Source organism: Robertmurraya sp. GLU-23 (assembly GCF_052983275.1).
Genome location: NZ_JBRKCV010000019.1, coordinates 1 through 57,671 on the forward strand (window position 1 = coordinate 1; position 57,671 = coordinate 57,671).

A 57,671-nucleotide genomic window follows, 5' to 3' on the forward strand; every position below is an offset into this window, starting at 1 on the left:
TTGTAAATGTTATTTTACTCATGACGTCCCCTAATTCCCCATATGTTGAAATTCTAGTATATAAAAAAATACCTGTAGATAAAACACTCTTTTTCAAGTGTCCTTACTACAGGTACCATATTATAACGATCATTGTTAGTTCCTCTTTTTTATTCCAATCAATTGCGTTAACCAGTGTATCTAGATGATGTTTTTAAGATATGAATAACTCAATTTCAAAATTGAGTTTAACCATAGAAAATGCTGTTATACCAAGCGTTAACGCTCCACGGACGACCCATAGCGCAAACGCTACTTAACGTTAATCTCCATTCAATCTCAACCTAAACCTAAGATTATCCAATCGAACGCAGTTGAGTGTGATATTCAGTTTTCCTATATATTCAGAATAATTTTCATAGGAAGGATCATTAATTTTGAATAGTAACCAAAACCTCATTTTCAAAGTACAAATAATTTCCGTTCCCGTAAACCCATTGCTCACTATTTCCATATACTGAGGTTGTTGTGTTAATTGAATCTGGTTTGCCCCAGGATGAATTTAAGACTTCATCTTTAGTCATACCGATTTTGACCCCAAAATTTTTAGATGGTTGTTTTTTGTTATTAATTTCAACTCTTAACTGGTCAATATAAGGCTGTACTTCTGGAAGGGGCTCTGTAATAGCATTCAAGGATATTTCCGGTAAGGAATCTTGTCCTTGGATATAATTAATACTGCTGTCATTATAAAAATAATCATACGCGATACTCAGATGGTAAAAGTTTTTGCCGAAGTTTGATAGATTTGAAGCGCTGTCTAAAGAGATTTTTGAATAGTTTCCTTCTTTCATGTATTGGAGGTACTGTTCAATTTTAGATTTGGAGGATGTTTCTCTGACCTGTTCTTGTTTGTTTTTTTCTAGTTCCTTTACGCTTAGTGCTATTTCCTGTAGTTTATCATTAAGTTCTCCTAAATCCGATTTGGATTCTATGTCTAGTGAGTTATAGAGTTTAGTTGCTAATACATGCCTTTCCTTGTCAATAAGTACTTCAAAAGAATATTTTAGCATTTCAATTATGTCCTTTTGTAGCAGGTTATCCTTAATCGGAGAATCGATATAATTCTCTATTAGCGTAGGATAGCGTTTCTGATCATATAGTTCCTTTAAACCAATAAAGTCATAAAGTCTATTATAGTATTCAATTTCACTAGTATTTTCCGTCTCACCTCTAGTATCACGAGTTAAAGATTCTGCGTTATTATACTGTCCTTTTTCAAGTAAAAGTTTCACCTCTTCAGTAACTTCCTCCTTAGTTTTCCCTTCCACCTCTGTATCTTTTTTAGAACAAGAAGTTAGTAATAAAGAACAAGAAAGGCAGAAAAATAGTATGTATTTCATATAAAGTCCTCCTTCACTTAGATTCTACCAAATATACCTGTTGTCTAGAATGAATTACAATCGACAATTATTGCATTGGAATGTCTCCTTCCATAAGAGCTTCCAAAACCACAGAAACGTTGATGTTTAAGGCGCTACCGTACCTCGGACGACTTATAGCGGAATCACTCGCACGAATTCATTCGCACACAAATACGAAAAACACAACAAGGCTTACATTAGATTCCACCCATAAGAATCACTAATTTTATTAATCATTAAAGATTAGATTGAAGTTCAAAAAAATCATCAAGCCAATTCAATCACACTCGATCAAGTACGTCCGTTACCTGGAAGCCTTATTATAACAAGCGTTAACTCACCACAAACGACTCGTAGCGTTATAAATCAAGTTCATTCACTTACAAAAACGATTAATGATTACGTTGGTGATTGAATTTCAACTTGAATAATATACTGCACACAAAGAAAATATAATATGAATCCTATAAAATATCTTTCATTCAGGTAAATTCAAACGAAATCAGCGTTCAACTTCATTCAAAATCGACTGCTTCTCTATTATTTATCGGTATTACAAGCGTTATCTGTCAACGGACAACTTATAGCGTTTACGTTACATTAAATTCAAGAACATAATTGAATCGTTTTTACGTGGGTGATTTATTAATCTTACATTCATTAACGTAATTGCTTGAGTTAGATTTCAATCGCTAAAAGTCGTTTGCGCCTTCTGATTTTTCCGCTATAAGTTGTCCGCGGTAGCTTAACGCTTGTTATATCAAGGTTTCTATTGATTTTTCTGTAGTCAAAGTGTAGTATTTTGAATAGTTACTGTAGAAATCCACAATCAGGAGGTGTAAATATGAGTAAAACCAGAGACATTAAGGAATTGCTGCTTGAAGAAGCTAAGGATGATAGACTTTATAGAAGGGTAGTAATTGAAGGTCTTGAAGATGCTTTGTTTACTCCTGGAATATTGTCTATGCACGAGGATGTTACATATAGCACAGTAGATGCAGGGAAAATTATAGAGCGTTCTGATTCAACAATAAGAAATCATTTTCGTTCAGACTTAATCAATTACATTCAACCTGAAAAATACGGGAAGTATTATAGATTAGATTATAAAAGTATATTTCGGTTACATATCATTTTCATCCTAATGGAAAAAGTGGGGAGAACCACTGTTGATCTTTTAGCTGAGTTAGGTTGGGAACCTTCAGTTTCAGTTGGAAATCCCAAAATTCTAAATCGAGATAGTCAATCTGCTTATCGAGAGGTTGCAGCTGGTCTGGAAATCCCCGATCTTCAAAGACAGGTGCTTGAATCTAGATTACAAAGAGTAGAAAAGAGTTTAATCCTACAAAATGCAATTACTCGGATCTTTAAATATGAAAGTGACATTGCAAATATAGATAGATTAGTTGAATCTAAGAAAACACTAATCCATCAAATTCAGTCGGATGCAAAGATGCGCTATTTAGAGGATAAACATAGTAAGCTATTAGCTACTTCCTTAAAGAAAAGTATAAAGAAGCCATCTTTTTTTGATCTTTTCAAAAAAGCCGATGAAGTAGACGTAGAACAAATGTCTAGCGAGATAGAAAAAGGTTTAAAAGAAAAAATGGAAGAAGAAATCACCCAGCAAATTGCAATTCATAAAGAAGAAATGAATGAGTTGTTGAAGAAAAAAGAGAAGCTTAATGAGAAATTATTGTTAGAAAAAGAGGAATTTTCAAAAGCTCAGTTGGAATTAGAGCAAGTTGATGAAGATAATAGTAAAAATAACAATCTTATACAAATTAATGATTGATTATTACGAACGTATGTTTTATACTATAATCAATCAATAGAGTGGGGTGGGGCGACATGTTCCTATTATTTAAAGATAAAACTATGGAAAAAATAGATACTACAGTTGTAGGAGTCGCAACAGTAACCCTCCTAGCTGCGATCATACTTACATTTGCAAATTAATATATGAATCTAGAAATTTAAAAAGCCTTAATCTCGTGAAATTTCACCAGATTAAGGCTTTTTTATTTGATTTTTATTGAATAAGTTGCAGGGGTGTGTTATTTCCTTAGCTACGTCAACCTTTTCTATATATTCATTTGAGGGTACATTTGTACCGTAAATATTTATGAACAAAGGATTAAGTCGTTAAGGTGATTCTACTTCAAGCTAGTTATCAAAACAACATTGAAAAGAGAATTGAGGCAAATAATTTTGGAAGAATGTAGGTAATAACGAACATACAATCGTAAAATTGTTATATAATCATTTTAAAGGAGGGGAGGTTTGGATATGCCTTACGGATTTATACGGTCTATTGAACAAAAGGGATATAGTGATGAAACCATAAGAAGTTACGAACGGGTTGTTAGTCAATTTTTTGTATTTATCAATCAGTTATATCCAGACAGCAAAGACCCCCATGAAATAAACCCATTAGATATTAAGCAATATTTAGATGGACAGATAGATAAAGATAAGAGTATTTCAACAGTTAATAAGGAATTGGCGATTATTAAAACTATGTTTCACTACTTTTGGGAAAATAACATAGTGCCAATTGATCCAACAGTAAAGATTAAAAGATACGCTGTTAAAGAAAAACCTGTAGTGGAAATATCTTATGAGGTAATTTCAAGGTTAGTGGATAAGGTTTTATCTAACAGTGATTACTCTAAACTAAGGAAAGCCTTATTTATTCTAGCTGCAAAAGGCTTAAAGACAGCTGATTTCCGTTTTAAGAAAAAGGATGTTATTGACCATACATTTAAGGATCAGGTAGACATCAATCTAAAGAATCGAAAAATCACCTTGCTAGATAAAGAAGCTTCTTATTTCTTGGAGTATTACTATGAAACATTATTCAATGACTCTGAATATGTCTTTACAACTAAGCCTCACGGTTCGGATATCGGTGGCCCAATTGAAGTAATGTCAATTCTAAATCATTTAAGGTATATATCCCAAGATTTCCTTTCTGATAAAAAGCCATTAAACCTATTAGTTATTCGTAGGGCAATTGCCTATGATCTATATATGAAAAAGTTACCTATTCAGCAGATAGCAAAAGAATTGGGTATTGAAGAAATGACTACATCAAACTTTGTTAAGATGCTTACTTCAGGTGCTCACCAAAAAGACCTTGAAGAAAAAAACGAACTTAGTGTATAATTGGAGCAACAATATAAACGTAAATGGGAAGTGCCCAAGAATTACCTATCAGAAATGAGATAGGTTCTCTTAGGCACTTCTTTTTTTTGTTTTTAAAAGGGAGTCGTGGAAGTGAAAAACAAGAAGACCAAAAACCTTCATGATCTGGCCACTGCCTTACTAATAGGAGAAGGGGAATTTGGAGTAAGAGCAGGAATAGAAAGGTCCTTGACTGTTCCTTTCGATAGAAAAAAGTCTTGGTATTTATCAGAAACCATAAAAAATGAGCAATTAACAGATTTTATGGATATTAACTCAAAAAGAGGGCAACTGTACCTCCACTCGCATTCTGTATTGGAAACTTTATATCCACAATGGTTTAAAGATGGAAACAAAATATTTAGTTTTATCATGGATCCAAAACTTCTTAATCTAAAATCTATTGTATTGTGTATTAATCTCTTTGGAGAGAGGAAGCTCGAAACTATCTCCATTCCTACTACAGTTGAGAAAGAGCACATTAAAACACTTGCATACTGCATGGAACAACACTTACAGGTTCCGGTTGTTCCTGGAACTAACCAAATAAAGATCGCTAATATTCCAAACTTTGTCTTAAATTGCATTAATGATTTACCAGCAATACATAGCGCTGAGTTAATTAACTTTCTTACTGATAAAGAGAAGAAAAAATTAATGGAAGGAGTGAAATAATGAAATTCCCAATTATTCCAGCGGTTATATCCGTTTCATTCCTATTATCAGCATGTAGTGACAGTAGATTTGAAGAAGAAGCAAAGAGAGTAGAACAAGTCAAAGCAGAAAAAGAAAAAGCAGAAGCAGCTTCACAACTTAGTGATAAGGAAAAGTATGAGGTCTACAAAAAAATGGAGAAACCTTTGGATGAAGTCATTTTAGAAAATGATTTAGATGTTCTTGAGGAAGTCTCAAATATTGAGGTTGAAACAAAAGATCAATATGAAGATGCTACTGAATTCTCAAAATACGCATCTCAAGTCCTTTATAACTTCTATCTATCTCAAATAGATGCGAAAAAATACTATGATTTTCTCCTTCAGCATGGGAGTGAAAGGGTTAAATCTGAATTACCAAGTGAAAAAGATACGATTGCCATTTTTACTAGTATTCAAGAATCATTTAAGAAACAAAACATTACAGGTGACTCTTATACACTAACTAATCTCTCCTTCGATCGTATGAAGAGAGAAGGTAATTTTTATCGAAAAGTAGTCACTACAAACGGTGAGGAGTATTTCATCACTACGATTAAAAAAGAAAACGGAGTATGGAAATATGAAGATGATAGTCCAGCGCCTCCATATTTATTAGGTACTGATTTAAATCAAATTAAAGAAGAAACAACAACAGAATAGAAATGGGGAAATTACATGACAATGACTACAGAAAATAACTTATATGAATATATGCAACAAAAATTAAAGGCACATTTCCAAAACAATCAGGATTTTAACCAGGACATTGCTACCATATTTGAATACTATAAATCTAAACTGGTGCTGGTCGTAAAGGAAGCTCAACACGAGAAAATGGAGGAGATGTTATTTGCTAGTATTAAGTCGCAAATCACTAACGGTTATTATATGGGGTTAGAGATAATAAATGGAGATTCTCAATTTGAAGATGACTTTTTCCGTCAAGCGGAAGGTATGATATCTCAACAAATTCCTGATATGCTTCGAACAGTTACAAATAATAGTATTGAAGAAATCATTACAAATGACGCGTTAAGAGAGCTCACTTCTTGGCTAGTTATGGAGTACGAGGATGTTTACCCCTTGTTGATGGATATCTCTTTAAATACGGCTTCTTTAGGGACTAAATGGGCATTTAAAGATGAAGCTAATAAGAGAGATATAGAATCATATACACCTCAATTCAGAGGGATTTTAGCAAATATAGACGATGTTTCCTACATCGATCCCCAGTCCTATTTAACACTAATAGCCATCAATGATAATAGTGAGGTATGGGAAATCATTAATTCTGATTATAGAGGTCTAGAAAAGATTGGTGAAGTGACTGTACTTCGCATGAATAGAGAAGAAGAACAAATAATGTACTTTTTAAATGTTAGTCTTAAAAATCAAGTCAACACAAATCAACAGGAATCTATTATTAATAGTGTAGCTGTAAGATTAATGGTGATGAATGAAGTTGAAAGAAAGAACATTGTGATTACTGCTTCAAGTGTTGTTGATTATTTTCAATTTAATTAAACAGGAGTCAAATCAATGACCACTTAAACAAAAAAAGGATGGATGAGTACAGGTATTATTCCTGATCATCTATCCTTTTTCTTCTATGGTGAACACTTTATTTTTTTTGACTCATCTGAAGTTATATTCTATTTAACTATTCGCTTTTTGTACATCAGTTGCCCTCATGTAGCCACGTTTCGCATGAAAAAAAGTAATATGACTACCTACTGATTTTTCCTCGACTATTTGAGTTAATATATTAGTAATAGCTAACGCAGCAAGCTTATTAACGATTAATCTCTGAGGGTCAGAAGCTGATAAATCAGTACATGATAATTCACTCGGCCGTACCTCATCATCATCCTCTAAAACGTCTGGAAAAGCTTCTGCTACACATTCTTGCTTGAATAAATTCAGGTTAACACCAGTAACTACTTGTCCACTCCAACCGCTTTCTTTATATGCCTGATGTTCCTCTTCAGTCCATTGTGTTTGAGGACGTGTTCTCCAATCGGAAGGAACAGTTACACTTTCGTTTCCGCTATCAATATAGATACATCTAGTCGATTTGAAAAAATCATACATGATCTTACGACTAAAGTTATTATCTACACATCCAATAACAATTGGAAGGATAAGTGTATTGCTATGATTGATATTCGTGTCCATGTATTCCGTTGAAAATAGGCTTCTGAGCTGTTTTGTATCTTCAACAAAAGAATCACTATACGCCCCAATGTCAAGGCCATACGCAGCCGAATAACGACTTGCGAGGACATCTGCTTTTTTAAGACCTACTTCATTTTCCAAAAACAACTGATTACCTAAGTTCTTAGGTTCAATAGTGTCTGGATCTGCAATCACAAAGGCTGCCTTCTGTTTTGAAGTTCCAAGAAGTTGAGCGATATGTTGAACCAAATAACCGCCTGTGCCGCCCGTCCCAATCAACACGATAAAAGGGAACAACTCCTTATAATCGTACCAATTATGCTTAGCTGCTTTTAATATATTTATAGTCATTATAGACACACCTCAATCGCATTTTCCTTAAATGCGGGAATTTTATGAAACGGATTCTCAAAGATTTCTTCAGGTTCTAGGTTTCTATAACCATACTCATTGGAGATATATTTTCTAGCTGTTATGTCTGGGAAAAACTTATGAGTATTTCCTACAATGGCATAATAGCGTCCTGGCACTCTCTCAGACTGATTGTCTTGAGAAGAGGGGATAGATTGCATATTATGATGAGAATGGATTTCTAACACCTTTACCGCGTCCTCTACTCTCTTAATAATGTCCTCTGAGCTTTCAATCACTTGGACCCAATATTGATTTACATATTGTTGCGGGAAGTCTAAAAAGTACTTTCCATCTTGTAAATAAATATCTGCATGTATTTCTAACTCTACCTCCCCATAAAATCTTGCTACTGCAACAAAATCTCTTAGTACAGTAAAAGGAATTCGAGGGAAAGGAAAAGCAGAAAAAGAAGAACCGCTGTCATAAGACAACGATTCCTCCATACAATCTGATCCTTTTTTCTTTGCTTTCTGCGTAACGATTACGAGATTCTTAGATTTTAAGAATACGACTTCCGTATGCTCTTTCACCATTTCCGGATAATCCTTCTCCATACGTTTGCGTAGCATTTCTCCATCAAGAGGTTTGCGCTCATCTTCGCCTTCTTTTTTCTTAACTAAAAGACCTTCTGCAAGTTCTTCTGTCGTAAAGTACGATGTGATTTCAATCGATTCACCGTAATGGCGTATAACTGTATCTTCATTCACATCGAATTTTTCTGGCTCTGGTTTAGAAGCGGGTGTTGCCGAAGGTGTAGTTGGGCTAGCTTGTTTAGCTAGGTCCATCTTCTTTCTAAGAGCTTCCGCTTTCTGTCTACGCTCCTCATCTTCACGCTTTTTCTGTTCTGCTACCTCGTCCACAATATCAAACATGCTAAAGATATCCGTTTGCTCTAAGTTAACTTTTGTCATAATAAAATCTCTCCTCTAGGTATGTTTTAAATTAATTAAAAAATAACTCTCCATATGTCTTTTTAGATTGCACCAGCCATTCGTCATCAAACGGCTTGTCCTCAATCTTGTCTATAAGTTTCCGAAAATTGCTAATCCCTAATGTTGTTCTTACTCCATGATCTTCATTGAATGGAGCTGAAACAAACCAACGGAAGGAATGCTCTAGGTCTACTAAAGATTCCACCTCTAAACGTTGATTTTGGCCCCAACAGACAATGGCATTTTCCTTTCCTACATTCGGGTAGGGGAAGGTATAAAGTGGTGTATTATCTGTTATAGGCTTTCCATCATTCAGAGCAGCATATATCCTCATTTCCCTAATGACTTGTGTTGTTCCATGAGTGATCACTAGATACTGAACAATCATTCGTGGGAAACCAATTGTAAAAAATTCGTTCATATCATTCCCATATCGGATATCCCATTGTTTCTGAGGAATCTCCATAGTTACCCTCTGTCTAGAACGAGATTCATTTGCTGAATATCGAATGGTACCTATAGGAAGGGCAGGTGTACTAAGTTCATCCAATCTTGCTCCATCAGCATCTAATAAATTATCTGGCTGAGATTGAAGAGCTTTGATGAAATCCTCAATACCTATATGAAACGGACCTTTTTTTACTCCGCTATCGTTAACTTGGTAAGCCACGATAGGATAATTCGTGTTTGTTGGACAATCTGATAATTCAAACTGCCATTTCATAACTTTCACTCTCCTCAACTGAAATCTTTGCCAATATATCTTCACAAATGATACAAAGTGGATCTGCCCAATCAACAGCGCCATCTTCTTCGTCATAGGCGATGAGTATGCCCTTATCAAAATGAACAATTTCGCCATATCCTACGTACCATTGATTTATGTTATATCCTCCACCAAAACCCCGATTCTCGAATTCCTTGATTTGATCATCAAGTAAGACAATGATATTGGTGGTACTGTACAAATGGTTGCTATAACCGGCTTGATTACACCAATATTTAATGTCTTCTTCATCGTCCTTGTCATAATTTGAGTACATTTCACAAATCTCCACTATCTCTCTAATTGCACATAAGAAGATAGATAAATCATTGTAATCTTCAAAGCTACTACCGATTGCGTAGTCAGAAAAGACGTTCATGTTTATGCCCGCATCGTATGCTACTTTTAATAGCATTAGGGTATTTAATGAATATTGATGCTGATAAAGATCATCTCTTGTTTGCATCATGAACCTCCTAAATAAACGGAAAGGGAGATGTTGGCCTTACCTTCTGAACATCAACCAAACCGCTAATTTTATTGGAAATCATGAACATTTGAGTATAAGGGTGGTAAGGGTTCAAACATAGCTCACCATCCTCATTTTCATCTGTTATCGCATCTTCTAATTCCTCCATCACATCCATAATGTGAGCTCTTCCAAAGGCACTCCAATTAATATCATTTATAGGCAAACCTTGTTGAATGACCATTAATACATAATTCTGCTCGTTCCTTTGATGTAACACTTCTACTTTCTTCTCTTCGACTATCTGAGTAAAACGGTCAAATTTAAAGGTACTCATGTTATTCCTCCCAATGAAAAGGAGCGTGCAATGATAGCAACGCTCACTTTAATGTTTTTTATTCTTCTCTTGGATTAGTACGTTCTAACAGGTAGGATCAATTGCAATTCATCAACTGTTGATTCACAAGGAGTGACTAAGAATGGTCTCATATTCCCTTGATACTTAAAGAACACAAAATCATCATCAATCGCCTTAAGAGCGTCAATTAAGTACTTTGCTGAAAAGGAGATATCATACTCGGTCTCTTCACCTTCAATGCTTTCGTACTCAACAACTGATTGTCCTTTTCCTGTTTGAGCGGTGTGTGAAGAAATTGTAGCTGCTCCATTCACATGTAGCTTTACAATTCCGTTCTTCCCATTATCTGTTGTAACAGCGATTCCTCGAACAATCTCCAACTCCTCTAAAAATACCTTTCGATTAATTTTCATTTCCGATTTAAATTCACTCGGAATGAGACGAGAGGTATCAGGATAATTTCCCTCTAAGAGACGACAATAGAAAACCAACGGCCCGTTTCTAAAGATAATTTGATTATCTGACTCACAATAAACATGTACGTCTTGTGCGAGATCAAATGTTTTATTCAACTTATCTAAAGATTTGGCTGGAATGACAAATTTCAGGTCTTTTCCAGTGTTAGAATTAGTTTTCACTTGCCCTAACCGGTGAGAGTCCGTTGAAACAAAGTTCATACAATCTCCGCTCATATTTAAGCAAACACCCGTTAGGATAGGTCTTGTCTCTGATTCCGCAGCAGCAAAGACAGTTTTCTTTGAAACAGCATGAAACTCTGTTCCTTTAAAAGAAAAAGTCGGTTGGTCAATTGCGTAAGAAGGAAGCTTTGGATATTCCTCTGGGTCAAAGGTGTTCATATCAAACTTAGAACGTCCTGAAGCAATAGCAAGGATATGTCCATTTAATTTCATGGTGATTTCCTTTTTAAACTTCTTTAAGACTTCTGTTATTTGCTTTGATACAACCGTTCTTCCTGGTTTAATCACTTCAACATTTTCTCCATCTACGGCAACCATAAAACGAAATGTTTCATTTGCATCTGAACCAATAAAGATAATCTCTTCATTCGTCACTTCGATATATATGCCTTGCAGGATAGGAGTGCTATGTTTAGGGTTTACCACCTTTTCTACTTTCTTTAATGCTTCACCAAGTACGGTAGGGTTGATTTTTAATTCCATGATTCATTCCTCCAAATATATTTAGTCATTTGTTTTTTAAATAAAAAAAGCACAAAGAAGAATAAAACCTCTTCTTTGTGCATACCTCCGCTAATTAAGCGATTCTTTGTAATGCTCCTGTTTGTAAGTCCTCCTTCACCATTTCGGAAACTTCCTTTACGGTGTCGATGGTTACATAAGTAAAGCAAGAAAATAAACTCTCAACCTTTACAGTAGGAACTAGTATTTGAACATATCTCTTAAGTACAGCCTCCAATGAAACCTTAAAGTGTTTAGCAAGCAAAGTTAAATCACTAACAGGCTTTAATACATTGTAATAAAGCACTAATTCTTGTTCTGTTGCTTGTTTACCAACTTCTGAAAGGCTGTTTTGTTGAATGTTAGGATTAACTCGTTTAAACAATGGAATGATCCATTCTTGTTTGTTAATTAAGCCTGTATTCTTCAAAAACATATCAATATCATTTAGAACCTTAATTCGGTTAAATCCATCAGATTGCTTTTTATTTGATTGTGTCTGATTTTGTTTAGGTTGCTTGGATGGTTCGTTGCCTGTTTGTTGCTTCTGAGGTTGGGAATTACCGTAATTTTGATTCTGAGTAGAACGAGAGGATTGATTTCCTTTTCCTCTTTCATTCTCTGGTAAAGCCCAATCTGGAAGTTTTGGAGGCATCCAATGTCCCTTAACCTTAGACTTTTCGTCGTTGATATAAATGGCTCCAGGTTGTTTACTAGATGACACTTCAACATACGTTTCTGTGAGGTTATAGAGATATCTTCCAATTCCCCAAAGTGCACCTGCACGTTTTATGGCTCCACTAAGTCCTCCTTTGAAACTCTCAAACTTAGTTGGTTCAGCACCATCAGTTTTACTTACCCATTCACCGTCAATAAAACATGAGATCGTACATAGTACTCCTCCTCGAAAGTCAGTGAATTCATTTTGCCAGCCAGCGGGTCCAAAAACTTCATCCAAACGGTTTTGAATGGCGCGAGAATCTACATATGCTAGAACCATCGCCCAAGGTCCTTTTGCTGAAATCCCACTACGACTAACTCTCCACTCAATGTCCTTAGAAGGAAATGGCGCTTGTAACTTCTCCATAACTTCTTCCATCGTACAATCCTTTTTTAACATAAAAACAGCCCCTTAACATTTTATAGATAACCTCTACACCTCGTGACTTATTGTTTTTTAAACGCAAAAAAGCCTTTGAGAATTGATAGTTTTACAGAAATAAGCATAAATAATATGCCACTTCATGTATTCCATCAACCTCAAAGGCTGCTTATAGTTTAATAGAATCCGCTAATCCCAACAAAAGGATTGCCAAAAAATCAAAAAAGAAAAAAGGTTATGCCGATATTATACAATTGATTGAAAGAATAGACAATAGAAGGGGATTAATTTAAGTCAATCTAATAATCTTTATACTTCATAGTCGTGTGTCTTAAATAAAACAACCACAAAGGCAGTTTGTATCAAAATCGAATGAACTGCCTTTTAGATGTTTTTAGAAGGACCCCTCCTATCTATCTAAGGGAGGACTCTAACCAATATTTGAAGTTCTGACTCATGGACTAGGACGTAATCAACTATGTTAGCATTCAGGCTCCGAATCTCATAATTACCGTTGTGGTAATTATGAAATATTGTATACTTCTTTCCTTTGTACAAAACTAAATCATCGTAATCCATAGTTCACCCTCCATCAGTTAGATTTAAAGAGAAATTCTTCGGTTGAGGACTATTTTCCTACCTGTTTTTATATAGTTACCAATATGTTCATAAAAAGTGGTAGAACATCTTACATAAACTTAGTTATGGAACAGATTAGAGCTGACATATAAGGGAAGTGATATAATTCACTAACAGCAATGGTTCGTAAGGGCTTAATGCCTTTGATAGATTGTGAAGAGAACAGATATGAATTTAATTGGCGATACCGAACTAACCTAAAAAGTAAGGAAATACCTCTTTAATTTAAGGGTTAATATGGTATAATAGGTCTATAATTCAATTAATTAAAGCGATGACCGCTCAATTCTCCCTTAATATAAGGGGGAGTTTTGCGGTCTTTTTTTATTCATTTACATAGAAAGGAGATTCTTATGTTAACGGTATATAGACTTAATGAGATTGAAATTGAAGACGATATAGAAAGATTAATTATCCTTCGTAAACGCTTAAACCTATCACAATATCAATTTGCAAAGGCAGTAGGTGTCAGTACGAGTTATCTTGGACAGATTGAAAGAGGTGAACTCCCACTGTCCGTTCAATTTCGAGCTCGAATTAATGACTTTTTGAAGCGGGAGAAAGAGATGTATGAGAAAGATATTTTTAGCGACTTCTGAGAAGGATAGTAAAGAAATACAAGATTTAATTAAATCTATTGAACCAGGTATTCCGATTGTTTCTCTTCAATCAAAGAGCGAAGTAATGGCAGCCTTACGTTCTCCATTTGTCCTCTGTATAGTAAGCTGTGACCTCGTAGATGTGAAAGTTCTCGAACAAACTGAATTAAGCGGAAAGGTAATGATTCTAGATCCCTCCAACCAGATTAAAACAAACCATTCAAACATTGTTATTTGTATAAGTTCTAGTGATTTAGTATTTAAAATACGGATGTCAAAGTTTAATGATTTAAAATACGACAAGCGACAAGGAATTTTACCATCCCCCAAAAATAGCGAGTTAAAAAAGAATGATGACAAACCGATTGTTTCTAACCAAGAGCGGATAGAAGTAAAAGATCCACTTGCTAACCAAGCCGTTGAGGAATCAAAAGAGGATTCTAATAAAAGGGAAATTGAAGAAAACAAAATTAGTGAGAATAAGAAACCAGAAATCGTTAACATTGATGAGGCTGAGAATGAAACTTCAGTTACCAACGACGAAGTAGAACCACAAGTTGGTCAGACACCAATTAACATGGAGTCAGTTGAAGCTGAAAAGACAGTGGTTGAAGAAGACTCGACAGAATACACTACAGAAAAAACAAAGGCTTCAAAAATTCAGGAATCTAAAGGTGGGAAAAAGAATAGTTCTTTGACTGAGAAAGCACTCGGTATAGGCGAGGCGATGGACCTTGTCACATATAAGAATAAAAAAACAGTCGGTCTATGGGCTCCTTTATCAGCTGGTGTTACTACCTTCCTTGTTGATTTTGCTATCTATCTTCAACAATTTGAAGCACCTATAGCCGTGGTTGAGGTACCAAAGAAAAATCAACATCATTTGAAAATACTAGAACGGTTTGGTTCCAAGCCGGACAATTGGGTATCCCTAATTGAAAATTTCCATACAACAACAGAACCAAATAATAAGTCTTTATGGATGTATCGTGGGGTTAGATGGTTTCCTTTAGGGATTAAAGATTTAACCTATAAAAGAGATAAAGAATTCACCAATAACTATTTTTTAGCGGTGAAAAGAACCAAATTTGTTATGGTTGATTTACCGACTGGTGAAATGGACGCAGCAACACTAGACTCTCTTCCTCATTTAGATGAATTATGGGTTTTTGTTGATGATGATTTCGATCGACAATTAGATTGGAAAGAATTTATTAGTAATACTTTAATAGACAAGTATCAGCTTCCAATCAAACTTATTCATAGTAGAACCACTCCATTAAAAAGTCGTCCGAAAGATGTAGCAGAAAAATTTAATTTGCCACTTATCGCTGTTCTACCTGCCATGTGGGATTTATGTGTAGCCAATAAACATCAGAATAAGCCGCTTATTGATAACTTAGTTGCTTTTAAAAAATTAGAGCCATCTTTTTATCAATTGGCAAAAGAGTTGATTGGTGAGGATTTAGGGGAACAGTATAAGCCCGCGTTTTGGTTAAGGTTAAAAAGAAAGTTAATGGGTAGTATTGATTCAAACTAAATGATGGTGCTAGAATAATAGTAATCTATTTTTTTCTTTTAATTTTTTTGCAACCCACTATATGTAGGGTTAGCGGTTACTATTAAACTAGCGATCTTTGGATCGAGGTAAACAGAGCTTTCTTTGAGTTGCTCTCATTTACTTCTTTCCAGAGGTCGCTTTTTTTATTTAAACCAATGGAGGTGAAAGGAATGAACTTAAAAGAGCTAAAAAAGGTCTTAATGACAGGAAAAGGATTAATTATTATTGGTACTCACACCAAAGAACGCTTAGAAAAGCGTGGGTATACCAAAGGTGACATTGTTTCTGCAATCTTCACAGGTGAAATTGTAGAACGACAAGGAGTTAACAAAGTGGCCATTGCAGGACGAGATAAAGATGATAACCCCATTGTAATTGTGGTTGCAAAGGAATCTCTTCTGTCCTACAAACTAGTAACGGTTATGCCGCCAATCGACCACTTTCGTTTCAAGGACTGTATTTAAACTATAAAACTGTATAAAAAGGGCTGACGTTTTTGATGATGAAACTTATGAGGCAGACAAGAATTAAAGATTGGTTCGAGTATTATCGCACTCCGTGTGTGATTTGTGGTAAAACAGGTGGATGCATGGTGAATATAGATGGTTCAGTTGTGGCATGTATCCGAGTAGAGAGTGAAACATTCTTCTCTAAAAACTCTGCTTTACCGAGCTATCTTCACTTTTTAAAGAGTGATAAGAGGAAAAAAATAGACCAAGATGAGATCGAAATTCTAAATGAGGGCTATCCAAAACAGAAGAACCATGTGCTAAATGGGGTATTTCGGTCTTTATTGGATTGTTTACAGTTAGAGGACGATCATTACAAACATTTAGTGTCTCAAGAAAGACAATTAACCGACGATCAAGTTAGTGTTAGGCAATACAGTAGTTTTCCAGATAAACCATGGGAAATTGCTCGTATGCTTCAAGAAGGGTTAGAAATTGACCACTTTAAAGGGATACCTGGCTTTTATCTAAAGGACGAAAAATACTGGACAATCGCTGGAACAAAAGGAATTTTAATTCCGTTTCGTAATCATTACAACGAAATCGTTGGGTTTCAATACCGTATTGATAATCCTCCTAATATCGTTGAAGTGAAAACCAATGGTCCAGGAATAAAAGCAAGAGTGCTTGAACAACCAAATAAAGTACAAGTGGCTTTCGAAGGAGAAATCATTTCTGAACAGTTTGTAAATCTAGGTAAACAATGGACAACGATTTATCATGACGGTGATATTAAAGGTTGGATTCGTGTAGTAAAAGGAAATCGGTACTTTTGGCTATCATCCGCTAATAAACCTCATGGGACGGGTTCAGGAAACCCTGCACCTATCCATGTTGCTGTACCAACAAAGAAATTACAGAACTGGAAAGAAGGAGAATTACTAAAGACTCGTACTGCTTGGTTATCCGAAGGTCCTTTGAAGTGTGACATTGCAGCTGATTGTATAGAAAAGCTATATGATCCGCTTGAGATTGAGGATATTGGTGATACCTTTTTAGCACTTCCGGGTGTAGGAGCATGGCGCTTAGCTATTCCAGTATTGAAAGAAATGGGAGTAGAGCAAGTGAATCTATGTTTCGATGCGGACGCTGTTTCAAATCCTCACGTTAAGAAACATTTGATGGAATGTGCGAAGGAATTAAAACTTCAAGGTTTCAAAGGGAACTTAATTTTATGGAACGAGGATGAAGGGAAAGGAATTGACGATTTTCTTCTTGCTGGAGATAAAATACCGCATATGAAGAAAATGTTTTAAACTTCATGACAAGGTCGTTTACGTAGTTAAAAGAGAAAGTCTTACTTTTTAGTATAGGCTTTCTTTTTTATTTGATAAAACAACTGGATAGGAGGAGTTTGATTGAATATTGTACCTGATTGTTTAATTTGTGGTGAAAATGTCGATATGGAAAAAGATGAATTAGGTAATTGGATATGTACTACCTGTCAGCAATACACTCATTGGACAAGAAGTGAGCAAGGGGGTTATTTTAGTTACCATATCCTTGTTACTTATTTGGGTAACAAGGAACCTAAGTACCATGTGTTGAAAAATCCTGATGGAGATGGATGGGTAATAGGTGTTTTTTATTCGTTTATCGGTGGCGAATATGTCCCCTTAGAAGAGGATGGTGAAGAACCTTTAATTTTCTCTACAGCAACAGATGCGATGAATTATGTTGATGAGGAGTTAGAGGGAAAACAAGCGCTAAGGAGTTAAAATATTTATTATTTTTATATTAAAATAGAGGGAAAAATCACTAATGTCTTATCACAAAACCATGTACAGAAATTGCACATGGTTTTTTTCTATAACCTACTTTTCTCTTTTCACTTTATTTATTCTTCTTATAAAACGAATAGCCCAAAAAACAACTAGGGGAATAAACCAGTATCCATCCTTCCCATTCGGAATAAAATAGATGATTCCTAATCCTATAAGAAACGTAACTATAAATAGAATCGTATCAAATCTGTCTCTCAATACACTCGCTCCCATAATCGTTTATTCAATCCTCTTTTTATATCATATCATCATTTTCAAATTTTCTATTATCCTGTATAAAATCTATAAAACTGGGAACCATAATAGTAACAATATAGTTTCGGAGTGTGATAGCATGCTGAAAAAGTATTTAGAAGTGCGTGGAATTGATAACAATACTCTAGTAACCTCACCAATGACTGGACATACATTTTCTATTGAATGGTTAGTTTCAACCTTTGAAGATTTAGGGAAGGCCCATAATCTTGTTCGTTCTTTAGATATATTGCCTTTCAGGAATGATAAGCAACTACTGGTCAGTTATTTATCTGCAGTCGGTGACATTTACTTGATACGAAACGCTATGTAATTGTATAAGGCTATGAATCGATGTTCAAAATACGGATATTAGTATAAGGAGTGATTAGGAATGCTTAGTGAATATCTAGAAGCATGTGGGTTACAAAGAAATGCCATCATTACACCTCCAATGGGTCGTAGCTTTACCTTGCAAAGATTCTTAGGAGTCATTGAGGAACGTGGGACCGGCCAGAATATTATTGATAAGATCGAGGAACATGGTTTAAAAGAAGATAAAAGAGCAGTTGAGTTATATATAGCAGGTGTAGCTACAAGATTAATGATAGAGAAAGCTATGTAGAATGGTGAAAAAATTCCATCGTCATAATTCCCTAAAAATAAGGAAATAAAGACATGACAAAAGTATTGACCATGTGAAAGTTTTGGATTAAGATATACCTATATTACATAAATAGCTAACGGGAGAGCCCCGAAGACCTATGAGAAAGGTACATTTTGTATCTTTTCTGATAGTTTCTTCGGGGCTTTTTTTGTTGCTCTTTATAGAACTATAGGAGGTGACAGGAATGAAAAAGACTTTGAAAAAATTCTTACCTTTCCTAACGATGACCGCAGTATTCGCAGTTGCATTAATACTATTCTCACCAGAAGAAGCGGCAGCGGCTTGGAAAAAATCAGGTATCACACCACAAGGGGATTTAAAGAACAGTAAGATTTATACAGATCTTGCCAATATCGTGTATTTCGTAACAGCAGTTGGTGGGTTCTGGGTAATCGGCTGCCTAATCTTCGCAGGTATGAAACTTTCTGCAGCACAAGGTGGAAACCCTCAAGCGCGTTCACAAGGTTTCATTGGTATCCTAATGGCTGGACTAGGAATCTTCATAATCGTGAAAGCAACAACCATAGCTGGTTGGTTTGCAGGATTCGGTTCTTAATAAAAAAACGTATATATTTGTTCTCTCTACCCCTCTAAGTCCTCATTTTTAGAGGGGTACATTTTATTAAAAGTAGGTGTACTCGTGAGAAAAGAAACAGTGCCAATCGACATGTCCTCAGAGCAAAAAACCATTTTAGGCTTCATCTCTAAGAGGCAACTGATTTATATCGTTGCAGGAGGAGCCCTCCTATATGCATATGTCCCTATGGTCTTCAAATTATTCCCCAATTTTATTATCGGTGGTGTAGCTGCTCTGATTTCAGCTATTCCTACACTAATTGTAGTTTTTATCTTTGCATTCTGGAAGAAACAAAAACTTCATCTGAATTTTGATCAATACATAATGATCAAAATTGGTTATAAAGGACAAATTGGGATTTGGAGAAAAGGAAGTAAACCTAAAGACTGGATGGTGAAATAAAAATGAAAGACCTATTAATTATGGGAGTTGTTGCAATTATCTTCTATGTATTTTGGAAGATGATGCTGAAAGAACCCATACTTCCCTGGAAGGAAAAAGTAGTTACAGATAATACAGTTAGCCAAAATGGAAAGAAAAAGAAGAAGAAAAAACATGAAGTACAAATGGAGCAAGAACCACAGCTATTCGAAGAACTTTTTGAAAATGTAAAAGATATATCAAACCATATGATTCGATACCATGACAACTCTTTTACGTTAATCACCGAGGTTGAACCAGTTAACTACTTCTTAAAAAGCCATGATGAACAAGAAGCAATTGATAAAGAATTTGAAAGTTACCTAGCTTCTATAAACTATCCCATCAGTTGTTTATTGCAAAGTCGTTATATCGATATCAGTGAACCAATTAAACATATGACTGATAGCATGAAAAACTCAGAGGATTTAAACGAAGCTGCGTTGAGCTTTGGACAATCCATGATTAATGACTTAATTGAATGGCAAACACAAACACCAAGATACGAGACAAAACGTTACTTAATTTTCACTCACAAAATAAATACAAGTGACATCAGCGCTGACTCAAAAGATGAGTTAGAAGAGAAATTAGTAGAAAAAACTTTCTCAGAACTTATGAGAAGATATAATGCCGCCAAGAACCAATTAAGAAAATCTGAGATAGAAGTTTCTTTATTACCAACAGAAGGAATTTACGAATTGTTGTATCACACATTTAACAGAAGAAAAGCGGTCAAGCAACGATTCAAAGATATGATCGAAGCTGAAAAGAATGCCATGTATGTAACTGCTGACCAAACAGACGAAAGAATAGAGGCCGTTAAGGAGGCAATCGAAGAATATGAAAGAAGCCAAAAAGAAGAAACAAGTGAAAAACAAGGCATCTAAAGAACCTAAAAATAAAAAGAAAAAACAAACAGAGGTTGAGGAAACACCAGATTACCAAATGGATACAAAACCTACTATGTGGGATATTATCTCACCTGAAGGTTTGAAGATAAACAGTGAAGACTTTGGAATTATTAAACAGTCGTTAGGAACAAAAACGTATTTCCGTCCATTCTACATACCGAGAGACGGCTATCCACGAAAGATGCAAACAAACTGGCTATACAAAATTACATCAAGTGGGGAAGTAGATATTCTAGTTGACATTCACAAAGTTGGAAAAACTGATGCTATCCGAACATTGCAACGTCAAGTTACCATGCTCCAGTCCAACTTAACTTTCCAAACCAAAAGAGGAAACATTGATCAAATTAACGATTTAGAATCAAAAATTAGAGATACTGATCTTTTAATGTCAGAAATTCAATTTAGTGAAAATGATATGTACAACGTTAGTACTCTTGGTGTCTTATATGCTCAAAGCGAAAAAGAGCTGAACAGATATAGTGAAGCTCTTGAAGATGAAATGAGTAGTAGCTTCTTCTCCCTAGCTACTGCCTGGGGTCGTATCAAGAAAGGGTACCGAAGTGTATTGCCTTTTGGAAAAAATGAATTACCTGATTCCCTTCGTAATATGGACCGTAGAGCATTATCTACTTTTTCTCCATTCATTAGTGGAAGTGGGAAGTATATGGGAGGTATCCCATTAGGTATAAATAAAATTACTGGACAACTTGAATTTATTAATAGTTTTGGGAATGAAGAGTACCGCCCTCAAAACTACAATATGTTCGTGGTAGGGGTGTCAGGTAGTGGAAAGTCCGTAACTCTTAAACTTTTAATCGCAAGAGAATTAACGGGTGCAAATATTTATTCTAGATTAATAGATCCAGAGGGTGAATTCGTCCGGATTACAAAGAGATTAGGAGGTATTAATCTTAATATTTCGGAAGAAGAAGATATTTGTATCAACCCTTTAGCCATTAACTTTACTGATATTCCTCTTGATGAACAAGATGAGGAATTAGAAATGTTAGAAGACACTGACGAACGTGAAATCGTTGAGAAGGAAGGAAAGAAATATGTTCGCTTTGTTCCGCTAAGAGAAAAAATGAACGATATTCTTGATTTCTTTGATATTATCGCTCGTGGTAAAAATTCAGAAGATCGAGGCCTGGATGTATTTGAACGAAACTATTTAGAAGAGGCAATTCAATATATCTTTGCTGAAAAATTGAAATTAACTTCCCACCCTGATTCCTTATTCAGCAATGAAGTAGTAAAGGTTGATAACCAACTGATTCAGTCGAAAGTAAGGAAGCCTGAGCCTACTATTACAGATGTATATGAATACCTAAAGGAACGCTATGAGAAAGAATCAAAGGCATTACGTCTTCTTGCGGCCATCAAACCTTTTCTACGTACGGGCTCTAAACCTATATTTGATGGACAAACTTTCTTAGGTAAAGGGGTAAACCAATCGCTTCATGATGCAAGGCTTGTAAACTTCAACATTAGTCAAATGGAAGAAGGTTTTTTACGCCCTATTGCCTATCACGTTATCCTGAACTACCTATGGGAGCATTTTGTTAAGAACCTTGATAATGCAACGAAAAAGAAATTTGTTTATGCCGATGAAGCCTGGACGCTAATCGACTCTGACCAGACTGTTAGCTTCCTAGAAAAAATGGCACGTAGAGCACGTAAAAGGAATGCGGGTCTTCGTCTAGCTTCTCAGGACTTTGTTCGCTTTGTAACGAATGCAAAGGCTCGAGGTATCTTACAAAATACTCATTCTTATTTATTCTTACAGCAAAACAAAATTGACTTAAAAGCAATTCAAGAAAACTTTGACCTCTCTGCAGGTGAAATTAATATTCTCTTCGGTAATCCCGATAAAGGGGAGGGAATCCTCCGTATGGGTAAAAGTTCAGTTTGGTTACAGACAAACCCGAGTCAGGAAGAATTATTCTTTATTGAATCTAACCAAGCAGTATATGAAGAACAAATGAAACGCAAACAGCTTCTTGAACAGAGATAAGGAATTTATTAGGAAAGGGGTGATTTTATGCAAGATAAGATATTGGATCTCTTTAAAATATTATTTGAGAAAATGTGGGGCTGGATATATGCCCCCTTTAAGGGAGACCTTGATTCTCTCAACACATTAATCTATAAAAATGAAGATAAATATTATGGGATTTTTAGTGAAGAGCAGTTTGGAGTAGTTGCACAGGGGATGGCCATAATGCAGTCATTATCTGTTGGGATCATCCTAGTTTCAATTATTATTGCTGCTATGAGGATATCCTCATCAGGCATAAACCCTTCAAATCGAACAAGTGCCATTGAATATTTTAAGGACTTTATTATTGTCGCTCTACTCTTCTTTAATCTTAGTACTATTTTTGAACTTATATTTGCGGTCAACTCAATGTTTGTAAATGGGTTCTCAAGTGCAAAAGCAATGATCGATGGAAATACGTTAGATAAGGTAAATACCTTCTTTGATAAAGGTGTTCTCGGAGGGCTAATTATCGGATGTATTCTGTTAGGTTTGTGGATATGGGCAAACTTTTTCTACATGATGCGAACATTAACTCTTATGTTGCTTATGATTATTTCTCCTGTAGCTGTGGCTCTTTATTTAGTACCACAAACGAAAGGAATAACTTTAGGGGTATTTAAAGAATTTACTGGAACTGTACTTGTACAGTCCATTCATGCTTTTACCTATTGGGTTATAACCGCCGTTGCAAAAGATGATTTTGGGTTAGGTAGCGTTATCTTATACATAATCTTTATTCCGATTACAGAGAGTATAAGATCCTTAATTGGTCTAGGTGGTCAAATGAACAATAACTTAAGCAGAGCTGCTTCTATGATGGGTGGTGCTGCGATTATGGGTATGTATGCTTCCGTTAAAGGTGCTTTAAATGGAGAATCCTTCTCTCAAGCAGTTAGAAGAGGCTTGGGGCAAGGTATAGACAAAGCAACTGGTAAAGGAGAAGTGTCTAAAGAAGAAAGTGATAATCCTAAAGGGATTCTGGCTGGTGCAGGAACTGATGTAGGTTCTACAGAAAGAGCAGAAAGAATGTTAAAGTCTGGAGAAGTTACATCTAAGATGGGGAAAGCGGTATTTGGTATGGCAGGAGCTTTAGCAGGTTCGCCGATGGGACCAATGGGTTCCGCAGCTCTGGGGCAAGTCGGTTTTGCTGGCGGTGGAGTAGTAGGCGGTCTAGCTGGACGGTCGGGTATGGCAGGAATTGAGGGTCTGGCTAACCGTGGCAAAGCGGGACTAAACGCTTTTAAAGATAAATTTAAAGGTGTCAAAAATGCCGAAGACCTTGCAGATGAAAAGTTAGCGAACACATTAGCTGATAATGAAGCAAATGCTTGGGCAAGTGATAACAAGGAAAGTTTTATGAAAGGTCTTAAAGAACGCTTCCCGGACGCAGACGATCATTCTCTAAATAAAATGTGGGATAAAGAGGTTTCTGGTAAAAAGGCAGAATTTCTAAAAGAAGCCCGTTCTACTGTAGGAGAAATGAAATCAACTAGTGGAAAGGTTGCGAAAGCTTCCGATCTTATAGACTCTACCGTAAACAATCTAACAAATGATTGGGCAAAAAATAATAAAGATTCATTCATGCGTGAGTACGATGTTGCTAACCCATTACCTGTTAATGCTAGTGAAGCAGATATACGAAATCACAACAATAATAAAAATTCAGCTTGGGATCATGCGGTACAAGATAAAAAGAACACAATCAGTGCTATCGCCACTAATGCAGTTGGAAAATTAGGATTAGGGGCGTCAAATGCAAGAGCTAAAGATTTTTCCTCTGCAGTAACAAGCCTTACTAATGATTGGGCGAAGGACAATAAAGAAGCATTTATGAAAGACTATGACTCTTCTAATCCATTGCCACCTAATGCTACTGAAGCAGACCGAAAAACTCATAACATGAATAGAGACTCCGCTTGGAATAAAGCTGTACAAGTCAAGAAGGACTCTATCGGAAAATCTTTATCATCTAATTTAGGGTCAGGCAATGTCGCTTCTGCAGTAACAAGTCTTACTAATGATTGGGCGAAGAATAATAAAGAAAGCTTTATGAAAGACTATGACTCTTCTAACCCGTTGCCTCCGAATTCAACTGAAAAGGATTTACAAACTCATAAGGATAAAAGAAACTCCGCTTGGGATAAAGCAGTTCAGGAAAAGAAGATATCCATAACAAAAACAGTCTCTTCAATTGCGAGTAACAACCTCGGCTCTGCCTCTGAATCAATTTTAGTTAACAAAGAAGAATTCGTGAATGAAATTGGTAGTCAAGTAGGTTCAGTTATTGGTAAGGGGGCAAGAGAAGGTATATTAGCAGTTAAAGGGGCAACGAGTGGAGTTCAAAATGCTTCCTTGTATTCTGGAAAGGCTGTACATACAGACTTTGTTGCATCTCATCTGGCAACGATGAAAACCAATGGAGATAAAGAGTCCTACATTGAGAGTGCGAAATCCAGCGGTATGACGGAATCTCAAGCTATACAGCAATGGAACACTAAGGGTGCTTCCGATACTTTTGCTAAACAATATAGTTCTTTAATGACAAAAGCTCCTTCAGATGGTGGATTGCCAAGACATATTCCTCTAGATCATAAAATCATAGGTGGAAACAATGTTGTTAAGGGATTAAGTGGAGTAGTTGCTGGCGCTGTTGCCGGAGCAGGTGAGCTAACAGGAATAACACCTACTGCCAAGTTTATAAGTGATACCAAACTTGCAGCAGGGGCAATGGGTTCTGTACTAGGAGCAAAAGAAGCTTGGACCAATAGAAGTCATTCTGAAAATATAATGACATCCGGTGTAAAAACAGTAGGTGCCTGGGGTAAATCTTTAGCTTCCCACTATCAAGCACATGTACCAGAAAATGTTGTTGAAAAACAAGCTAACTTTAGAAACGCAAATGCGTATCTAAATGGGGTCGTTGGAGGAGTTCGCGGTTATAAAATGGGGGCAAGTTCAAGAACGCCATATGACCAACTAGTTAACGATCAAGTCAAAGAAGTATCTGAGATTCAACAAATGGTTCAAATGGTCGGGCCAAAAGGACAAGAACAAATTGCTGCTGGTGCAATCAGAATGGTTACAACAAGAGGGCAATCAGTGATCCAAGTTAAAGACAAGACAGGAAACATCCAAACTGTTTCGCGAATTGCTTCTGGTGATTCTTCTTTACCAAAAGGAGAAACTATCTTTCAAGATTTAGCCATTCAAGACGGTCAGCTCACTACAGCTTCTAACGTTTATAAAGAAGATAGTGGTGGTGGAAAAGTTACTCTAAATCGTTCTATTAATGTGAATCCTAATAGAATCATTGCTAATAGAAACACTCCACAAAACCCAAGAGTGGTACAAGAAGTTCAGAGTTATAACCAGTTAGTTGATAGCGGTCAATATACACAAAAACAAGCGATTGCTGAAATGACAGATATTCGTATGGTAGTAGATAGAAACAGGAGTTATTTAATTGGAAAAAAGGATGGTTCCGAATACCGCATTTCACCATATGGACGAGGTGATGCCCGACTAACAGTCAATGAGGTTGTAGAAAGACCTTGTGAAACAGTACAAAGCACAGGTCGGTTAGTAGTTAAACCAAACGACACATATACTAGCTCTACCCAACCAGACGATATTTATAATATTAATGAACTACTTCCTCGTTCAAAACCTAATAAACGAAACATGACTAGACAATTGAATGAGAAATTTAGAAATAAGTCCTTTACTGAGTCTCTAAAGGGGTGAAATTAGATGTTACCTCCTGAAAGAGAACAAGAAGAGAAATCCCAGATAAGGAAATTTGCTGAGGATCAAGCAAAAAGACAAGGTAGAAAAGTAGTTAAAAAGCTTGCTAAAAAAGGTGGTAAACTAGCCGCGAAGCTAGCAAAAATAGCAGTTAAAAAGTTTGCTATGGTATTAGGTAAATTGCTCGCATGGATTGTTGGTACTGTAGGGCTTCCCATAATTGGGATTGCCCTAGCCATCATAACTGCTCTAGTAGTGGTTTCTCTTGCTTGGTCTTTCCTATTTGGCACAGGCGAAGGACTAGCAGGAGAAGATAAGAAACTGCACCAGTATATTGTTGAACGAGCTAACGCAACCGTAAATATGAATAGTTCAATAGAGAAACCATACCGAGTACCTGAAAAACTTATTGCAGCCACTGTCCAAATTGATGCCTTCTCAAAGAATGAAGATATAAAAGAAGTTATCAAGAAGATGGCAACCGCTTTAGCACCTGAATTTGAATATGGGCGATATAACGAGTGGACAGAAACACAAGTCACTGTTTGTGAAGACGGTAGCTGTAAGACAGGTGATATTAAGAGGGACGATAAATACGTGGATAAACTTGAACATGTCGATTATTGGAACGGTTCCACTTCTTTTACATACACAGCTCATATTTCCGCATGGAAAAGTAGTACTGTCACTACCTATAAGACGGTAAAAGAAACAACAACTAAAAAGGTCGTTGAAGAGATTCAAGTTCCAGTACAACAAGAAACGTGTGAGAGAAAAATATTATCTGAAGATCCTCCTAAGTATCAAAATATCTGTACAACCAAAACGGTGTACGTAACAAAATTAGTTACTAAATATGTAGACGTAGAAACTGAGAGACAAGTAGAGATTAAAACTACAACAAAAACTAGAAATCAATACTTTACCTCTCAAAAAACTCAACGTACTGATTATGGTACTTTTGACAATATCCTAAATTCATATGGTTTAGGAATCAATGATAAGAAATTAATAGAAGCGAATTATCTTTTCATGGGCGGCACTATCGAATACAGTGAATGGTTATCTACAAATAGCGGTGGAGGGTCGTACGGGGGTGGATTCATAGGCTTTGATGGAATCATTACACCAGGAGGTGGTGTTCCACCTCAATTTATGCCATATTACCTTTCCGCAGAAAAGAAATACGGAGTCCACTGGTATACCCTTGCCGGTATACACTTTGTCGAAACCGGATTCTCTACTCACCCCACCATGTTATCATCAGCCGGAGCTGTCGGCCACATGCAATTCATGCCCGCAACCTGGGTTGGTTGGTCCTACAATATTGGAGGCGGTAGGGTTTCTCCAAGTGTAGATATTACAAGTTTAGCAGTTATAGCTCAAGGTCGGGGATACGGAGTTGATGGTAACGGTGACGGAAAGGCAGACCCATGGGATGTTGAAGATAGTGTTCACACCGCCGCAAACTACCTTTCTAAAAACAACTATGCTAACGATCCTCGTGGAGCGGTTTGGCATTACAACCATGCAGAATGGTATGTCAATAAGGTTCTGAATGCAGCGGAAGGATTCAAAAATGCAGCAACTTATCAAGCAAACGGAGACAAGATTCCTCCACTACAACCTGGTAGTTTTATGAAACCCGCTGTAGGTCGTAATACATCTGGGTTCGGGAATCGTAGTGGTGGAATGCACTATGGTGCGGACATTTCCCCTCCCGTTAAAGGAGCACTGGATTCTCAGGTTGTGGCTTCAGCCGACGGAGTAGTTAGTAGGTCTGCCTACTCAGGAACTTATGGACATGTTGTCTATATAAAACATAATATTGGTGGACAAGCCTATGAGACAGTGTATGCACACTTACAAGGTCGTGCTGTCACTTTAGGGCAAACTGTTAAACAAGGACAATTTCTTGGTCTTATGGGGGATACAGGAGATTCTGATGGAGTCCATTTGCACTTCGAGGTCCATCTTGGTGCTTGGAGCCAAAATAAAGCAAATGCTATAAATCCTGCTTTGGTAGTACCATTTTAGAAGCTGTGGAATGACAAAATAGATTTAAAAACCAAAAGAATACTTAAAGAACAAAAGAACCTTTAAAGCGAATTCTTATAAATGCATACTTTCTGTATAAAAAATTGAGATTGGTTCTGTCGTGATTCTTTTGTAAGTAGTTTTCAAAAGAACGTTGGTAAATCCATGTTTTCGGTTGACAGTTTTTAATTGTTTTTTTGTTACTGAACAGAAGCTTATTAGAGTTCAGGGGGGGATTTCAGAATTCCCCCTATATTATTACTTACTTTGGCAGAATACAAAAAAAGGAACTAGATACACTTGGAGGTAATTAAAATGAAAATGAAAAAGAGATTCTTAATCTCTCTAACACTTGTATTATCTATATTTCTCCTTGGAGCATGCTCCTCAAAAGAGAAGCCTACTGCAAATCTAAAAGTAACGGCTGAAAATAAATCATATTTAGAAGAATACGATAAATCACTTCAAAGTTTTATTAAAGAAATGACAACTATACTTAAGACATTTAATGATTCTGTAGATGGGCTTTATACCCAAAATTACAGTAGAGAGCAGTTTGCTAGTGCGATCAAAGGGACTATTGAACAATCGAATGCCCTTGTAACTGAGGTTGAAAATGTAGACCCGGATCCTGAACTTTTTGAGGCACATCAAAACCTAATTGTCTTGATCAATCGTTCACATCAATTGCTTCTTAATGCTATTGATATGGCAAATAAAACGGATACCGAAATTGACAAAGATTATTTAAGAAGTGAATACGTTGAAATTAAAACTAGCCAAGCTAATATAGCAAACCAATGGAAAATCCTTCGCCAACAACTAGAAGCTACTGAAGGGGCAGCTCAATAATGAATTCGAAACTTATCTGGTCCCTTGTTATTATCTTCATCATTGCAGGTGTCTCTGTATATCTTTTTATTAGTCCATCACTCGGAAAACAGAGTATAGACCTTGTAGAAGCAAAAAGTGAGGTTTTAACAGAAGTGGAAGAATATAAAGAATATGCCAATAACACAACGGAGTGGATAGAGAAAAATGGAGTGGAAGCAGAAATTGGATTCTTCACTCCGTCTGAAGAGGATCATAATCACCATAGTGACCCTAAGGAAGATGTCATAAAATATTTTATTGCAGGTTTGCTTGATAATAATATTGATATCTTTCTTTCTAGCTTCTATCCAGATTCTATATCTAAAGATTTATTCGAACATAAAAACCCTGATAAGTTTGCTGTCACTGAAGAAATTATGCAAAGACTTTCCCGAAAAGGGACTTTAAAAGCGGTTGACTATAAGGTGAATAAAGGTTTCATGGATCAAGAAACGAACTCCATTACTCTAACTATTACATACAGAGATAAAAAGAAGGCAGATATAATACTTGAATTGATGACAGTAGAGGACATTCATCACGAAGGAGAAGTTCATCAGATGTATGTAATAACTAATTCAGTATGGGATATGATTGACCATATAGAAAACAGCACCAGCTAGACTAGTGGTGCTGTTTTTATGAATATTAATCCTTTCACCATGTACCTCGCTTTTTATGTAAGCAATAAACACAGCTCCATATTAGCAAACTAAACCCTTTTGTCATAACCGGCTCATATTCCTGAAATAAATAGCACACGACTATTGCCAGCACACTTGATAATAAGCCCGCATAACATAACGATCTGATGGCCACAGGATTAAATAACATGTTTATCACTCCTTTACAAAATTCAAGTACTATTATTCATCAGTAATTGGTAATTGGTCAGTTTTTACCCAATATGCATACTGCTCAAAAGTAAGCCCCAGATATTCATGTAACTCTTTTTCAGAATCGCTGTTGTGCCATTCTTCAATAAAGTCATAAATATTATCATTTGTTAGTTTTAGCTTTACCATTTTTAAATTTCTCCTACATATTTAGTGTCTTTTAACAACATCCTACTCTACAGTTATCACGAATTCCGTGAACCTTTTACTTTCATGTATACAAGCCTAACACTTACAATAGCTATAATAATTAAGGATAAACTTAGAGTAATTGTTTTCACACCATAAGAAAATGAACTTGAATTTCCTACCATCATTGAAGCAAGGATACAAGCCAACAGCAATCTATATTGAAAGTCAGATTTCATTTTTTACAACACCTAATCCATTTTTAAAGAAGAATTTATTTCCCCATTTTCATTTGAGATTTTGTCACTTCAATTTTCGCAATTTTCCATGAACCAAATCTCTTATGATACGTGTTACTTTTAGGGAGTTCCTTTTCTTTAGCATATTCATCCCACCTAGTCATACTAGAATGAAAAAACATTTGCTTATGCTCAAGTGCAAGACTTATTAGCTCCTCATTACTAAGAGTTTTCGTTGCTTTTGGTCTATTTATAATTTTCATCATTTCATCATAAGTAAAGTGCGTTTTTATTGTATTATAGTTCGGAAGTTTATTTTCGCTAGCAAATTTATTCCATTGTCTTTGATTTTCGTATTTATCTCCATGTTCCAGTAAGACTTTTTTTATATCTTCTTTGTTATAGTCTGGAGTCCTCTTAAGTTCCGTGTGAACATTAACAAATGCCTTTGCCTCACTCCATTTACCATCAAATACTTCTATTATTGCCCTTGAAGTGGGAAGTTCATGGTTTTTAGCAAACTTATCCCAAACATTTCGACTTAGCATATGTTTACGATATTTTTTTATGATCTTCTCTATTTCTACTCTTGAATAGGGGGTCTTTACCTTTACTCCAAGTAACCTCTTAACATCATTCCAGGTACCGTATCTATAGATTAGAATAGAAGCGGAAGGGAGCGACGGTTCTTGTTCCTTTACAAAGCTATCCCACTCTTTTGTAGTAGTCACTTTACTTTTAAAGGGGAGAAGTAAGGGAATGTAGTCTTTACCTTTATTTTCGTTGGTTTCCATGCCCTTTAAGCACTCCTTTTATTGTTCCTGTTTGGAAGATTCCCACATAAGCCTAACAATATCTTCATTGTAGGCATTCATTTCTTTGAGTAATTCAACTTTTTCATTAAACTCTTCAGAAGTAGCAGCAGAAGCCACTTGTTTTTGTAAGTTTTCTTTTCTTTCAAAATAGGAGCTTACTTCGTAGTGGACATAGTTCTTAAAACCTTCACTTGTTGCTAATTCAGAGTACATGTTTAAAACTGCTTCATCAGTCGCATGGAAAAAACGAACTACCTCATCCTTATTTACTTTGCCTAGACGATAATCTCTTCTAGATGATGGATTTTCTACTCGGTCAAATGTAAGTTTAGAGATTAAAGATTTTTCTTTATCGTCGATTGTTACATCTCTGTTAATAATTAATTTTTCTCCGGGTAATTCATCTGAAAGATGATGTCCACTAAACATTCCTTTCACTCTAGGAACTATTACATATATTTCATTCTTATTTGTTAAAGCTAATAGGAAATTGGAATCTCCCAGCGTTGGTAACCTATCTAATCTCGTTAGAGCTCTATCTAATTCCAATGTTTCGTAAGATTCATTAATAACATCAACGATTGGACGTTCTTGTTCAGCTTGTTTATCTTCTCTTAACTTTTTATATTCTGCCCTTACCGATTTTGGAGTTGTTATGTAATCCTTAATCATCAGAACTACCACTACTGGAATTAACATTAGCATCATTACAGGCATAACTAATAGCTTCAATGCCCATTCAGAAGATAAAAATTTGGAGAGTAGAAGTCCAACTGTAATAAGAAGGGTACCAATAACCATAAATGCGATAGACGCTCTAACAGCAATCGTAAATAGAATAAATCCTGTTAAGCCACCTTCCCCCTCGAAGAGCAGTCCGTGTCTATCTAAAAAATCCACAATCCCTAAGAAATCAAAAACTGGTACAATATAATCCCATAAGCAAGCAATAAGGATAGCTATTCCAATACCCGCTAGACCTGCTAGTCCTGTTTGTCTTCCTCTATTATATTGAATGGCAGCATTCGCCACACTAAGTAGTGTGTTCATCATAACCCCTCCTTTATAATAATTATATCATATATAGATTCATAATCAAGTTCTGTTTTTAGGGGTGAATCCTGAAATGACAGGCTTTTCCTGCCAATTTTGTCACTTCCTCCACTCCTTTTAACTCCCAATGAAACCTTTGACCATTCTTGATAAAATTGGGTAGAGGTGGGTGAATAGAATTGTTTATTTCTCCAATGCTTTTAGGAAAGAGCGAAGTGCCATTTGATGATAATTCAACTATTACCTAGTTTGAGTTATCAATACCTATCTTTTTAAAAGACATATAAATCAAAGGCCATTACATATTATTTATGTCTAATATGTAATGGCCTTATTATTTTAAAGTACATTTCATCAAAAGTTCACTTATTAATATTTGAGCGCAAGAATAATGCTAGGACAATGTAATCATTTTACATATTTTTGTAATAAATAAAGGTTTTTCCAGAAGTTTGTTAGAATTTTATTTATTAATAAAAAATAAAGGGGTGTGGGATTGTGAAAAAGAGGTTATTATCAAGCATTCTTTGTTTTGGGATTTTATCTTTTGCTTTATTAATTAACTTTGGTTTACCATCAAAAGCTTCAGCAGCAGGTTCATGTTTGTCTGATCAAACGGGCTTATCAGAATTTAATGGTCTTACTAGTACTGATTTATTAGCACGCTTAATTTATGCAGAAGCATATTCCGAATCTTTAACTGGTAAAAAAGGTGTAGGCTTTGTTGTAAAAAACAGAATTGCTAAGAACCTTTCTGAATTTGGTGGTAATACCTATTCAGGCGTAATTTTAAAGCCTGGTTCTTTTGCTGGAATGACCACTTCCCTTGCTCGTTGTCCATCAACTACTTCTACTGCTTGGCTTGATAGTTTATCAGTTGCTTCAAATATAAATACAGCTACTAATCCAGTTGGTAAAACACTTTGGTTTAATACAAATAGCGTTTATACATCCAGAACCTATCAATTCCCGACTTATGTTGGATACACCTTTAATGGAGGGGCATCTTATTCTCAGGTTGTTGAGAAATATGTTATCGGTGGTCATACTTTTTTCCGGGTATCAGGATACTAATTAAAAGGCATCTGGCAAGCTCTGCTGGATGCCTTTTAATTAGTTAACAGGAATAAATTCTATATTCTTCATTTGATACAACTTATCCTTAAGGGTATATGTTATTTTAAAATCACCTATATATCCAGATGGGGATATAGTTGCACCTATAGTAGATATTAACTCGCCATTTGATACATCAAACCGAATTATATTACCTGAGTAAATATCTGGGAAAAGGTTATCAGGGTTAATTTCCAAATCATCTAGTTTAATTATACTTTTCTTTTCTCCAATAGTTATAATCGCTTCTTTATTAGTTAATTTTGTTTTTGTATTTCTTAAGACGATAGCTAATGGATTATCAACAAGCACTTCCTGGTAAATATACCCATCGTTAGATTTAACCTGGTTAAATACATGAATTTCTTCTTCTAATACCCCAGTGCCATGACCTTTTGTTAACACAATAATTAATTCCTTTTTATCATCTTTAGTAATGTCGCTATAAAAAAGTTTTGGCCAATAAGCTTTATTTACTACATTTTGCCAAAAAGGGAAAAATCTTTGTGAACCATTTAATTCTAATCTGAAATTAACAAGTTTTTCATCTGTTTCTTTAGCAAACAATTTTATTTTCGCTTCAGTTATTTCCCCAACTAATATATCCTTCTCCTCAATTGGGTTATTAGCTGATATTAAGTCTCCTTTTGCATAAACGTCAGAGAAATCTATACATAAAATCATTATTATTCCACTAATAAAACTCTTAACAAACTTCATAAAACCCCTCCTTTTTTATATTATTTATTAATTCAATTTTCTTATTCAATAAAATATCACCATAAAAAAGGGAAATAAGTTTCCATTTTCATCTACAATGTTTACCTTTCGGGCTAATATATTAAGTTGTTCTGCAACCCAGTGCTGATAGTAGGGCTTTCCCTTTCTAGCTCCTACATAACGGACAAAAATGTATCTCTTTGGATTATTATCATCATTACTCATTTGTTTAGATCTATCAATTAATACAGCTATTATATTAGCTAAGTGTTCATCAATAGGTATTGAATGTCCTTTAACGTAGGTCTTTTCAATGTCTGTTACAATTTGATATTTATCATTTAATTTAACTAAACAATCATGAGTTAACCCCAGAGTATCGGAAATTCTAAGACCTGTCTTAAAAGCAATCCATGTAATTGGCTGAACATTTGGATGAAGTTCATTAATATTATTAAACAATTGCTCCAATACAAATTCGGGAATATAATCCACTTGGTCATAAGGTTTCTTTTTTTCAGTTGGTTTGTCTTCAGGATAGATTAAAGTTGAGACACTTTTTTTAGGTGCAAAGTCATACTCGTACATTTGGCTATCCCTTAAAAATTTGGATACACAATTGAGCGCCTCTTTTTTATATTTTTCGGGATTAGCTTTTTTATGGGTGAAGTTTTTTGTATAACTATTTAGATATTCAATGTACTGAAGGATATGATTGCGAGTTAATTGATTAAAATCATTCCAGTCGGGTTCTAATTTTGTTATTAAATTTATAAATCCTGGTAAATATCGGGTATATAACTGTGCTGCTGATGTACTAAAATTATGACCGCTTAAAAGTCGTTGTTTAATGTACCGTTTACATCCTTCTTTCAAGTTGCGATTTTTTATTGAAGGTTATGTTTCTAATCTACGTTGTTTAAAAAGAATAGCATTATAACTGTTCGACAAAAATATCGTAATTTTGTATATATTCGAGAAAAATTTAAATAAAAATGATATATTATATGTAAAAATAATCCAACATATAAAAACCTTGGAGACGGAGGGCTAGATGAAATTAGCATCCTATATTAAAAAAGCATTATCAGACAATCCACTTTTAGTAATTGGAAGCGGCTCTTCTTGTGGTGCAGGGTTACCAGGAATGTATCAATTGTCACAGTATCTACAAACAAATATTGTCGGTAATATGGGTGAGGATGGTGAAGTATGGACAAAAATAAGAAAATTATTAAATGAAGATGTAGATTTAGAGTCTGCATTGCAATCAGTACCCAAAATCTCTGATTCATTAACGACCTCGATTGTAGAACATACATGGGCTTGCGTTGCAAAAGACGAAAAGAAAACCATGATGAAAATTTCAACAGGTGAAGATATTTGCGGATTTGTTAGGTATTTTAAGAAGTATCACCATACTAAAAATAAAGTATTGAATGTTGTGACTACAAATTATGATCAAATAATTGAGTTTTCGGCTTCAGTAGCAGGGTTACAAAGCTGGGATGGATTTAATACTGGAATTGTTTCTTATCCAATTTCCTATAGCGATTTTCATTCTAGATTGATAGAGATTAAAATAAGGGGAAGAAATGGTGGCGTAATACGTGATGAGGTTTGCCACGTGAAAATATATAAACCTCATGGGTCATTAAGTTGGTTTAAGACAGAAGACGATAGGTTCGTGAATATATCAAATGTAGGTTATTCTGACTTACCTTTGCTTAGAGAAAGTAATTTGATTCCGGTTATTGTTACTCCAGGGATAGGAAAATATTTAGAAACTCATCAACAACCATATAATAATGTTATTGCTGAGATGAATCATTCTATTCAAGAAACAAAGAGTGTAGTTTTCTATGGGTTTGGCTTTAATGACATACATATTCAGGGATCGTTTACTTCTTTGATACTAAATAGTTCAATTCCTAAAATTATAATAGCGAAAGAGCTATCAGAATCTTTTTTAAATATTATTAAGCTAGAAAAGATAAGGAACTATTTAGCGATAGAAGAAGCTGAAAATGGAAGTCGAATTATAAGTGATATAGTTGATGAGGGGAGTTTCTATGAGAAGAATTGTTGGAGTTTTAAGGGTTTACTTGATATTGCATGGGGGGCTGAATAATGGTTAACGACATTGTTAATTTGTTTGAGATACCACATATAAGGAGTGTGGGACAAGTTGTTAAAGTTGATAGCTACAGTGTAACAGTTAATATACCTGATGATGATACTTTAAAGACCCTAAATGTAAATGGATTTGTTATCCTTCATACATCTAATCCAAATGTTCGATTAATAGGTAGAATTGACCGTGTGTTGAGAGTTGACGACATTACACATTATGCAATAGAGGATGGTATAAGCCTTAAAGTTAATAATTCAGCTATCATTAACGCATTAGGAACCTTAAATGGCCCAAATATAGAGAGACAGAGAGCTCAGTTTACACGTGCTGTAGAGGTTCTTCCTGAGATAGGTGCAGATTGTTTTTATCTTACAGGGGAATATTTATCTTCTTTCACCTCACTTGTTGCAGAAGAGAACGCCACTTCAGATACCGCGCTTACATTAGGAAGTTATGCCATATCTAATGACTCAAAAGCTATACTCGATGGAGATGCCTTTTTTCAAAGACATGCAATGATAGTTGGATCAACTGGTTCAGGAAAATCATACACTGTAGCGAAAATAGTAGAACAAGCAGCTTCCTTGAAAAATTCAAATATGATAATTTTAGATCTTCATGGAGAGTATTCACCTTTAGCAGAACACGATAAAATTAAAAAATTCAGAATAGCAGGTCCTGGAGATTTAGACAATCCAGGAGAAGAAGTGTTATTTTTACCTTATTGGTTACTAGGGTATGAAGATATGCTTGCTTTAATTTTAGATAGAACAGATGAAAATGCGCCTAACCAAGCAATGGTGTTTTCAACAACTGTACTTGAAGCTAAAAGAAACCTCCTAGAAGAAATGGTACTGCTAGAAGAGCTTGAGACATTTACTATCGACAGTCCGATCCCATATAAAATGAATTATGTTGTCGACAAAATTGAAGAATTGAATAATGAAAGGGTTCAAGGAGCTAAAGGTTTGGTCAACGGCCCTTTTAAAGGGAGATTTGACCGATTTCTTCCAAGAATAAATTCAAAGTTAGATGATAGGAGATATGGATTTTTATTTAATTTAGATGAGGAAAAGTTGAAGTCTGATTATCTTATAAAACTAGTAAATGACCTTATGGAACCATCAAGTGACGAGAATAGTGGAGTTAAAATTGTTGATTTTTCAGAGGTTCCATCAGATATTTTACCAATTGTGATTAGTTTAGTTGCAAAAATTGTATTTCAAATTCAGCAATGGACTCCTTCAGAAAGAAGATATCCGATTTCATTGCTATGTGATGAGGCTCACTTGTATTTACCAGCAAAGCAGTTAGCAGATGCATCTGAAAAAAGGGCGTTGACCCACTTTGAGAGAATTGCAAAAGAAGGTCGTAAATATGGAGTAAGCTTAACTATTATTAGTCAACGTCCATCTGAATTAAATACTACTATTATGAGTCAATGCAATAATGTAATAGCATTAAGACTATCGAATCAATCAGATAAAAACGCTGTAAGTAATTTATTACCTGAAAATTTAGGAGGAATTAAAGAAGTTCTACCTACTCTAGGTGTTGGTGAAGGTATTGTTGTAGGAGATGCATGTTTATTGCCTTCAAGAATAAAGATTGACCAACCGATATACAAGCCGAAATCTAATAGTCTTAAATTTTGGTCAATTTGGAAAGATGGACAGGTTAATCAAAATTTAAACCAATCAGTAAAAAATCTTCAGCGTCAAACGTTAGAGTAAATCTGCTTTGATATTATAGCAATAATCCCTATTTAGCATTCAACAATTAGGCGTGTTTTATTTCATAACGCGTCTAATTGTTGTTTAGTGGGTTAATCTTGTTTAGAAACGAAAATACACCCTAACCTATTTACTCACGGGGGCTTTGATCCAAGAAGGATTAAGGCCTTTCTATGTTGAACTTTCTTCTAGTAGAGTAGGGGCAGTATAATTGAAGAAGCATACAAAAAAGTGCGATGCCTCCTAATCACAAGCATTGCACTTTTTGTTAACTAATATTTCTAACTTGTCTAACAGATGAATCCTTATTAAAAGTTGACTTTATTAAAAAATATAAACCAGGAAGTACAATGAATGTACCAATTAATAAATAGGTTAATCGAGTGCTAATCCCTAAGAAAGAAACTGATGCAAACAAAATCCCCAATGGCATAGTTATCCTTAAAAATAGCAAACGAATTGAACTTAACTGTGAAAGACGTTCTCTAGGTGCTTCTCTCTGAAAGTATGCAGCACTCTGAGCATTGAATAGCGGAAATAAAATGCCTCCTATTAGCTCACAAGCCCAAGCCAATGGGATAGATGGAACAAAGTAAAGCAAAACAAAGGAAAGGCCACCACCGATTAAACCAGAATACATTAGAAGATTGTTTTTTGGTAACTTTGTGAGTAGTAACATTCCTATAGCATATCCTACGGGAAAAGTCCCAGAGAATACCGCATACTCCCAAGCTTGTCCATCGAGTTCTCCACGAATGAAAGGAACATTTATTACCATGGTTGCTCCTACGGCAAACTGCACAATTGAAGATAAGATAGTTAGTTTTAATAAATGTGGGTATTGAAAAAAAGTAAAATAACCTGCTTTTAATTCTTCCCACCAGAATTTTTTGGACCACGTTGCAAATATTTCTACACTCTTCTGTGGTATTTGTAATAAGGATATATAGCTTAAAATAAACATTAGACTCGAGATAGCATATATAACATAAAGAGGACTGACTATAAGAAGTAATGATGTAACACCAGGTGCAATAAAACTCATCAATCTGAGAGTTCCCTCTAATAAACTATTTGCTTGTACTAACTCCTTTTCAGAACATATATCAGGCAATAGTGAGAATGAAAGGCTTGCATATATCGGCTGAACTAGGCCTAATAAACATTGTAAAATAATTAAACCTATAATTGTAATGTGATTTTCTCCACTTAAATAGCCTAAGAGAGGGAGAAGGTACGCTCCCGAACGAATCAGTTGTATATTTTTCAGCATTTTTTCTTTAATAACATGGTTAAGAAAAGGCGAGCTTATCCCTTGGAGTATTAAGGAAGGAAGAAAGTAAATCAACCAGAGTGCTCCCATCCATTCTTTTGAACCAGTTAATTCATATAACAATAAACCGTTAACAATTCCGCCAGCAACTCCTCCAAATTCTGAGATAATCTCACCAATCCAAAGAGCTTTAAATGATTTTGAATATGTCATTTTCATAGTTTGTCACCCAGGTATTGAGTAAGACGTGAAGTAAATGACTGGATTTGCACTGTGTTAACTGAATAGGTACCCTTATCAACGGAAATAAACTTTGCTGCTTTAAGTAAAGAGAGTTGATGATGAAGTGTTGTTTTAGAAACATTAAACTTCACACTTAGATCTTGAAGTGATTGTGGTCCTCTTATAATTTGATAAAGTAATTTTAATCTAAGTTCGTCCCCCAAAGCTTTATGTCCCCGAATAAGATCCTGTGGGGGTACTCCTGGTTCTAGTAATGCTTGATCTTTTAATGGATAAAAGATCAATTTGGTATCACTTGTACGTAGTTCTAAAATCCATGGACGATAGGATACATGTGGAATAAGCTTGATATGCCATATAGAAGGCTCAGGCAGGTATTTTGCTCCACCCGTTATTCTTTCAATCTCTTCAATAGGTTTAGTATTATCAATACTTAATTGAAATTTTCCTTCAAAGGATAATGCTTGCATCCATTTATTCCAATCGACTATTTCGTGTAACCAATCATACCAATCAGATAGAGTCTCAATAAATAAATCAATAATCTCATTTTTTGTTTTTTGAGCAATCGATAGAACATAACCCTCTAAGTAATCATGTTCCTTAAATAGAGATGCATATTCTGTAAGTGTATTTGGGTTCATTGCAGCGTTACGTCTGAATGTTTCATGTAAACGATCTTTGTAGGGTAATAGCGTTTCATAAAACTCTTGTGAGGTTAATTTTCTTATTGCGTTCGAAAAATCTTGAATTGTAATTGTAGAGAGTTTGTTTTGCATTAAAAGTATACCGTACCATAGATTTGTACTTTGGATAACCTCCAAGTTTTTTATTAATCTAGGTGACATTGAACAATAACTTTACAGTATCTTTGCTAAATCGGATAAACTTCACCCTTTTTCCATAGCTACCTTTATTAAAAGTACTGGCTTCTTGAAATGATTTACGAGATCGATAATCTCCAATTGTCAACTCAATAACTTCTGATGCTCTTGCTCCAGTTTCAAAAAGTAATCGAGCAATTAAGATTTCTCTTAATGACCAGTTTACTCTTTTCCCTGCTCCATAAACTTGATAGGGAAGATAAATATCACCAATAATTTCGGGTTTCCATTCCTCATTAATCAATTTAAAATAAGAATCTGTCAATCTTCTATGATGTATAGCATCCTCTGTTCCTGCTTCTGATGGCATTCGAGGCTTGTCTTTTCTAACCCCTTCAGTCCCTCTTTTATAAATATTTAAAACAGCATGTGAATCAATTAAGGGATTGGAATACAAATAGAACTTTAAATGAATTAGTGATTTATAAAATGATTTTAACGCTGAAAGAAATCGATTTACTGTATTAGGACTCTTGTTTGTACGGTTTACAAACCGAAAAGTATCTTTCTCTCTAATTTTACAAGCCATTTCACTCATAAGATAATCTTCAACGACTTTACGTATCCTGTCGGGTGAATCGTCCCATTTAACGTGTTTCCCTTGATAATTACTATATTGATCCAACCAAGTAAAGAATGGAAGGAGGGATTGAATGTACGATAGAGTAGAACTATTACTAATCCTACCAGTACAATCATGGTAATACTCTGTTAAGGGAAGAAAGGGTTGATCATGACAATTAAAGACTAACAATTTAAAACGACTTTTTACTCCTTTAGGACAATAATCATACCAATATTTGGACATGAATTTTACACCAACTCCTTCTTCGATATTCTAAGTAATATTGAAAAAAATAAATTATTTAGACCTCCTTTATACAAAAAAATACACCACTTTTAGATAAGTGATGTAGATAATTCTATATTGTGTGTGACATTATAGACAAGTTACCTTTAGTATAAGAATAAGATATATTCACTTATACTTTATATTACAAAGTAATACCGTCATTCGTGGAATGGGCCGAATAAATCGCACAACAACATAGACCCCCCTCATTAATTAGAGGAAGGTCTACGTTTGGTCCTTAAAGATGAATACAACAAAACAACCAGTCATCAAGAGTGTATAAACACTTTTGATGTTTTTTTATTCTGTCCTTAATGATACTTTTTAACACCATTTTTGTTATATTTAAGAAGCCTGTATGCGTTTAGTTTCGACTTTTAGATGATTGACACCAAATTTGTTATAGTAAATGATTTTCAAGGGGAGGGACATAAGCAAAATGGATAAAGAAATGTTACCCGAACAGGATAAAGAATTGGCCTTTCAATCCATCATATTAAACTTGCTAATTACCGCCCTGGATCGTGACATAGAAAGTATTAATAACTATAAGTTAAAACTGAAGAAGCAGCACGTACTCTTCATGGAAAAGATACGTCAACGTATCCAAAAGGATTTAACACAAGTTAGAAAGGATATGGGACGTAAAGGGATAAAGGTTTTTGCCATGGAGAATACGAACGAAGATTTCTGTAGTTATCGTTACTTGGTTCGAGGATACGAGAGCCGTTTTAATTGCTTTAGACCAGCTCTAAAGATGCATACAGAAAAACTATTAGCAGCTTATTATGAAATTGATCATGAGGATATAAGAAAGAGTGAGAAATAGTGAATACCTTTACATTACTAGGTTCGTTTTATCGTGAGGATGTAATAACGGACTTCTTAGCAAACCTTATTAATGAAGAGATAGCTTTTGCAGATTGGTTTATGAAGACCATCTGTTCTACATATTTGTTAGAGAATGAAAAAGTAGTAGCACGTACTCGTGTTGGATTAGGGAAGGGGATAGGTACTCCAGATCTTATCATCGAGAAAAAGAACGGTATAAAAACGAACATGATTATTGTAATCGAGAACAAGTTAGGGGCCTTGGAAGGGGTAGAGCAAACGAACCGGTATGCGTCTGAACAAGGGAAGAACGCTCTCATTTTTGAGTTGGATGTAAACAATGATGTACCATTTAAGTTCTTATTTTTAACTCTAGACCCTTACACTCCCGCTTCCAATAAAGAGTTTCAAAAGCAAGACTACCGAGCTTTCTTAGATGTGGACTGGAGCAATCATGTAAACCATCCTATAGCGGAACAGTTACTTAGAGATTACAGTAAACTACTCCATAATTTTTACCAACCCGTTATAAACTGTAAGCCTACTGATCACATTGCAGAAAAGACTAAGAACCTCAATGGGCTGCAGAAAAAATTGATTTGGATCAACATACTCCAACAAGCAACTGAAGTAAGTCATCTAAACATGACATTCGGGGAAGCTGGGGGATCAGGACGTAATACTGCAGTCTTTCTATTCAGTAAACCAGAATGGAAACAAGATAATTTTGATGGCAATGTTTTACTCCCTACATCAGCTAATATTCACTTTGAGTTAGCAGTTAACTTGTTGGACTATAGTAAAGTGAAAGATTTCCACTTACATTATGAGCTGAATCCTTATAAACCAAAGGATAAATACGAGAAGGTTACTGGATACCCTGAGTACGTAAACCTTCGTACAAAAAGAAGAGAAGCATTCCATGAAGCAATAAAGGGTTTGGATTGCTATCGCATTCTTACTCCACGAAAAGGAAGTAACTCCTTTTTAAGAATCAGCATTAATCAGAATGAGCGGTTTGAAGAGGTAATAAACGAATTAGTAACAATCATGAACCAGATTACTCCACTTATAGATAATATTCTTGAAATATAGAGTAAATGTAAAATGGACCGTCACGGTCCATTTTCTATTTCTGTTAATTTTATTTGTTATTTAAGCTAAAGTTATATTTTTTATTTATTTTACTAGCAATTTTGCCTAAAAATTCTTGGACGGTCATATCTTCAACTTCATTGGTGTACCATGCTAGCTTTGCTCCCTTATCCATCCGATTGTATTCAACTTTTAAAGGCATATATGTATTCATGGTATAAGTGTAGTCAAACTTGATATTCAATTTATTTCCTTCAGGACTTTCTAATATTACGTTATATATTGGGTTCTTATATTCTGGTTCAAACTTTACTTTCTTTATTTTCGTTCGCATTTCTTTCTCCTTGCTAGGTTTTAATTATCTATTTAAATTCATTACGTGTTTGTTTAGATATTCCTCAATTTGCATGTACCTAAGTATTGGTGACTGCAATGCTTTGGTTTCTTTTCTTGAGTAGTTTCGCAATTGTACTAGACACTCTTGATATTTCTCATTTATTACAAGTTCTAGATCTACACCAAACTTATCTTGAATCATTTCTTTTACAATATTAACTTGATAGATTTGGCTATTTTCACGTGTTGTCTTATTGTCCTTTACGATTGGGGACCAAAGTATATAGTGTTTTTTATAGCCTGGCAGGTACTTTTCAGCATACTCAATATCTTTGCTAAATTTATCGTACAATTTCTGAATGTTATTGCTTTTATTATCCTTCCCCGTATAAAGCAAACCCGTAGTCAAATGCGTTGTAGATTCACAAACATAAGCTTCATTTGTCTTAAGATTTACCCCCACAACATCTATTTCACCTTGAACATCTTTTGTATAGAGATTCCTCTGAACAAAGTCACATTCTTTAATATATTCTAAGTAAGAGGCTACAATTTCTTCACCTATATTCATATTTACACCTCAATAGTTTTCTAGCAAAATATTCAATTTCAATTATAAACTCTTTTCTAATGATTGTTCAATTGAAGAAGAAGTATAATTGGTTTAGCTAATATCTGAAGTTATCTATAGTTATCTATTAAACTTACCGTTGCACATAAGGAGACGATAATATGAACCGCCTATATCTAGTTGGAATTTCACTTATTTTGCTTGTATCACTATTTGGGTGTTCTTCTAATTCTCATACAGTTGAATCAAATGAAGACAATGAAGTAATAGTCAACAAGCCAGCTAATAAGGATTCAACAATTAAACCCTCTGAAAAAGAATACGTAGAGGAATTAGCTGATACTACTCATGAAGGTGTTTCCAAGGAGGAAATGGAACAATTAAAAGAAAAGTTGAGAACATACATATTTGTTGAGTATATGGGTAGCTCTGATTACGTTTATGCAAAAGGAGTTAATTGGACAGAAAATTATTATGATAATCTAACCGCTGAAGAGATCTGGAACGTTATAGAGGAATATAAGAAAATGAATAACGGTGAGGAAGGGACATTGTTTGACCAAGCTAGTTATCTATCTGTAAATGCACCTATAAAAGATAATTGGGAAGAACTATTTTTAGAAAACTGGGAGAATAGCTCTTATGCAGAAGATAACCAAATAGAAACTATGATTGATAAAGGGGATTCAGTTTGGATTTATACCGATAATATGCCTTATACAGGTGAGGAAGACAATTATCCATTCATAACATTATTTAAGCGAACCGGTAATTGGCACGGCTAAAGTATTTTATTATTTGCATAGAAAATCTAAGAGGTAGAAAAGGCACAGTCACTCGAAAAAATGGAGGTCGGTCATAAAATGGAAAGTCATTTTACCATCAAAGGGGATAAAGAGTCTGGAAAGTATATTGTTCATGAAAGTGGTAGACTAGAACCAGTAATCGAAATTACTGGTATGCACTATGGTGGATTAAAAGAGGCAAGACAAAGGATTGGAAACTATTTAAAGAATAAAGGGTATGCTCTTAACAGTGTATTTGAACATCGTTGTATTAAACCTGGTAGAAAAAATAATCCAATCCATAGTTGGACTGTTGAAGAGTACTTAATTGGAGCACCAAGGAGAAAGTAATCCCTCTACAGAGGAGCAGTTAATACAATATTAATAGAAAACGCACCACGTGGCGGAACCTGTCCCCTAAAAACGCACCACCTATTCGGTAGTATCTTAGTCTTCAATAAACATAATAAAAAGTAGTATGGGTACTGTCAAAAGGAGGTACCTATACTACTTTTTCTCATTTTTCAAGCACTGGTAGAACAGAGGATAACCATTCAAGCAGTCTCTCTTTTGTATTTTTTCTAAGTTTCATAAAGGTTGATTCATCAGTCATCAATCTTGATATAGTTGGCTGACTAACCTTGGATACTTTAGCCAGCTGCCGATCACTCAAATCAAGCTTGTCCTTTACGTTAGCAAGGATTCTTGGAGTTAATGGGATATCTCCCTTGATAACAGATTCCACTTCACTTGCTACGGATAGATAACTTTGTAAGGCCTGTACTTCCTCTTCCTCCACTTTAAAGAATGGAGCGATATTTTTAGGAGGGGTAATGATCACACGCTGCTTCAAGAAGTAATCAAACAACCAACCTCTTTTGTTTAATAGTTCAGGATCCAGTTCTCCATCTGGTGTTCCATATCTCCATGAACCTATTACTCCATCTTCTCTTAAATCTTCAAGGATACGGGTAAACTCTTCTAGAAAAACACTTGGCTTTTTCTTACGATTATTTGTAATCTCAAGACCCATCACGCTGAGTAATCCTTTTTCACCACTTATAGGATATGAATATAAGGAGATTTGCTTTAGTTTCTTATTTAAGTCCCAAGCTAAGTTTAAATATCTAGTTAGCCTTTTATGATATACCTGGTGCTTAAAGTGGTATTTAAGTGCCTGCTGCGACATTAACCGCATGTTGCTTTTATCTTCTTCTTCCTCTAACAAAAGATTCTCCATAAGAATATTACCTGGTCGTACATATACCTGTTCGAAGCCTAATGGCTCATCATTTTCGTAGTACATTTTGTAATCCCCGATATAGAAAAGACTTTTGACTTCCTCTGTTTCAGAGATGTTTAGGACAACACCTGTTTTGGGATCTACCTCTACATCCTCAACTTTCCTACCTAAACTTAAAGTCAGGCTAAAAAGCTTTGTTAACTCTTGCATCGCTTTAATTCTTTTTTGTTTATGATAAACCGGTGTACCATCTGCAAGGTGTTTATGAGGAGATTCTTGTCTGAACTGCAAGATATCATCAACCGTCAGGGAAATCATTCCTGAGCTATCTTTTTGCTTCTGCTCTGTCCATAATACACGCACGACATCGAAAACGTCCCCAGTGTATTCATCAAGGTCCATAATGGTCTTACTCATTAATAAATTCCATTCAATACTTTTACTCTCTTCTTTTTTGATAAAAGGAGTAAGTTTCCGCTTTTCAACGAGACTAACCATTCCCTCTTCGGGGTTTTCTATTTTGGACTGTGGATAGGGATATACTTCCGACTCTTGAAAGTTATCTCTCGCGATCGCTTCTTGAATTCTATAATTAAATACGTAATTTTTATCTAAAATAAATTCCTCGGACAAAATATCTTCGATTAGAACTTTATTGTTTGATCGGATTGCCATACGTTTTTTTCACCTCAAACAAGCTATTTCTCTTATTCTATCATGCTTGTAGCGATGTGTAATCGCTTTTGAATAGGGATATTCATCAGCTTCATTTCCTTATGAATCACTTTTTGAAATAGGACAACTTAGAGGATATAACAATTACATCCTCACTAAAAACACTGATATATAGCGTTTTTATTATATAGAAGAGTGATTCATAAGTAAGAGGATTTCTCTTATGAATCACTTTTGAAAAAAGGACAACTTAGAGGATATAACTACTAGTGATAATGGTATTTCTAAAAGTGAAACCCTTATATATCAAGGTTTCTCTAACTTTTCAGGTGATTCATAAACTTTTTCTGTTTTTTCATTATGAATCACTTTATAAAAAAGGACAACTTAGAGGATATTACCTAGTAACATTCATTCATTAACCCACTTAATCCCTTATATTTCAAGGCTTTTTCCGTTATCTAAAGTGATTCATAACCATTTTATCTATATTTCCTTATGAATCATTTTTAAAAAAAGGACAACTTAGAGGATGTAATATGAATCACTTGGGACAACTTAGAGGATATAAAAAATCGCCAATCTCCCATATTTCCCTATAAATCAACATTATCTTTACTCTTTTTGATTTTCGTTATGAATCACATAGGACAACTTGGAGGAAGTTAAAAAAATTGAAAATTTTACTAAACCCATTCGTATCAGTACTTCTAATGGTATATCAATATAAAGGTTTTCCTTTATGAATCATTCGGTTTGTTAGAATACAACTAGTATTTGTTACCAATATGTCGAAATTATAGCAATCTTACCAAAGGGAGGGGATACAATGACTACGATTAAAACCATTAACGGGAAAAAGTTCTTTCAAGATGGACTAACAAAACTGAAAGTAGAGCATGATTGTTATCCTCTCCCAGCTTCAGCTGTGTGTACTTATGTTTTATTTCATTTAGAGTGTGACGATTTAGGACGAGTACACGCTAACTCATTTTCTCTAACTAAATTCACGAAAATGACAGGGATTCCTTCCTCTACATTATATGGGGGGATGGAGGCCCTGTTTCAACGTGGTTTCATACAAGAGGTGATCGTTAAGAATCAACCATACTATGAAATTATCGGTTATTCAACATGGAACACTCCAGAATTTAATATACACTCAGGAAGAGAAGAAGGGTTAAATTACTTCCGTATTCCTTATAAAATTACGGAAGGCTCCGCTTTAAAGAGATTGGTATCTTCAAGAGATGCTGCAGGAATCATTATGCTCCTTGATCTCTTTAATGCTTTTACTCGATTAGTCAATCTAAAGGGGAAGAAAGCAGAAGAAGGGTTAACTCGTAGAATGGGTTACCTAAAGCAAAAAATGAAAAAAACTGCCCTTAAAATTAGACAATGGGCTGAAATTATTGAAGGTTTATTTACTTTTGAACCAGTAGGAGTAGCAGAACGAAGACCACGAAAAGACCGCTTAACTGTTCGAAAGCAAAATAACCCCGTACAAGTATTTATCGAAAAGTTCAAAGTCACGATTAATCCGTCTCTAATTGCTGAATTAGAAGATACATACGATACACAACAAGTAGAAGCCGCCGTAAGAAAAGAAGTATCATTCAAGCTTGTGGAAGAAGGTATTAAACATACTCAAAAGGATATTAGAGACATTCTTGGGTCTGTAAAACAAGAAGTGATCGATGTAATGAAATACTATAATGAATCAATTCCTAGAAGGAATAAAGTTATATTTGATGTATTTAATTCTGCCTTCGGACAATTCATTGATTTCTATAAAGATAAGAAGGAGAATGACCCCGAAAATCAAGTGCGGTCTATTGGAGCATTTATACGTAGCAGCTTGATTTCTTCGTTTGGACACTATGTAAACAACCCTAATCCTTATGGTGAAGTAGTAGAGGAAGCAATCTTCCACTATGCAAATGCAAATCGTAAGTATCCAAATTTTATACAAAAAATGAAATAAATTAGCTCTGTTAAAAAAATGTAGATTAACAGGGCTATTTCTCGTGTAGTTAAACCCTTCCTTTCTTTACAAAATCCAGGTTCATTCAGACAAAAATCAAACCACCTGAAACTTAATCTGTTTCAGGTGGTTTTTTCTAAAAATCACTATTCGGTTATCCACATGTGGATAAGTGTATATTCTGTTTCACTATTTCTTACTAAGTTAGTAAATTGGTAATGTACCTGTTTAAAAGTGGTTATTTTGCTGATAAAGATGTTTACAAATGAATTATCCGATTCTTTATTGGCATAAAGTACCGTGAAAATCAGTAACATCAAGGCTCCAAGCACCCTAATTAGTTCTCTATATTTTTAAATATTGTTTTTTTATATCTTATTCTGTACTTATATTATAAATACCTTAAATTTATACTCTTATTTATTTAAGTTATACAAAGTAAGTTGAAAATTAAAAATGGAACTGGAATTTTCTAATAAAAAAATTTGTCTTATATTAAAATCAATATAAGGTAGGGGAGTCAAACTTTAATCTCAGTAAAGCCTTAAATCAGTAATAACTCTCTCAGCATTTTAACTTTTCCTTTTCTATTTGAAACGTTTGCAAAAGGATAGGAGATTCTTTATCCGTACGAACTCTAAAGAGGTCCTAGAAATTAAGTTTCAAATAACCAAAAAATGATCCTTACACCAAGTAAGGATCATTTCACTTTAACAGCAATAATTTTAAATCCTGCTTTCTTTCTTCGTTTCTCCAATTCTTTTAGAGCCTTTATTTCCTTTTCCCTCTGTTTCTTACTCATCTTACACCCTCCAATAGAATTCCCTCTTAGTTAGTCCCATTATGAACAGATATGGCTAGAAATATACAAAAATAGTTCTAAACCTTGTCCCTTCATCCATATATATCTAGTAAAGAGTGGAAAAGTGGAAAAATGACCGAAAGTTACCTACTAAAATAGTGAGAGGTGGGGGAGAGGATGGACTACATTAATCCACTGTTCAATAATATCGAGATAGCAAATGAGAAGAAACCTCCTACACCAAGTCAGTCAAAAAGAACACCTTCAAAAAGGGCGATAAGATCAGATAAGTGTCACTCAATAAAATTCCCTGTTTCTCCAGTGATTCAAATGAAACTTAAAAGCTACCGTGCGGAAGCAGCAAGAATATATAAGTCTCAAAGAAAAGAGCCTCTTAGTCAGACGAAATTTAATACGCAATTGTTACGATTTGGACTTCGTAATGAGCATATTCTATCCTGGCAGCACGATTACAAAGATACCAAAGTCTATATGCACACGAACCTTCTTGAAACGGAGTATATAGAAATTGGAGGTCCTCATGGTCTGGCTATTCGTAAAAATCTTTCAGAACGTAAGGTTGTTTATCAGGTCATGCTTTCAATAATGAAGTGGTTAGAAGGAGGGGGAACGATTGAAAAAATCCTACAGTAACTTAAATGTGTTACAGGAGAGGTTATCGGGTAATACGGAAGAAAGAGGATTTTTTAGCTATTTCTTTAATAATAGACCAACTATCGAAGTGAAGGTACCTTACTATGAATATTTAAGAGGAGAAGTCTTCTGTGATGATCTTCGGGATAATTTTGAATCAGAGGTTCCCTTCCACTTTGATGCTTCTCATTTGATTTATCTCTTATACGAAGATTTTCTAAGACAAATTAAAATGGGAGCTAAGAATGAGCAAATAGCCAAATTTATCTTGGTGGGTAAACAGAATTACTTTCGTAAGAGGGTTCAAGAGAAACGGATCATGAAACCTATTTCTAAATACGTATTTGAATTTGAAACGGTGGAAGAAGAAGAAATAGAGGAAACACCTTCTGAGGACGCAAAAATGGCCTATATTACGATTCGGATGAAAAAATCCGAGCTACTAAGAGCGGAAGTGTTATTACACGATTTACAACCCTTTATGAGTTCTGGGGAAAGTGTAACCGTCGAAGAAGTCATTGCTATTGTGTTTCTTAATTTCATTGAGATGATTAAGAAGGAAGGTAACACATTGAAATTGCAAAAATCTATATTGACTCACCTTAAGTAATTTCAGTTTCAGACCAATTTGTATAGATTACGATAACATAAATATAAGCACCCTTTTAAATAGAGGGTGCTTACTTTAGTCTAGTTGCAATTCATAGCTGTACATTAAGTATATGACAAACCGTTTAGATTATTGCATGTATGCTTCAATTAATTCGAATATCAATAATGTTTTTTAGTTCAATCTGTGTCCATTGGTCAAAGGAATCCACTACACGTATGTACTTGCTATACTCATTCATGTAATGGATCGTACCTTTTGTTATCTCATATCGAGCCTTTTTGTAGAATGTTACGGTTGCCTCCAAGTTGAACTCCATGCAGTTACATATGGTCTGGTCCAACTTTTCAAGATGTTGTTCATCCAATTCTGGCATCTTCACATCGTCTTGCTCTTTGTACATCTGCTTAATACTGGCTATTTGTTCAGGCATGAATGCTACAGGTCTATACTTCATCAATCCACGATCCCTAAGCATAAAATCAACCTTTCTAATAAGAACATTTGTTCTCATATCTTATGCCTGAATTTCAAGTATTACAACAGAAATAAAAAATTATTTAATACTCAATTTATTTTTTCTGCGGAATATCAATCCAAAACCTCCTGAAACTCCGAACGATAATCCTAAAGCCACCGAAAAGGCAGTTAGTAGGTTAAATGAGGATTTAAACATAGCATTTGTAATAATCCCAATTAGAAAGAATATAAGAAATTTTATCAAAAATTTAAAAGTAAATTGTCTTAATTGCAAAGAATACACCTATCCTTTATATATTTCTTAATATAACTTGGCTAGAAGAGTAATAACAATAAAAACCAATGCTAATTTGACTCCTTGAATGACCGATTTCTTGCTCACTTTTTTCTCTTTATCCTTTACGGCTGCTAGGTCAATCCCAGACAGAATGGTACCAATGTATGCTAACCCTGCAAAACCTAATAGTTCATATTTATCTTCACTTACAACTATGGACCAATCCTTTATATAGCTGTATATCAAAAAAGCTCCAAAGACAGCTAACATATAAATGGTTGAGATTTTAGATAGCTTTTTCTTATCCATTTCATTGTTTCTCCTTTGTTAGACGAATATCCGATTATGCTCAAGGAATTCAAGAATAATATCCACACCTTCTTGATTGGTCGGTAAATTCATGGATGAAGTAGAGTAGATCACGAGAGGTAATCCTTCAGAATTCCGAACAGGTTTAAACTTATAGAATCTTTGTCCCACTTTCCCTTTAGGACCTTTTAGCGTTTTGCAATCTTCAAGAACGAAAAGGTTAGAATAGTGACTTAATATATCTATCCACGGTAGTCCGATTCCTAATATATGTCGTACCGCTCTTGTGGAAGCTATTTCTTCAAGTACTCTGATAGCATGTATAGTACTTGGTAAGTTGTATAAGGTCTCCCGGTCTTTTTTTGATACCTTCCATGAGTCTGAATGAAAAGGGAAAAACTCAATAGTATGTAAAAATCCAATGTCTTCACCAAGTAATTGGCGAACTTCTATTAATTTTCTACCTCTCCAATGTTTGTTCTTTCCTCCAAATACACGGTCGTATTCCCGTTCTTTCTGATGAAACACTTCCTTTGTCCAGATGTTGGTACAGTGACGCTCAACGATATTCAAATTCCATTGCTTTCTAGACTCTATCTCAGAATCAGAGGGGAATTGTTTTAACACATCCGAAGCGTTCAATGAACCAGGATTGATTAAAGGCACTAATACATCATTTTTCATATCTTCCTCAAAGTAACCATAGAAGGGTTGAGGAAAGTAATTTAAATTGAATTTTTCACGGGTCCGTATAGAAATCTCTTTAAAATCGTTATCCTCCGCTTGAAAGCTGGATAAGTCTTTTTGTTGCAAATACTGCTTTTTCCAATATGCGCTTAATTCCTGAATAGCGATTCTTTCCATAGGCTAACACTTCCTTGAAACAAAGAGATAAATGTAATCATAGATTACCAGTTCTTACTAGAAACGGCTATGAGAAATATGGGTAATTATCCCAAAAAAGGCAATAAATTTTTTCGTTATTGTGAAAATACGCAATATCGGAATTTTATTATTGGTAGCCTAATCTTAACCGATTGTTATGGAAACCATAAAATCCTGTTAATTCAATAGGAACCAAGGAGAGAACGAGAATGAAAAAAACAAAAAAGTTAATTATGACTGGGGTTATCGCAGGAGCTACCCTATTGCCGACGGCTGTGGGTGCAGCAACTCCAACTTTAAAGGACGCATTTATTAATTTCAATAACTACAAAAATTCTTATTCTAAGACATTAGCCACTAATACTGAAAATAAGATAAAAGCAAATAAAACGGTATTAAAAGAGTTAGATACCAAAGAATCAAGTTTAAATACAAGTACTAACAGCAAGATTAAAGAAGCTAACAATGAGATTGATAAAAAGATTAAATATTGGCAAGAAAAAGGGAAAAATAATACTGACCCAGTTAAACAAACTCAAATTCAGTATGAAATTAAACTTTTAGAAGCAGGAAGAAAACGAAAAGATACCGAGTTAAATCTTACTGAAAGACTTGAAGTTGAAAAGATTAATACTCAACGGAAAGTAATTCTAGAAGAGATTGAATCGTTAGAATCTAATCACACTGAAAATATTGGATTAATTTCAAAGGTATATAGCTTCTTCTCACCATTTAAACCAACAAAATAATAAGAAAAGCTCCTTTCACTGTGAATTTGCAGTAAAAGGAGCTTTTTTTACTTAATGGTTGATTTTAATAATGCGGACGAATACCTAATTTATTATAAAACTGATCAACGAAAGCCTTAGCAGTTTGATAAGACCATTCTGCACACCCACTACCAAGACATTTATCGGGATAAAAAGGGTTACCAGTACCTAAATATAGTTTACTCTCATCAAATTTTCCTCTTAATTCCTTTTCCACATCGTATATAGAACCTGGATCTTCAGAGGTAACCCATTCCGGTTTGTAATGAACTAACCTATTCCTTAGTTGTATTAATAACAAAGTATCCTCGAATAGTTGGTGGTCTATCTTCTCCTTACCAAGCACATTTAGAAATTCCATATATTTTGCTGATATTAGAGACATCTTTTCTGGTGGTTTGAGATTTCCTCTTTTAATCTTTCTCGCTAATATTTTAATCTCATCAACTTCTTCAATAGTTAGCGCTTGCCGTAATGTTGCAGTATCTCCATCAATAGCTTCAGCTAATAATTCATTGATATTTGATTCTAGAAAAGAGACTGAGGCAAAAATACATCCAGTTACATAAGAGAAATTTTGGTATGATTTGCTTGGAAATGAATTACCATCGAAATTATCCTCTAGCTTTCTACTTAATTTAGAAAAAAGTTTAGCTGACTTTAAATGACTAATAGATAGTGGTGTCCAAAGCATAGTGCCTTTTACAGCTATTGGATAATGTAAGTGAAAGTTATTCGTTTATATGTTATTTATATTGGTAACATATATGATTGAAGTGAATTCCATGGATATAGACAAGAAGAGGGTTCTTAAATATGATGAACCCAATCTTATCAGGATCGAAGGAGAGGGAAGAAAACAAATTGAGATTAGTCGGGCTTATATAGAGTTAATTGAAAAAGGGTATTCTTTAGCTGTTGAGGAAGTAGCCAGTTATCTCCGTTGCTCCTACCAGTATGTAATTAAAAAAATAGTTCCAGAGGTTCCACACATTCGAATAACAGAGGTTAGTAAACTTATGCTGATGAGATATGCTACTAACCATATTATCGATGAAACTATGATTCCCTTGTTTAATAAACGAATCTTGTTTAACCGTTTTGAGTTTAAACAGTATATTTGCAACAAAGCAGAAAAGGTAATTACATATAAAAGATTTTATGAAAAGGATTTTGATCCCGCTGCAGTCCTTGAAATAAAAGAGAAGCTGCTTACACTTAATCACGCAAAGAAAGCACAACCGGTCTCATTCCGAAACCACATGCAACGGGTGATGGATAGTTTTATCTGGAAAGATTTCGAAAACGATTCTCGTGTTATTCCCATAGATAGTTTCCCTTTAGCCTTGAAAAGTCAGCGTGATCTTGTCAGTGAATGGGGATTAAAATATAAAGTGAACTTCTATAGAAGGATTGAAACACAAGGGATAAATAAGGTTAGAATTGGTAATTTAATCCGCTTTGACAAAGAGATGGTTGAAGAGGAGTATCTAGCTCATATGTACATATCCGTTTATTATCGGTTAAAGGTCAATTATGGAGGGGCATTGACTAAAATAATCCAGGAACGTGCCATAGAGCTACTAGAATAAGTTCCTAATATAATATGTTATTAATATAGGTAACATATAGTATGTTATATGTTTGGCTAACTATCGCTATAGTCTATTTTAGTTATAATGGATAGAGATAATACTTTGTACAGGTGGTGGAGAAGTGAATGCTGCCATACTTCATAATGGATTAGTAAACATTGAGGAAATAAGGATTAGATTAGAAGAACAGGGGATTTGAAAGGGTAGACGTTAAGGCTAAACTTGAGGCGGATTACCGTTCTTTTGCAAAGAAGAAAGCATTTCACTGTCTTTGTTGTGATTCACCAGTTGAAATGGTTTTACCATTTGATCGAAATTTTTATTTTCGTCATTGGGATAAATCCGAATGTTCTTATAGTGAAAACTATAAAAAATATGATAAGAAAATTAGTACTTATGAAGAACCAACAAAACATATACAGGGCAAAACTATCATCCGTACCATTTTAGAGGGGCAATCTAAACCCCTTGGATTAACGGTAGAACCCGGATATCTATATCGAACGATTTTATCTATAGTTCCCGATTTCATCATAAAGCATCCAAATGGCGAAGTATGGGCTATTGACTATTTAACTGGTATTAGAACCAATACAGCGTATTCAAAAAATGTAGAAAAGCGTAATGAAATTTACGAGCAGAATAATTTCAAAGCACATTTCTTCATAGATGATGAATGGTTAGCGTATAAATCTGGCCTTCCTTATACGACTTTTGTTCAAACGGAAATTGATTCAAGTGTAATTACCTCAGAAGATTTGGATTGGCAAGACTATATTAAGGCTCTTCCTCCAGAACTCATAAAAGTCTTAGTCGGTGACACGGTATTGCATTATTTTCCTAAAAGTATCACTTACATTAATCCAACAAAGAGAGAGGCTACCATCTTACGTTATCTATTATTAGATAGTAATAATGCCCGACTTTTAGCAGAACCTATTTATATTTCATTAGAAAATGCCCTCTCTATTGATCCTGAACACATGGAGTTTAACCTTTTCGGGGAGAATGAGAACCTTGAACGAATGAATACAACGGAAAAGCTTTTCAAAGAACTTGATGAAATTAAGTTCAAGGAGGAGCAAGAACGGATTTTAAAGAAACAGTTAGAGCAGCAGCAAAAGAAAAACTCCTCTGTAGCTTCAATAGATGATCATCCGATTGAGTATTCTTATGAAAGAGGGTCTATTTTTAATGAGACATATGAAGAGACTGAAAAAAGGGTAATTGCAAAATGGGGAAATCCAAATAGAAATCACCAAGATGTTTCACCAACACCTGAAGGTATTTGGAATTTAGCTGCTTATTTGAACTTGCTTCCTGTAAATGTCGAAGAATCGACAGAGGGCTCTAGTACCACCTAAAATATAGGTTTCACCAGTAATTGAGTGATTAACGGAAAGAGACTATATTAAGCGAACTAGGAAATATAAGTAATGGTGCCATTGGAATTACAGATTTAATTAAGTTATTAAAGGAAAGAGGTTTTACATTTACTCAACCTGAAAAGCATATTGAGTACCCCATTAGGGAGTTGGTTGGCCATGTATCAAAAATTTTAAAAGAACCACTCATATTGAAGTGAAACGTGTTAAGGAATGAAAGAAAAATTTTATTCCTTTTCTATTTCAGATATTTTCTAACCAAAGAGGATAATTAATGGGCATTTAGCCCACACACCGCTTCAAAAATTGTATGTTATAATGAAGGAAATACAATTGAATAGGCTTTCGAGGGAAGGTCGGCTCACCCCACAAGAGAAAGGGGGTGAGTAGATGGTGTCCATACAAGACGCATTAACCTTGGCAATTAACTTTGGTATGTTTACGTTAACATTTGTCGGAGTAGTCGTAGCAATTGTGACACTTGTGAAAAAAGACAAATAGACCTTCCTTTTCGAACCTGAGAAATTCAAAGGAAGGTCTATCTCAATGATACCTGAGCCGATTGCCCCGATAGGCAAATTCATTGTATTTACATCAGAGGTGTTACCAGCACCTTTGATGTTTTTTTATTATAACCATTATAACACAATCATACTAAAATTATAAATTACTTATCAATTGCTTTATGAACACCTTATAAACCCTTCTAATTCCCTTTGTTAACCCCAATGGTCCTGAGATAATTAAATTGGAAGAATAAACGGGCCATAGCCTGTTCCTAACTCTGTAGGTCAGATGGTTAACTCTAAGTACACGCCCATAAAACAAATAGCAAAGATTCTTTTATCAAAATTGAACCTCAATTAGCCGATATATTCCTAGCATTGTTTACATAAAGGGAAAAAAGTCAATAATGCTGTTATATATTGGTAGAGTGAGGGGATTAATATGGGGAAGCAAGTTTCAATAGATGAATTACCAGTTGAACTTCAAAA

The 57,671-nt window shown here is 34.9% G+C and carries 59 protein-coding genes (1 of these 59 running past the window's edge); 35 read left to right on the top strand and 24 right to left on the bottom strand.

What is annotated here, in order from left to right; genetic code table 11:
- Positions 1-410: 410 nt before the first annotated feature.
- Positions 411-1,382 carry a hypothetical protein gene (locus ACVBAX_RS21315; RefSeq protein WP_447118757.1) on the bottom strand — a complete coding sequence of 324 codons (972 nt, stop codon included), beginning with the start codon at positions 1,380-1,382 and terminating at the stop codon, positions 411-413.
- Between the two features lie 865 nt (positions 1,383-2,247).
- Between ACVBAX_RS21315 and ACVBAX_RS21320 the strand changes: the two genes are divergently transcribed.
- From ACVBAX_RS21320 to ACVBAX_RS21340, 5 genes are all read left to right on the top strand, one after another.
- Positions 2,248-3,198, top strand: coding sequence for a hypothetical protein (locus ACVBAX_RS21320; RefSeq protein ID WP_447118758.1), 951 nt, complete (start codon positions 2,248-2,250; stop codon positions 3,196-3,198).
- 494 nt (positions 3,199-3,692) lie between these two features.
- Positions 3,693-4,571: a tyrosine-type recombinase/integrase gene (locus ACVBAX_RS21325; RefSeq protein ID WP_447118759.1), complete on the top strand. Its 879-nt coding sequence runs from the start codon at positions 3,693-3,695 to the stop codon at positions 4,569-4,571.
- 111 nt (positions 4,572-4,682) lie between these two features.
- A complete protein-coding gene (locus ACVBAX_RS21330; protein ID WP_447118760.1) occupies positions 4,683-5,264 on the top strand; it encodes a hypothetical protein in 582 nt (193 codons plus the stop codon).
- Positions 5,264-5,944 carry a hypothetical protein gene (locus ACVBAX_RS21335; protein ID WP_447118761.1) on the top strand — a complete coding sequence of 227 codons (681 nt, stop codon included), beginning with the start codon at positions 5,264-5,266 and terminating at the stop codon, positions 5,942-5,944. The genes ACVBAX_RS21330 and ACVBAX_RS21335 overlap by 1 nt, the downstream gene beginning before the upstream one ends.
- Positions 5,945-5,959: 15 nt before the next feature.
- Entirely contained in the window at positions 5,960-6,808 is an 849-nt protein-coding gene (locus ACVBAX_RS21340; RefSeq protein ID WP_447118762.1) for a hypothetical protein, read from the top strand.
- A gap of 132 nt (positions 6,809-6,940) precedes the next feature.
- On the opposite strand, the gene ACVBAX_RS21345 is transcribed toward ACVBAX_RS21340, so the two are convergent.
- The 7 genes from ACVBAX_RS21345 to ACVBAX_RS21375 all read right to left on the bottom strand — a co-directional run bounded on the left by ACVBAX_RS21345 (position 6,941) and on the right by ACVBAX_RS21375 (position 12,717).
- Positions 6,941-7,810: a ThiF family adenylyltransferase gene (locus tag ACVBAX_RS21345; protein WP_447118763.1), complete on the bottom strand. Its 870-nt coding sequence runs from the start codon at positions 7,808-7,810 to the stop codon at positions 6,941-6,943.
- The gene (locus tag ACVBAX_RS21350; RefSeq protein WP_447118764.1) at positions 7,810-8,784 is read right to left on the bottom strand and encodes a hypothetical protein; all 975 of its coding nucleotides are present in this window, start codon (positions 8,782-8,784) and stop codon (positions 7,810-7,812) included. The genes ACVBAX_RS21345 and ACVBAX_RS21350 overlap by 1 nt, the downstream gene beginning before the upstream one ends.
- Before the next feature lie 31 nt (positions 8,785-8,815).
- The gene (locus tag ACVBAX_RS21355) at positions 8,816-9,529 is read right to left on the bottom strand and encodes a hypothetical protein (RefSeq protein ID WP_447118765.1); all 714 of its coding nucleotides are present in this window, start codon (positions 9,527-9,529) and stop codon (positions 8,816-8,818) included.
- On the bottom strand, positions 9,513-10,040 hold the full coding sequence (locus ACVBAX_RS21360) for a hypothetical protein (protein WP_447118766.1): 528 nt from the start codon (positions 10,038-10,040) through the stop codon (positions 9,513-9,515). The genes ACVBAX_RS21355 and ACVBAX_RS21360 overlap by 17 nt, the downstream gene beginning before the upstream one ends.
- Positions 10,041-10,047: 7 nt before the next feature.
- Positions 10,048-10,377, bottom strand: a complete 330-nt coding sequence (locus ACVBAX_RS21365) for a hypothetical protein (protein ID WP_447118767.1) — start codon at positions 10,375-10,377, stop codon at positions 10,048-10,050.
- A 74-nt stretch (positions 10,378-10,451) separates the two neighbouring features.
- Positions 10,452-11,579, bottom strand: a complete 1,128-nt coding sequence (gene dnaN, locus ACVBAX_RS21370; protein ID WP_447118768.1) for a DNA polymerase III subunit beta — start codon at positions 11,577-11,579, stop codon at positions 10,452-10,454.
- Between the two features lie 94 nt (positions 11,580-11,673).
- On the bottom strand, positions 11,674-12,717 hold the full coding sequence (locus tag ACVBAX_RS21375) for a Rad52/Rad22 family DNA repair protein (RefSeq protein ID WP_447118769.1): 1,044 nt from the start codon (positions 12,715-12,717) through the stop codon (positions 11,674-11,676).
- Between the two features lie 974 nt (positions 12,718-13,691).
- Here ACVBAX_RS21375 and ACVBAX_RS21380 point away from each other — a divergent pair.
- From ACVBAX_RS21380 to ACVBAX_RS21400, 5 genes are all read left to right on the top strand, one after another.
- Positions 13,692-13,937, top strand: coding sequence for a helix-turn-helix domain-containing protein (locus tag ACVBAX_RS21380; protein WP_447118770.1), 246 nt, complete (start codon positions 13,692-13,694; stop codon positions 13,935-13,937).
- Positions 13,909-15,477, top strand: a complete 1,569-nt coding sequence (locus tag ACVBAX_RS21385) for a hypothetical protein (RefSeq protein ID WP_447118771.1) — start codon at positions 13,909-13,911, stop codon at positions 15,475-15,477. The genes ACVBAX_RS21380 and ACVBAX_RS21385 overlap by 29 nt, the downstream gene beginning before the upstream one ends.
- A gap of 191 nt (positions 15,478-15,668) precedes the next feature.
- Entirely contained in the window at positions 15,669-15,962 is a 294-nt protein-coding gene (locus ACVBAX_RS21390) for a DUF4258 domain-containing protein (protein WP_340906870.1), read from the top strand.
- A gap of 35 nt (positions 15,963-15,997) precedes the next feature.
- Complete coding sequence (locus ACVBAX_RS21395; protein WP_447118819.1) at positions 15,998-17,263, top strand: DUF3854 domain-containing protein; 1,266 nt, start codon at positions 15,998-16,000, stop codon at positions 17,261-17,263.
- Positions 17,264-17,365: 102 nt separating this feature from the next.
- Positions 17,366-17,725: a hypothetical protein gene (locus ACVBAX_RS21400; RefSeq protein ID WP_447118772.1), complete on the top strand. Its 360-nt coding sequence runs from the start codon at positions 17,366-17,368 to the stop codon at positions 17,723-17,725.
- A gap of 96 nt (positions 17,726-17,821) precedes the next feature.
- Here the strand turns inward: ACVBAX_RS21400 and ACVBAX_RS21405 are convergent, their stop codons facing one another.
- Positions 17,822-17,989: a hypothetical protein gene (locus ACVBAX_RS21405; protein WP_447118773.1), complete on the bottom strand. Its 168-nt coding sequence runs from the start codon at positions 17,987-17,989 to the stop codon at positions 17,822-17,824.
- A gap of 136 nt (positions 17,990-18,125) precedes the next feature.
- On the opposite strand from ACVBAX_RS21405, the gene ACVBAX_RS21410 reads away from it, so the two are divergent.
- The 10 genes from ACVBAX_RS21410 to ACVBAX_RS21455 all read left to right on the top strand — a co-directional run bounded on the left by ACVBAX_RS21410 (position 18,126) and on the right by ACVBAX_RS21455 (position 29,924).
- Complete coding sequence (locus tag ACVBAX_RS21410; protein WP_447118774.1) at positions 18,126-18,359, top strand: hypothetical protein; 234 nt, start codon at positions 18,126-18,128, stop codon at positions 18,357-18,359.
- 60 nt (positions 18,360-18,419) lie between these two features.
- Positions 18,420-18,650 carry a hypothetical protein gene (locus tag ACVBAX_RS21415; protein ID WP_447118775.1) on the top strand — a complete coding sequence of 77 codons (231 nt, stop codon included), beginning with the start codon at positions 18,420-18,422 and terminating at the stop codon, positions 18,648-18,650.
- Positions 18,651-18,876: 226 nt separating this feature from the next.
- Positions 18,877-19,248, top strand: coding sequence for a pilin (locus ACVBAX_RS21420; RefSeq protein WP_447118776.1), 372 nt, complete (start codon positions 18,877-18,879; stop codon positions 19,246-19,248).
- Positions 19,249-19,332: 84 nt separating this feature from the next.
- The gene (locus ACVBAX_RS21425) at positions 19,333-19,671 is read left to right on the top strand and encodes a PrgI family mobile element protein (RefSeq protein ID WP_447118777.1); all 339 of its coding nucleotides are present in this window, start codon (positions 19,333-19,335) and stop codon (positions 19,669-19,671) included.
- Between the two features lie 2 nt (positions 19,672-19,673).
- On the top strand, positions 19,674-20,579 hold the full coding sequence (locus tag ACVBAX_RS21430) for a hypothetical protein (RefSeq protein ID WP_447118778.1): 906 nt from the start codon (positions 19,674-19,676) through the stop codon (positions 20,577-20,579).
- Positions 20,533-22,620, top strand: a complete 2,088-nt coding sequence (locus tag ACVBAX_RS21435) for a VirB4 family type IV secretion system protein (protein WP_447118779.1) — start codon at positions 20,533-20,535, stop codon at positions 22,618-22,620. Before ACVBAX_RS21430 ends, ACVBAX_RS21435 begins: the two co-directional genes overlap by 47 nt.
- Positions 22,621-22,647: 27 nt before the next feature.
- Entirely contained in the window at positions 22,648-26,391 is a 3,744-nt protein-coding gene (locus tag ACVBAX_RS21440; protein ID WP_447118780.1) for a hypothetical protein, read from the top strand.
- A 6-nt stretch (positions 26,392-26,397) separates the two neighbouring features.
- A complete protein-coding gene (locus ACVBAX_RS21445; protein ID WP_447118781.1) occupies positions 26,398-28,428 on the top strand; it encodes a peptidoglycan DD-metalloendopeptidase family protein in 2,031 nt (676 codons plus the stop codon).
- A 315-nt stretch (positions 28,429-28,743) separates the two neighbouring features.
- Positions 28,744-29,280, top strand: a complete 537-nt coding sequence (locus tag ACVBAX_RS21450; protein WP_340906855.1) for a hypothetical protein — start codon at positions 28,744-28,746, stop codon at positions 29,278-29,280.
- Complete coding sequence (locus ACVBAX_RS21455) at positions 29,280-29,924, top strand: hypothetical protein (protein WP_340906853.1); 645 nt, start codon at positions 29,280-29,282, stop codon at positions 29,922-29,924. Before ACVBAX_RS21450 ends, ACVBAX_RS21455 begins: the two co-directional genes overlap by 1 nt.
- 243 nt (positions 29,925-30,167) lie before the next feature.
- On the opposite strand, the gene ACVBAX_RS21460 is transcribed toward ACVBAX_RS21455, so the two are convergent.
- The 3 genes from ACVBAX_RS21460 to ACVBAX_RS21470 all read right to left on the bottom strand — a co-directional run bounded on the left by ACVBAX_RS21460 (position 30,168) and on the right by ACVBAX_RS21470 (position 32,433).
- Positions 30,168-30,326, bottom strand: a complete 159-nt coding sequence (locus ACVBAX_RS21460; protein WP_447118782.1) for a hypothetical protein — start codon at positions 30,324-30,326, stop codon at positions 30,168-30,170.
- Between the two features lie 274 nt (positions 30,327-30,600).
- Positions 30,601-31,359 carry a hypothetical protein gene (locus tag ACVBAX_RS21465; protein WP_340906852.1) on the bottom strand — a complete coding sequence of 253 codons (759 nt, stop codon included), beginning with the start codon at positions 31,357-31,359 and terminating at the stop codon, positions 30,601-30,603.
- Positions 31,360-31,377: 18 nt separating this feature from the next.
- Complete coding sequence (locus ACVBAX_RS21470) at positions 31,378-32,433, bottom strand: hypothetical protein (protein ID WP_447118783.1); 1,056 nt, start codon at positions 32,431-32,433, stop codon at positions 31,378-31,380.
- Positions 32,434-32,931: 498 nt separating this feature from the next.
- Between ACVBAX_RS21470 and ACVBAX_RS21475 the strand changes: the two genes are divergently transcribed.
- Positions 32,932-33,507, top strand: coding sequence for a cell wall hydrolase (locus ACVBAX_RS21475; protein ID WP_340906850.1), 576 nt, complete (start codon positions 32,932-32,934; stop codon positions 33,505-33,507).
- A gap of 39 nt (positions 33,508-33,546) precedes the next feature.
- On the opposite strand, the gene ACVBAX_RS21480 is transcribed toward ACVBAX_RS21475, so the two are convergent.
- Positions 33,547-34,269, bottom strand: a complete 723-nt coding sequence (locus ACVBAX_RS21480; protein WP_447118784.1) for a hypothetical protein — start codon at positions 34,267-34,269, stop codon at positions 33,547-33,549.
- Between the two features lie 45 nt (positions 34,270-34,314).
- Entirely contained in the window at positions 34,315-35,145 is an 831-nt protein-coding gene (locus ACVBAX_RS21485) for a tyrosine-type recombinase/integrase (RefSeq protein WP_340906846.1), read from the bottom strand.
- Positions 35,146-35,323: 178 nt separating this feature from the next.
- Here ACVBAX_RS21485 and ACVBAX_RS21490 point away from each other — a divergent pair, with 178 nt between their 5' ends.
- On the top strand, positions 35,324-36,400 hold the full coding sequence (locus ACVBAX_RS21490; protein WP_447118785.1) for an SIR2 family protein: 1,077 nt from the start codon (positions 35,324-35,326) through the stop codon (positions 36,398-36,400).
- Complete coding sequence (locus ACVBAX_RS21495) at positions 36,400-38,136, top strand: ATP-binding protein (RefSeq protein ID WP_340906842.1); 1,737 nt, start codon at positions 36,400-36,402, stop codon at positions 38,134-38,136. The genes ACVBAX_RS21490 and ACVBAX_RS21495 overlap by 1 nt, the downstream gene beginning before the upstream one ends.
- A 268-nt stretch (positions 38,137-38,404) precedes the next feature.
- Here ACVBAX_RS21495 and ACVBAX_RS21500 read toward each other — a convergent pair whose 3' ends face one another.
- Genes ACVBAX_RS21500 through ACVBAX_RS21510 form a run of 3 tightly spaced genes read right to left on the bottom strand, consistent with a single transcriptional unit; the run spans position 38,405 to position 41,344 of the window.
- A complete protein-coding gene (locus ACVBAX_RS21500; RefSeq protein ID WP_447118786.1) occupies positions 38,405-39,628 on the bottom strand; it encodes an MFS transporter in 1,224 nt (407 codons plus the stop codon).
- A complete protein-coding gene (locus ACVBAX_RS21505) occupies positions 39,625-40,431 on the bottom strand; it encodes an ArsR/SmtB family transcription factor (protein WP_447118787.1) in 807 nt (268 codons plus the stop codon). Before ACVBAX_RS21505 ends, ACVBAX_RS21500 begins: the two co-directional genes overlap by 4 nt.
- 58 nt (positions 40,432-40,489) lie before the next feature.
- Positions 40,490-41,344 (bottom strand): hypothetical protein, encoded by an 855-nt coding sequence (locus tag ACVBAX_RS21510; protein ID WP_340906837.1) that lies wholly within the window; start codon positions 41,342-41,344, stop codon positions 40,490-40,492.
- A 484-nt stretch (positions 41,345-41,828) separates the two neighbouring features.
- Here ACVBAX_RS21510 and ACVBAX_RS21515 point away from each other — a divergent pair, with 484 nt between their 5' ends.
- Both ACVBAX_RS21515 and ACVBAX_RS21520 read left to right on the top strand, forming a co-directional pair.
- A complete protein-coding gene (locus ACVBAX_RS21515; protein ID WP_340906836.1) occupies positions 41,829-42,218 on the top strand; it encodes a hypothetical protein in 390 nt (129 codons plus the stop codon).
- Positions 42,218-43,315 (top strand): PD-(D/E)XK nuclease family protein, encoded by a 1,098-nt coding sequence (locus ACVBAX_RS21520; protein ID WP_340906835.1) that lies wholly within the window; start codon positions 42,218-42,220, stop codon positions 43,313-43,315. The genes ACVBAX_RS21515 and ACVBAX_RS21520 overlap by 1 nt, the downstream gene beginning before the upstream one ends.
- A gap of 49 nt (positions 43,316-43,364) precedes the next feature.
- Here the strand turns inward: ACVBAX_RS21520 and ACVBAX_RS21525 are convergent, their stop codons facing one another.
- On the bottom strand, positions 43,365-43,649 hold the full coding sequence (locus ACVBAX_RS21525; protein WP_340906833.1) for a hypothetical protein: 285 nt from the start codon (positions 43,647-43,649) through the stop codon (positions 43,365-43,367).
- Between the two features lie 24 nt (positions 43,650-43,673).
- Positions 43,674-44,222, bottom strand: a complete 549-nt coding sequence (locus tag ACVBAX_RS21530) for a hypothetical protein (RefSeq protein WP_447118788.1) — start codon at positions 44,220-44,222, stop codon at positions 43,674-43,676.
- A 161-nt stretch (positions 44,223-44,383) separates the two neighbouring features.
- Between ACVBAX_RS21530 and ACVBAX_RS21535 the strand changes: the two genes are divergently transcribed.
- Positions 44,384-45,007: a hypothetical protein gene (locus ACVBAX_RS21535; protein ID WP_340906830.1), complete on the top strand. Its 624-nt coding sequence runs from the start codon at positions 44,384-44,386 to the stop codon at positions 45,005-45,007.
- A gap of 78 nt (positions 45,008-45,085) precedes the next feature.
- On the top strand, positions 45,086-45,358 hold the full coding sequence (locus ACVBAX_RS21540; protein ID WP_340906828.1) for a hypothetical protein: 273 nt from the start codon (positions 45,086-45,088) through the stop codon (positions 45,356-45,358).
- A 166-nt stretch (positions 45,359-45,524) separates the two neighbouring features.
- Here ACVBAX_RS21540 and ACVBAX_RS21545 read toward each other — a convergent pair whose 3' ends face one another.
- A complete protein-coding gene (locus ACVBAX_RS21545) occupies positions 45,525-46,925 on the bottom strand; it encodes a hypothetical protein (protein WP_447118789.1) in 1,401 nt (466 codons plus the stop codon).
- 829 nt (positions 46,926-47,754) lie between these two features.
- Between ACVBAX_RS21545 and ACVBAX_RS21550 the strand changes: the two genes are divergently transcribed.
- The 3 genes from ACVBAX_RS21550 to ACVBAX_RS21560 all read left to right on the top strand — a co-directional run bounded on the left by ACVBAX_RS21550 (position 47,755) and on the right by ACVBAX_RS21560 (position 50,975).
- Positions 47,755-48,909, top strand: a complete 1,155-nt coding sequence (locus ACVBAX_RS21550; protein ID WP_340906826.1) for a hypothetical protein — start codon at positions 47,755-47,757, stop codon at positions 48,907-48,909.
- Between the two features lie 979 nt (positions 48,910-49,888).
- A complete protein-coding gene (locus tag ACVBAX_RS21555; protein WP_340906825.1) occupies positions 49,889-50,365 on the top strand; it encodes a hypothetical protein in 477 nt (158 codons plus the stop codon).
- A complete protein-coding gene (locus ACVBAX_RS21560; RefSeq protein WP_340906823.1) occupies positions 50,346-50,975 on the top strand; it encodes a hypothetical protein in 630 nt (209 codons plus the stop codon). The genes ACVBAX_RS21555 and ACVBAX_RS21560 overlap by 20 nt, the downstream gene beginning before the upstream one ends.
- Positions 50,976-51,120: 145 nt before the next feature.
- Here the strand turns inward: ACVBAX_RS21560 and ACVBAX_RS21565 are convergent, their stop codons facing one another.
- From ACVBAX_RS21565 to ACVBAX_RS21575, 3 genes are all read right to left on the bottom strand, one after another.
- Positions 51,121-51,432: a YolD-like family protein gene (locus tag ACVBAX_RS21565; RefSeq protein ID WP_447118820.1), complete on the bottom strand. Its 312-nt coding sequence runs from the start codon at positions 51,430-51,432 to the stop codon at positions 51,121-51,123.
- Between the two features lie 324 nt (positions 51,433-51,756).
- Positions 51,757-52,041, bottom strand: a complete 285-nt coding sequence (locus ACVBAX_RS21570; RefSeq protein WP_447118790.1) for a hypothetical protein — start codon at positions 52,039-52,041, stop codon at positions 51,757-51,759.
- Between the two features lie 18 nt (positions 52,042-52,059).
- Positions 52,060-52,905 (bottom strand): hypothetical protein, encoded by an 846-nt coding sequence (locus ACVBAX_RS21575; protein WP_340906819.1) that lies wholly within the window; start codon positions 52,903-52,905, stop codon positions 52,060-52,062.
- A gap of 230 nt (positions 52,906-53,135) precedes the next feature.
- On the opposite strand from ACVBAX_RS21575, the gene ACVBAX_RS21580 reads away from it, so the two are divergent.
- Positions 53,136-53,675 carry a hypothetical protein gene (locus ACVBAX_RS21580; RefSeq protein ID WP_447118791.1) on the top strand — a complete coding sequence of 180 codons (540 nt, stop codon included), beginning with the start codon at positions 53,136-53,138 and terminating at the stop codon, positions 53,673-53,675.
- Between the two features lie 64 nt (positions 53,676-53,739).
- Here ACVBAX_RS21580 and ACVBAX_RS21585 read toward each other — a convergent pair whose 3' ends face one another.
- Complete coding sequence (locus ACVBAX_RS21585; RefSeq protein ID WP_447118792.1) at positions 53,740-54,390, bottom strand: hypothetical protein; 651 nt, start codon at positions 54,388-54,390, stop codon at positions 53,740-53,742.
- Positions 54,391-54,481: 91 nt separating this feature from the next.
- Here ACVBAX_RS21585 and ACVBAX_RS21590 point away from each other — a divergent pair, with 91 nt between their 5' ends.
- The 4 genes from ACVBAX_RS21590 to ACVBAX_RS21605 form a co-directional block, all read left to right on the top strand.
- Positions 54,482-55,288, top strand: a complete 807-nt coding sequence (locus tag ACVBAX_RS21590) for a hypothetical protein (protein WP_447118793.1) — start codon at positions 54,482-54,484, stop codon at positions 55,286-55,288.
- Between the two features lie 296 nt (positions 55,289-55,584).
- The gene (locus ACVBAX_RS21595; protein WP_447118794.1) at positions 55,585-56,655 is read left to right on the top strand and encodes a hypothetical protein; all 1,071 of its coding nucleotides are present in this window, start codon (positions 55,585-55,587) and stop codon (positions 56,653-56,655) included.
- 411 nt (positions 56,656-57,066) lie between these two features.
- Positions 57,067-57,177 carry a putative holin-like toxin gene (locus ACVBAX_RS21600; RefSeq protein ID WP_377058617.1) on the top strand — a complete coding sequence of 37 codons (111 nt, stop codon included), beginning with the start codon at positions 57,067-57,069 and terminating at the stop codon, positions 57,175-57,177.
- Between the two features lie 447 nt (positions 57,178-57,624).
- Positions 57,625-57,671 carry the 5' portion of a hypothetical protein gene (locus tag ACVBAX_RS21605; protein ID WP_447118795.1) on the top strand. Its footprint extends 286 nt past the window's final position, so only the first 47 of its 333 coding nucleotides appear in the window; its start codon is at positions 57,625-57,627; the stop codon falls past the right edge of the window.

Bases quoted from the DNA above. Each gene is read 5' to 3' on its own strand.
- ACVBAX_RS21315 (WP_447118757.1), bottom strand. From the start codon at position 1,382: ATGAAATACATACTATTTTTCTGCCTTTCTTGTTCTTTATTACTAACT.
- ACVBAX_RS21335 (WP_447118761.1), top strand. From the start codon at position 5,264: ATGAAATTCCCAATTATTCCAGCGGTTATATCCGTTTCATTCCTATTA.
- ACVBAX_RS21565 (WP_447118820.1), bottom strand. From the start codon at position 51,432: ATGAAGTATAGACCTGTAGCATTCATGCCTGAACAAATAGCCAGTATT.
- ACVBAX_RS21350 (WP_447118764.1), bottom strand. From the start codon at position 8,784: ATGACAAAAGTTAACTTAGAGCAAACGGATATCTTTAGCATGTTTGAT.
- ACVBAX_RS21340 (WP_447118762.1), top strand. From the start codon at position 5,960: ATGACAATGACTACAGAAAATAACTTATATGAATATATGCAACAAAAA.
- ACVBAX_RS21550 (WP_340906826.1), top strand. From the start codon at position 47,755: ATGACTACGATTAAAACCATTAACGGGAAAAAGTTCTTTCAAGATGGA.
- ACVBAX_RS21570 (WP_447118790.1), bottom strand. From the start codon at position 52,041: ATGGATAAGAAAAAGCTATCTAAAATCTCAACCATTTATATGTTAGCT.
- ACVBAX_RS21385 (WP_447118771.1), top strand. From the start codon at position 13,909: ATGAGAAAGATATTTTTAGCGACTTCTGAGAAGGATAGTAAAGAAATA.
- ACVBAX_RS21430 (WP_447118778.1), top strand. From the start codon at position 19,674: ATGAAAGACCTATTAATTATGGGAGTTGTTGCAATTATCTTCTATGTA.
- ACVBAX_RS21440 (WP_447118780.1), top strand. From the start codon at position 22,648: ATGCAAGATAAGATATTGGATCTCTTTAAAATATTATTTGAGAAAATG.
- ACVBAX_RS21390 (WP_340906870.1), top strand. From the start codon at position 15,669: ATGAACTTAAAAGAGCTAAAAAAGGTCTTAATGACAGGAAAAGGATTA.
- ACVBAX_RS21580 (WP_447118791.1), top strand. From the start codon at position 53,136: ATGAAAAAAACAAAAAAGTTAATTATGACTGGGGTTATCGCAGGAGCT.
- ACVBAX_RS21325 (WP_447118759.1), top strand. From the start codon at position 3,693: ATGCCTTACGGATTTATACGGTCTATTGAACAAAAGGGATATAGTGAT.
- ACVBAX_RS21545 (WP_447118789.1), bottom strand. From the start codon at position 46,925: ATGGCAATCCGATCAAACAATAAAGTTCTAATCGAAGATATTTTGTCC.
- ACVBAX_RS21535 (WP_340906830.1), top strand. From the start codon at position 44,384: ATGAACCGCCTATATCTAGTTGGAATTTCACTTATTTTGCTTGTATCA.
- ACVBAX_RS21380 (WP_447118770.1), top strand. From the start codon at position 13,692: ATGTTAACGGTATATAGACTTAATGAGATTGAAATTGAAGACGATATA.
- ACVBAX_RS21530 (WP_447118788.1), bottom strand. From the start codon at position 44,222: ATGAATATAGGTGAAGAAATTGTAGCCTCTTACTTAGAATATATTAAA.
- ACVBAX_RS21505 (WP_447118787.1), bottom strand. From the start codon at position 40,431: ATGCAAAACAAACTCTCTACAATTACAATTCAAGATTTTTCGAACGCA.
- ACVBAX_RS21420 (WP_447118776.1), top strand. From the start codon at position 18,877: ATGAAAAAGACTTTGAAAAAATTCTTACCTTTCCTAACGATGACCGCA.
- ACVBAX_RS21555 (WP_340906825.1), top strand. From the start codon at position 49,889: ATGGACTACATTAATCCACTGTTCAATAATATCGAGATAGCAAATGAG.
- ACVBAX_RS21345 (WP_447118763.1), bottom strand. From the start codon at position 7,810: ATGACTATAAATATATTAAAAGCAGCTAAGCATAATTGGTACGATTAT.
- ACVBAX_RS21495 (WP_340906842.1), top strand. From the start codon at position 36,400: ATGGTTAACGACATTGTTAATTTGTTTGAGATACCACATATAAGGAGT.
- ACVBAX_RS21540 (WP_340906828.1), top strand. From the start codon at position 45,086: ATGGAAAGTCATTTTACCATCAAAGGGGATAAAGAGTCTGGAAAGTAT.
- ACVBAX_RS21365 (WP_447118767.1), bottom strand. From the start codon at position 10,377: ATGAGTACCTTTAAATTTGACCGTTTTACTCAGATAGTCGAAGAGAAG.
- ACVBAX_RS21515 (WP_340906836.1), top strand. From the start codon at position 41,829: ATGGATAAAGAAATGTTACCCGAACAGGATAAAGAATTGGCCTTTCAA.
- ACVBAX_RS21525 (WP_340906833.1), bottom strand. From the start codon at position 43,649: ATGCGAACGAAAATAAAGAAAGTAAAGTTTGAACCAGAATATAAGAAC.
- ACVBAX_RS21590 (WP_447118793.1), top strand. From the start codon at position 54,482: ATGGATATAGACAAGAAGAGGGTTCTTAAATATGATGAACCCAATCTT.
- ACVBAX_RS21575 (WP_340906819.1), bottom strand. From the start codon at position 52,905: ATGGAAAGAATCGCTATTCAGGAATTAAGCGCATATTGGAAAAAGCAG.
- dnaN (WP_447118768.1), bottom strand. From the start codon at position 11,579: ATGGAATTAAAAATCAACCCTACCGTACTTGGTGAAGCATTAAAGAAA.
- ACVBAX_RS21415 (WP_447118775.1), top strand. From the start codon at position 18,420: ATGCTTAGTGAATATCTAGAAGCATGTGGGTTACAAAGAAATGCCATC.
- ACVBAX_RS21410 (WP_447118774.1), top strand. From the start codon at position 18,126: ATGCTGAAAAAGTATTTAGAAGTGCGTGGAATTGATAACAATACTCTA.
- ACVBAX_RS21435 (WP_447118779.1), top strand. From the start codon at position 20,533: ATGAAAGAAGCCAAAAAGAAGAAACAAGTGAAAAACAAGGCATCTAAA.
- ACVBAX_RS21465 (WP_340906852.1), bottom strand. From the start codon at position 31,359: ATGGAAACCAACGAAAATAAAGGTAAAGACTACATTCCCTTACTTCTC.
- ACVBAX_RS21470 (WP_447118783.1), bottom strand. From the start codon at position 32,433: ATGATGAACACACTACTTAGTGTGGCGAATGCTGCCATTCAATATAAT.
- ACVBAX_RS21585 (WP_447118792.1), bottom strand. From the start codon at position 54,390: ATGCTTTGGACACCACTATCTATTAGTCATTTAAAGTCAGCTAAACTT.
- ACVBAX_RS21500 (WP_447118786.1), bottom strand. From the start codon at position 39,628: ATGAAAATGACATATTCAAAATCATTTAAAGCTCTTTGGATTGGTGAG.
- ACVBAX_RS21450 (WP_340906855.1), top strand. From the start codon at position 28,744: ATGAAAATGAAAAAGAGATTCTTAATCTCTCTAACACTTGTATTATCT.
- ACVBAX_RS21480 (WP_447118784.1), bottom strand. From the start codon at position 34,269: ATGAAGTTTGTTAAGAGTTTTATTAGTGGAATAATAATGATTTTATGT.
- ACVBAX_RS21600 (WP_377058617.1), top strand. From the start codon at position 57,067: ATGGTGTCCATACAAGACGCATTAACCTTGGCAATTAACTTTGGTATG.
- ACVBAX_RS21355 (WP_447118765.1), bottom strand. From the start codon at position 9,529: ATGAAATGGCAGTTTGAATTATCAGATTGTCCAACAAACACGAATTAT.
- ACVBAX_RS21490 (WP_447118785.1), top strand. From the start codon at position 35,324: ATGAAATTAGCATCCTATATTAAAAAAGCATTATCAGACAATCCACTT.
- ACVBAX_RS21320 (WP_447118758.1), top strand. From the start codon at position 2,248: ATGAGTAAAACCAGAGACATTAAGGAATTGCTGCTTGAAGAAGCTAAG.
- ACVBAX_RS21445 (WP_447118781.1), top strand. From the start codon at position 26,398: ATGTTACCTCCTGAAAGAGAACAAGAAGAGAAATCCCAGATAAGGAAA.
- ACVBAX_RS21360 (WP_447118766.1), bottom strand. From the start codon at position 10,040: ATGATGCAAACAAGAGATGATCTTTATCAGCATCAATATTCATTAAAT.
- ACVBAX_RS21455 (WP_340906853.1), top strand. From the start codon at position 29,280: ATGAATTCGAAACTTATCTGGTCCCTTGTTATTATCTTCATCATTGCA.
- ACVBAX_RS21510 (WP_340906837.1), bottom strand. From the start codon at position 41,344: ATGTCCAAATATTGGTATGATTATTGTCCTAAAGGAGTAAAAAGTCGT.
- ACVBAX_RS21375 (WP_447118769.1), bottom strand. From the start codon at position 12,717: ATGTTAAAAAAGGATTGTACGATGGAAGAAGTTATGGAGAAGTTACAA.
- ACVBAX_RS21595 (WP_447118794.1), top strand. From the start codon at position 55,585: ATGGTTTTACCATTTGATCGAAATTTTTATTTTCGTCATTGGGATAAA.
- ACVBAX_RS21395 (WP_447118819.1), top strand. From the start codon at position 15,998: ATGATGAAACTTATGAGGCAGACAAGAATTAAAGATTGGTTCGAGTAT.
- ACVBAX_RS21460 (WP_447118782.1), bottom strand. From the start codon at position 30,326: ATGGTAAAGCTAAAACTAACAAATGATAATATTTATGACTTTATTGAA.